Annotated in this window: 53 protein-coding genes and 1 riboswitch (1 of these 54 cut by a window edge); of the genes, 27 read left to right on the forward strand and 26 right to left on the reverse strand. The window is 74.8% G+C overall.

The annotated features are described in order from the left end of the window. Positions 1 to 355: the beginning of a response regulator transcription factor gene (locus IF43_RS0110050; protein WP_051795023.1), read on the reverse strand. Its footprint begins 362 nt before the window's first position; 355 of the gene's 717 nt are visible here — the first part of the coding sequence; the start codon lies at positions 353 to 355; the stop codon falls past the left edge of the window. Beyond that, positions 352 to 1323 (reverse strand): sensor histidine kinase, encoded by a 972-nt coding sequence (locus IF43_RS0110055; RefSeq protein ID WP_030197033.1) that lies wholly within the window; start codon positions 1321 to 1323, stop codon positions 352 to 354. The genes IF43_RS0110050 and IF43_RS0110055 overlap by 4 nt, the downstream gene beginning before the upstream one ends. 193 nt (positions 1324 to 1516) lie before the next feature. Here IF43_RS0110055 and IF43_RS0110060 point away from each other — a divergent pair, with 193 nt between their 5' ends. The 4 genes from IF43_RS0110060 (at position 1517) to IF43_RS0110075 (ending at position 6337) form a co-directional block, all read left to right on the forward strand. Then, entirely contained in the window at positions 1517 to 2326 is an 810-nt protein-coding gene (locus tag IF43_RS0110060) for an ABC transporter ATP-binding protein (RefSeq protein WP_078910037.1), read from the forward strand. After that, positions 2323 to 4626, forward strand: a complete 2304-nt coding sequence (locus IF43_RS0110065; RefSeq protein ID WP_030197040.1) for an ABC transporter permease — start codon at positions 2323 to 2325, stop codon at positions 4624 to 4626. The genes IF43_RS0110060 and IF43_RS0110065 overlap by 4 nt, the downstream gene beginning before the upstream one ends. A 281-nt stretch (positions 4627 to 4907) precedes the next feature. Further along, entirely contained in the window at positions 4908 to 6128 is a 1221-nt protein-coding gene (locus tag IF43_RS0110070) for a cytochrome P450 (RefSeq protein WP_234332065.1), read from the forward strand. Between the two features lie 14 nt (positions 6129 to 6142). Beyond that, the gene (locus tag IF43_RS0110075) at positions 6143 to 6337 is read left to right on the forward strand and encodes a ferredoxin (protein WP_030197046.1); all 195 of its coding nucleotides are present in this window, start codon (positions 6143 to 6145) and stop codon (positions 6335 to 6337) included. 91 nt (positions 6338 to 6428) lie between these two features. Here the strand turns inward: IF43_RS0110075 and IF43_RS36320 are convergent, their stop codons facing one another. Both IF43_RS36320 and IF43_RS0110090 read right to left on the reverse strand, forming a co-directional pair. After that, positions 6429 to 9638, reverse strand: coding sequence for a TIM-barrel domain-containing protein (locus IF43_RS36320; RefSeq protein WP_078910038.1), 3210 nt, complete (start codon positions 9636 to 9638; stop codon positions 6429 to 6431). Between the two features lie 312 nt (positions 9639 to 9950). Beyond that, entirely contained in the window at positions 9951 to 11501 is a 1551-nt protein-coding gene (locus IF43_RS0110090) for an alpha/beta hydrolase (RefSeq protein WP_107048454.1), read from the reverse strand. Positions 11502 to 11704: 203 nt separating this feature from the next. Here IF43_RS0110090 and IF43_RS0110095 point away from each other — a divergent pair, with 203 nt between their 5' ends. Further along, positions 11705 to 12361 carry an HAD family phosphatase gene (locus IF43_RS0110095; protein WP_030197057.1) on the forward strand — a complete coding sequence of 219 codons (657 nt, stop codon included), beginning with the start codon at positions 11705 to 11707 and terminating at the stop codon, positions 12359 to 12361. Positions 12362 to 12471: 110 nt separating this feature from the next. Here IF43_RS0110095 and IF43_RS0110100 read toward each other — a convergent pair whose 3' ends face one another. Further along, complete coding sequence (locus IF43_RS0110100) at positions 12472 to 13431, reverse strand: LysR family transcriptional regulator (RefSeq protein WP_030197061.1); 960 nt, start codon at positions 13429 to 13431, stop codon at positions 12472 to 12474. A gap of 170 nt (positions 13432 to 13601) precedes the next feature. Here IF43_RS0110100 and IF43_RS36325 point away from each other — a divergent pair, with 170 nt between their 5' ends. Further along, a complete protein-coding gene (locus IF43_RS36325) occupies positions 13602 to 15788 on the forward strand; it encodes a M4 family metallopeptidase (protein WP_030197063.1) in 2187 nt (728 codons plus the stop codon). A 94-nt stretch (positions 15789 to 15882) separates the two neighbouring features. Here IF43_RS36325 and IF43_RS0110110 read toward each other — a convergent pair whose 3' ends face one another. After that, on the reverse strand, positions 15883 to 17121 hold the full coding sequence (locus tag IF43_RS0110110) for a serine hydrolase (protein WP_030197065.1): 1239 nt from the start codon (positions 17119 to 17121) through the stop codon (positions 15883 to 15885). A 253-nt stretch (positions 17122 to 17374) separates the two neighbouring features. Between IF43_RS0110110 and IF43_RS0110115 the strand changes: the two genes are divergently transcribed. Continuing rightward, positions 17375 to 18274 carry a squalene/phytoene synthase family protein gene (locus IF43_RS0110115; RefSeq protein ID WP_051795025.1) on the forward strand — a complete coding sequence of 300 codons (900 nt, stop codon included), beginning with the start codon at positions 17375 to 17377 and terminating at the stop codon, positions 18272 to 18274. Positions 18275 to 18625: 351 nt separating this feature from the next. Next, complete coding sequence (locus IF43_RS0110120) at positions 18626 to 19540, forward strand: YncE family protein (RefSeq protein WP_030197075.1); 915 nt, start codon at positions 18626 to 18628, stop codon at positions 19538 to 19540. Positions 19541 to 19547: 7 nt separating this feature from the next. On the opposite strand, the gene IF43_RS0110125 is transcribed toward IF43_RS0110120, so the two are convergent. Beyond that, on the reverse strand, positions 19548 to 20174 hold the full coding sequence (locus IF43_RS0110125) for a class I SAM-dependent methyltransferase (protein ID WP_030197078.1): 627 nt from the start codon (positions 20172 to 20174) through the stop codon (positions 19548 to 19550). Between the two features lie 157 nt (positions 20175 to 20331). Next, a complete protein-coding gene (locus IF43_RS0110130) occupies positions 20332 to 21732 on the reverse strand; it encodes an APC family permease (RefSeq protein ID WP_030197081.1) in 1401 nt (466 codons plus the stop codon). Positions 21733 to 22111: 379 nt separating this feature from the next. On the opposite strand from IF43_RS0110130, the gene IF43_RS0110135 reads away from it, so the two are divergent. Then, positions 22112 to 23710, forward strand: coding sequence for an FAD-binding oxidoreductase (locus tag IF43_RS0110135; RefSeq protein WP_107048450.1), 1599 nt, complete (start codon positions 22112 to 22114; stop codon positions 23708 to 23710). A 165-nt stretch (positions 23711 to 23875) separates the two neighbouring features. Here IF43_RS0110135 and IF43_RS0110140 read toward each other — a convergent pair whose 3' ends face one another. Continuing rightward, positions 23876 to 24658 (reverse strand): transglycosylase SLT domain-containing protein, encoded by a 783-nt coding sequence (locus IF43_RS0110140; protein ID WP_030197085.1) that lies wholly within the window; start codon positions 24656 to 24658, stop codon positions 23876 to 23878. Between the two features lie 4 nt (positions 24659 to 24662). Then, positions 24663 to 24824: riboswitch (cyclic di-AMP (ydaO/yuaA leader) on the reverse strand. A 552-nt stretch (positions 24825 to 25376) separates the two neighbouring features. Between IF43_RS0110140 and IF43_RS0110145 the strand changes: the two genes are divergently transcribed. Further along, a complete protein-coding gene (locus IF43_RS0110145) occupies positions 25377 to 26048 on the forward strand; it encodes an NADPH-dependent FMN reductase (protein ID WP_030197088.1) in 672 nt (223 codons plus the stop codon). Between the two features lie 11 nt (positions 26049 to 26059). Here the strand turns inward: IF43_RS0110145 and IF43_RS0110150 are convergent, their stop codons facing one another. Next, complete coding sequence (locus IF43_RS0110150) at positions 26060 to 26359, reverse strand: hypothetical protein (protein ID WP_158939266.1); 300 nt, start codon at positions 26357 to 26359, stop codon at positions 26060 to 26062. A gap of 324 nt (positions 26360 to 26683) precedes the next feature. Here IF43_RS0110150 and IF43_RS0110155 point away from each other — a divergent pair, with 324 nt between their 5' ends. Then, entirely contained in the window at positions 26684 to 27691 is a 1008-nt protein-coding gene (locus IF43_RS0110155) for an XdhC family protein (protein ID WP_063753299.1), read from the forward strand. A gap of 197 nt (positions 27692 to 27888) precedes the next feature. On the opposite strand, the gene IF43_RS0110160 is transcribed toward IF43_RS0110155, so the two are convergent. Next, positions 27889 to 28137 carry a hypothetical protein gene (locus tag IF43_RS0110160; RefSeq protein ID WP_030197095.1) on the reverse strand — a complete coding sequence of 83 codons (249 nt, stop codon included), beginning with the start codon at positions 28135 to 28137 and terminating at the stop codon, positions 27889 to 27891. 112 nt (positions 28138 to 28249) lie between these two features. Here IF43_RS0110160 and IF43_RS0110165 point away from each other — a divergent pair, with 112 nt between their 5' ends. Further along, positions 28250 to 29299, forward strand: a complete 1050-nt coding sequence (locus IF43_RS0110165; RefSeq protein WP_030197097.1) for a MerR family transcriptional regulator — start codon at positions 28250 to 28252, stop codon at positions 29297 to 29299. Then, the gene (locus IF43_RS0110170; RefSeq protein WP_234332066.1) at positions 29296 to 29916 is read left to right on the forward strand and encodes a hypothetical protein; all 621 of its coding nucleotides are present in this window, start codon (positions 29296 to 29298) and stop codon (positions 29914 to 29916) included. Before IF43_RS0110165 ends, IF43_RS0110170 begins: the two co-directional genes overlap by 4 nt. A 194-nt stretch (positions 29917 to 30110) precedes the next feature. Here the strand turns inward: IF43_RS0110170 and IF43_RS0110175 are convergent, their stop codons facing one another. After that, positions 30111 to 30626, reverse strand: a complete 516-nt coding sequence (locus tag IF43_RS0110175; RefSeq protein ID WP_030197102.1) for a DoxX family protein — start codon at positions 30624 to 30626, stop codon at positions 30111 to 30113. Positions 30627 to 30784: 158 nt separating this feature from the next. Between IF43_RS0110175 and IF43_RS0110180 the strand changes: the two genes are divergently transcribed. After that, a complete protein-coding gene (locus IF43_RS0110180) occupies positions 30785 to 31243 on the forward strand; it encodes a MarR family winged helix-turn-helix transcriptional regulator (protein WP_030197103.1) in 459 nt (152 codons plus the stop codon). 82 nt (positions 31244 to 31325) lie between these two features. Here the strand turns inward: IF43_RS0110180 and IF43_RS0110185 are convergent, their stop codons facing one another. Then, positions 31326 to 32009, reverse strand: coding sequence for a TetR/AcrR family transcriptional regulator C-terminal domain-containing protein (locus IF43_RS0110185; RefSeq protein ID WP_030197105.1), 684 nt, complete (start codon positions 32007 to 32009; stop codon positions 31326 to 31328). A 79-nt stretch (positions 32010 to 32088) separates the two neighbouring features. On the opposite strand from IF43_RS0110185, the gene IF43_RS0110190 reads away from it, so the two are divergent. After that, complete coding sequence (locus tag IF43_RS0110190; protein WP_078910040.1) at positions 32089 to 32589, forward strand: ester cyclase; 501 nt, start codon at positions 32089 to 32091, stop codon at positions 32587 to 32589. Positions 32590 to 32618: 29 nt separating this feature from the next. Here IF43_RS0110190 and IF43_RS0110195 read toward each other — a convergent pair whose 3' ends face one another. After that, positions 32619 to 33581, reverse strand: coding sequence for a D-2-hydroxyacid dehydrogenase family protein (locus tag IF43_RS0110195; protein ID WP_051795029.1), 963 nt, complete (start codon positions 33579 to 33581; stop codon positions 32619 to 32621). 325 nt (positions 33582 to 33906) lie between these two features. On the opposite strand from IF43_RS0110195, the gene IF43_RS0110200 reads away from it, so the two are divergent. Beyond that, a complete protein-coding gene (locus IF43_RS0110200) occupies positions 33907 to 34506 on the forward strand; it encodes a histidine phosphatase family protein (protein WP_030197112.1) in 600 nt (199 codons plus the stop codon). A gap of 168 nt (positions 34507 to 34674) precedes the next feature. Here IF43_RS0110200 and IF43_RS0110205 read toward each other — a convergent pair whose 3' ends face one another. From IF43_RS0110205 to IF43_RS0110215, 3 genes are read right to left on the reverse strand one after another with little or no spacing between them, the layout of a single operon-like run. Next, positions 34675 to 35520: a GNAT family N-acetyltransferase gene (locus IF43_RS0110205; RefSeq protein ID WP_030197113.1), complete on the reverse strand. Its 846-nt coding sequence runs from the start codon at positions 35518 to 35520 to the stop codon at positions 34675 to 34677. Positions 35521 to 35576: 56 nt separating this feature from the next. Further along, on the reverse strand, positions 35577 to 36503 hold the full coding sequence (locus IF43_RS0110210) for a hypothetical protein (RefSeq protein WP_030197114.1): 927 nt from the start codon (positions 36501 to 36503) through the stop codon (positions 35577 to 35579). Next, positions 36500 to 37066, reverse strand: coding sequence for a SigE family RNA polymerase sigma factor (locus IF43_RS0110215; RefSeq protein WP_030197115.1), 567 nt, complete (start codon positions 37064 to 37066; stop codon positions 36500 to 36502). The genes IF43_RS0110210 and IF43_RS0110215 overlap by 4 nt, the downstream gene beginning before the upstream one ends. Positions 37067 to 37225: 159 nt before the next feature. Between IF43_RS0110215 and IF43_RS0110220 the strand changes: the two genes are divergently transcribed. The 3 genes from IF43_RS0110220 (at position 37226) to IF43_RS0110230 (ending at position 38980) form a co-directional block, all read left to right on the forward strand. Then, complete coding sequence (locus IF43_RS0110220; protein WP_030197116.1) at positions 37226 to 37618, forward strand: molybdopterin-binding protein; 393 nt, start codon at positions 37226 to 37228, stop codon at positions 37616 to 37618. Positions 37619 to 37777: 159 nt separating this feature from the next. Beyond that, complete coding sequence (locus IF43_RS0110225) at positions 37778 to 38272, forward strand: universal stress protein (protein WP_030197119.1); 495 nt, start codon at positions 37778 to 37780, stop codon at positions 38270 to 38272. A gap of 99 nt (positions 38273 to 38371) precedes the next feature. Continuing rightward, positions 38372 to 38980, forward strand: a complete 609-nt coding sequence (locus tag IF43_RS0110230; protein WP_030197122.1) for a CBS domain-containing protein — start codon at positions 38372 to 38374, stop codon at positions 38978 to 38980. A gap of 155 nt (positions 38981 to 39135) precedes the next feature. Here the strand turns inward: IF43_RS0110230 and IF43_RS0110235 are convergent, their stop codons facing one another. Beyond that, positions 39136 to 40779, reverse strand: a complete 1644-nt coding sequence (locus tag IF43_RS0110235) for an ATP-dependent DNA ligase (RefSeq protein ID WP_078910041.1) — start codon at positions 40777 to 40779, stop codon at positions 39136 to 39138. Between the two features lie 93 nt (positions 40780 to 40872). Here IF43_RS0110235 and IF43_RS0110240 point away from each other — a divergent pair, with 93 nt between their 5' ends. Beyond that, positions 40873 to 41502 carry an alpha-ketoglutarate-dependent dioxygenase AlkB gene (locus tag IF43_RS0110240; protein WP_030197129.1) on the forward strand — a complete coding sequence of 210 codons (630 nt, stop codon included), beginning with the start codon at positions 40873 to 40875 and terminating at the stop codon, positions 41500 to 41502. Positions 41503 to 41617: 115 nt separating this feature from the next. Next, positions 41618 to 43510 carry a serine/threonine-protein kinase gene (locus tag IF43_RS0110245; RefSeq protein ID WP_030197132.1) on the forward strand — a complete coding sequence of 631 codons (1893 nt, stop codon included), beginning with the start codon at positions 41618 to 41620 and terminating at the stop codon, positions 43508 to 43510. Between the two features lie 105 nt (positions 43511 to 43615). On the opposite strand, the gene IF43_RS0110250 is transcribed toward IF43_RS0110245, so the two are convergent. Beyond that, the gene (locus tag IF43_RS0110250) at positions 43616 to 44578 is read right to left on the reverse strand and encodes a GlxA family transcriptional regulator (protein WP_030197134.1); all 963 of its coding nucleotides are present in this window, start codon (positions 44576 to 44578) and stop codon (positions 43616 to 43618) included. A 71-nt stretch (positions 44579 to 44649) separates the two neighbouring features. Between IF43_RS0110250 and IF43_RS0110255 the strand changes: the two genes are divergently transcribed. Both IF43_RS0110255 and IF43_RS0110260 read left to right on the forward strand, forming a co-directional pair. After that, a complete protein-coding gene (locus IF43_RS0110255) occupies positions 44650 to 45243 on the forward strand; it encodes a cysteine hydrolase family protein (protein ID WP_030197138.1) in 594 nt (197 codons plus the stop codon). A gap of 497 nt (positions 45244 to 45740) precedes the next feature. Further along, positions 45741 to 46469, forward strand: coding sequence for a GNAT family N-acetyltransferase (locus IF43_RS0110260; RefSeq protein WP_030197141.1), 729 nt, complete (start codon positions 45741 to 45743; stop codon positions 46467 to 46469). A 188-nt stretch (positions 46470 to 46657) separates the two neighbouring features. On the opposite strand, the gene merB is transcribed toward IF43_RS0110260, so the two are convergent. Continuing rightward, positions 46658 to 47278: an organomercurial lyase gene (gene merB / locus IF43_RS0110265; RefSeq protein WP_051795031.1), complete on the reverse strand. Its 621-nt coding sequence runs from the start codon at positions 47276 to 47278 to the stop codon at positions 46658 to 46660. A gap of 330 nt (positions 47279 to 47608) precedes the next feature. Next, a complete protein-coding gene (locus IF43_RS0110270) occupies positions 47609 to 48490 on the reverse strand; it encodes a LysR family transcriptional regulator (protein WP_030197146.1) in 882 nt (293 codons plus the stop codon). Between the two features lie 70 nt (positions 48491 to 48560). On the opposite strand from IF43_RS0110270, the gene IF43_RS0110275 reads away from it, so the two are divergent. Beyond that, positions 48561 to 49172, forward strand: coding sequence for a short chain dehydrogenase (locus tag IF43_RS0110275; RefSeq protein ID WP_030197148.1), 612 nt, complete (start codon positions 48561 to 48563; stop codon positions 49170 to 49172). Positions 49173 to 49340: 168 nt separating this feature from the next. On the opposite strand, the gene IF43_RS0110285 is transcribed toward IF43_RS0110275, so the two are convergent. Beyond that, the gene (locus IF43_RS0110285; RefSeq protein WP_030197152.1) at positions 49341 to 50252 is read right to left on the reverse strand and encodes a glycoside hydrolase family 19 protein; all 912 of its coding nucleotides are present in this window, start codon (positions 50250 to 50252) and stop codon (positions 49341 to 49343) included. A gap of 454 nt (positions 50253 to 50706) precedes the next feature. On the opposite strand from IF43_RS0110285, the gene IF43_RS0110290 reads away from it, so the two are divergent. Further along, positions 50707 to 51147, forward strand: a complete 441-nt coding sequence (locus tag IF43_RS0110290; protein ID WP_030197156.1) for an SSI family serine proteinase inhibitor — start codon at positions 50707 to 50709, stop codon at positions 51145 to 51147. Positions 51148 to 51299: 152 nt separating this feature from the next. Here IF43_RS0110290 and IF43_RS42085 read toward each other — a convergent pair whose 3' ends face one another. From IF43_RS42085 to IF43_RS0110305, 3 genes are all read right to left on the reverse strand, one after another. After that, on the reverse strand, positions 51300 to 51473 hold the full coding sequence (locus IF43_RS42085) for a DUF6126 family protein (RefSeq protein WP_199922707.1): 174 nt from the start codon (positions 51471 to 51473) through the stop codon (positions 51300 to 51302). 11 nt (positions 51474 to 51484) lie between these two features. Continuing rightward, positions 51485 to 52159: a helix-turn-helix domain-containing protein gene (locus IF43_RS0110300; RefSeq protein ID WP_078910042.1), complete on the reverse strand. Its 675-nt coding sequence runs from the start codon at positions 52157 to 52159 to the stop codon at positions 51485 to 51487. A 105-nt stretch (positions 52160 to 52264) separates the two neighbouring features. Next, positions 52265 to 52771 carry a MarR family winged helix-turn-helix transcriptional regulator gene (locus tag IF43_RS0110305; protein WP_030197165.1) on the reverse strand — a complete coding sequence of 169 codons (507 nt, stop codon included), beginning with the start codon at positions 52769 to 52771 and terminating at the stop codon, positions 52265 to 52267. Positions 52772 to 52888: 117 nt separating this feature from the next. On the opposite strand from IF43_RS0110305, the gene IF43_RS0110310 reads away from it, so the two are divergent. Together IF43_RS0110310 and IF43_RS37925 are read left to right on the forward strand one after the other, a co-directional pair. Beyond that, complete coding sequence (locus tag IF43_RS0110310; protein ID WP_030197173.1) at positions 52889 to 53299, forward strand: organic hydroperoxide resistance protein; 411 nt, start codon at positions 52889 to 52891, stop codon at positions 53297 to 53299. A gap of 325 nt (positions 53300 to 53624) precedes the next feature. After that, positions 53625 to 54242 carry an SUMF1/EgtB/PvdO family nonheme iron enzyme gene (locus IF43_RS37925; protein ID WP_030197177.1) on the forward strand — a complete coding sequence of 206 codons (618 nt, stop codon included), beginning with the start codon at positions 53625 to 53627 and terminating at the stop codon, positions 54240 to 54242. Positions 54243 to 54248: 6 nt separating this feature from the next. Here the strand turns inward: IF43_RS37925 and IF43_RS0110320 are convergent, their stop codons facing one another. Then, positions 54249 to 55163, reverse strand: coding sequence for a dihydrodipicolinate synthase family protein (locus IF43_RS0110320; RefSeq protein WP_051795035.1), 915 nt, complete (start codon positions 55161 to 55163; stop codon positions 54249 to 54251). Positions 55164 to 55168: the final 5 nt, after the last annotated feature.

Here is a 55168-nt window from a genome sequence, read left to right on the forward strand (position 1 = left end):
GCAGGAAGCCGCTGGCGCCGGCGGCGAGGGCCGCGTAGACGTACTGGTCGAGGTCGAAGGTGGTCAGCATGACGACCCGGCAGGAGGGGTCCTCGGCGAGGATGCGGCGGGCCGCCTCCAGGCCGTCCATGCCGGGCATGCGGATGTCGAGCAGGACGACGTCGGGGCGCAGCCGGCGGACCTCCTCGACCGCGGCGGCCCCGTCGGCGGCCTCGCCGACGACGTCGATGCCGCGGGCGGTGAGGATCAGCCGGAACCCGGTGCGGACGAGCTCCTGGTCGTCGGCGATGACCACGCGCGGCCCCGGCCCGGCCGCCACCGCGGAGCCGGAGCCCGGTGCGTGAGGGGCCGTCATGGGCCGTCCAGGGGTATGCGGGCGCGGACGCGGAAGCCGCCGCCGAGCCGGCGCCGGGCGTCGAGCTCGCCGCCGTAGACGGCCACCCGCTCCCGCAGACCGAGCAGGCCCCGCCCCGTCCCGGTGGGGCAGGCGCCAGTGCCGTCCCTGTCGCCCGGGCGTACGCCCGAGGACGTGCCCGGGACGGGGGCCGCGGCCGGGACGGAGCCCGCCACCGCCGCGGCGCCGGCGCCCGCCGCGGAGCGGGCGCCCGCCGTCCCCGCCACGGCGGCCACCACGGACGGCCCGGCCACCGGCTCCGTGAGGACGCTGGGCCCCGTGTTGAGGACCTCGACCCGGAGCCAGCGCTCCGCGTAACGGACCGTCACCTCGGCCTTCACCCCGTCTCCGTGCTTGAGCGCGTTCGTCAGCGCCTCCTGGACGATCCGGTACGCCGTCGCGTCGATGCCCTCCGGGAGCGGCCGCGGCTCGCCGGACATGCGGACCTCCACCGGCAGCCCGGCGAAGGCGAACCGGTCGACGAGCCGGCTGAGCCGGGCCAGGCTCGGCTGCGGCTCGGCCACCAGGTCCCGCCCGCCCTCCACCACACCGTCGGTGCCGTCCTGGGCGGGCGCGAGCAGGCCCAGCAGGTGGCGCAGTTCGGTCATCGCGCTCCGTCCGGCCGTCTCCACCGCCAGCATCGCGGCCGCGGCCTGGTCCGGCAGGGTGGTGAGAACCTCGCGCGCGGCGCCGGCCTGCACCACCATCAGGCTCACGTTGTGGCTGACGATGTCGTGGAGTTCGGCGGCTATCCGGGCGCGCTCGGCGTCCACCGCGGCCGCCGCCGCGCTCTCCCGCTCGCGCTCCAACCGCCAGCCGCGCTCCTCCACGGCCACCCGGTACAGCCGTCGGGCCCGCACCAGCGCGGTGCCGAACGCTCCGGCCGCGACGCACGCCAGCACCAGCGCGACGACCAGCAGGCCCGTCATGACGCCACCCCCTCCGGTGCTCCCCCGTCGTCCGACCCGAAGCGGCCGGACGCCCCGCCACCAGCCTCTCAGGCCGGACCAAGATCCGCATCCCTCCCCGGATGCAGGTGCGTACATCCCCGGTATGACGACCCCCGAGGGTTACATCGCCGGGCCGACGCACCGGCTCCGCACGGCACTTTAGGTTCGGGGCATGACAACAGATCACGGGAGCGAGCCGCAGGTCGTCGTACGACTGGAGGGCGTGCACAAGGAGTTCGGTGACGCCAGGGCGCTGGCCGGGCTGGACCTGGAGGTCCGGGCCGGGGAGGCGGTGGCCGTCATGGGCCCGTCGGGGTGCGGGAAGTCCACCCTCCTGAACATGGTCGCCGGACTGGACCGGGCCACCTCGGGCACCGTCCGGGTGCACGGCCAGGAGCTCGGGGACCTCGGCGAGACCGGTCTGGCCCTGTTCCGCCGCCGGCACATCGGCATGATCTTCCAGTTCTTCAACCTGATCGACGACCTGTCCGCCCTGGACAACGTGGCGCTGGCCGCGCAGTTGACCGGTACCTCGGCGCGCCAGGCCCGGCGCCGGGCGCTGGAGCTCCTGGACGAACTCGGCGTCGCCGGGCGCCGGGACACCTACCCGGGCGCGCTCAGCGGCGGCGAGCGCCAGCGCGTCGCGGTGGCGCGGGCCCTGATGAACCGGCCGGCCCTGCTGTTGGCCGACGAGCCGACCGGTGCGCTGGACAGCCGCTCGGGCGAGCAGGTGATGGACCTGCTCATCGACCTCAACCAGATCGGCCAGACACTGCTGATCGTCACGCACGACCCGAAGCTGGCGGCCCGGTGCGCCAGCCGGCTGGTGGAGATGGCGGACGGCCGGGTGGTACGCGAGCGCACGCTGGACGGTCCCTACTCCGTGCCCGGCCCCGGTCCGGCCGACTCCGTGCACGGCCCCGGCGCAGCCGGGCCCGCGGGCGCCGCCGGCGCGGCCCTCTCCTCGGGAGCGGGCGCGTGAGCGCCGTGTGGCGGGCCGCGCGGGCGGCCGTGCGCCGGCGCCGGGTCCAGACGGTCGTGATCGCCCTGGTCGTACTGTGCTCGTCCACGACCGTCCTGCTCGCCCTCGCCCTGGTCGGCGCCGCCTCGGCCCCCTTCGACCAGGCCTTCGCCGCGCAGCGCGGCGCCCACGCCCTAGTGGTGTTCGACGCCTCGAAGGCGCCGCCGGACCGGATCGCCCGGACCTCGCGCGCAGGGGGTGTCGAGGCGGCGGCCGGGCCGTTCGGCCAGGCCGGTGTCGAGGTGCCCGAGCCCTGGATGTACATGTCGGCCGGGACGCTGACCGTGGTGGGCCGACCCGGTCCGGGCGGCCCGGTGGACCGGGTGCAGGTGCTGGTGGGCCGGTGGGCGCGGGCCCCCGGGGAGATCGTCGTCGCCTGGGACGTGCCCGGCACCCCCGACCGGTCGCTCCTGGGGTCGCGGCTGGACGCCCCGGGCGTACCGCCGCTGCGCGTCGTCGGCTTCGCGACCAGCATGAGCAAGTCGGCGAGCGCCTGGGTGACGCCCGGTCAGCTGGCGGCGCTGCACCCGCGTTCGGCGCAGATGCTGTACCGGTTCACGGACGCGGACTCGGAGCGCGCCGTGCACGGGGCGGTGGCGGCGGCGACCCGGGGCCTGCCGGCCGGGGCCGTCACGGCGAGCCGCTCGTACCTCACGCTGAGGCAGGCCTTCTCGGCGACGGCCGACGCGTACCTGCCCTTCGTGTCGCTCTTCGGTGTGCTCGGGCTGCTGGTGTCGGTCCTGATCGTGGGCAACGTGGTCAGCGGCGCGGTGGTGTCCGGCCACCGGCACATCGGGGTGCTCAAGGCGCTCGGCTTCACCCCCAACCAGGTGGTCGCGGTCTACCTGCTGATGGTGTCGATCCCGGCGGTGCTGGGGTGTGTCCTGGGCTCCCTGCTCGGCGGCGCCCTCGCCGGGCCCTTCGTGCGCATCGCGTTCAGCGGGATCGACACGGGCGTGGCGACGATCGGGGTGGGCCCCTGGCCGGCCGTCGCCTGCCTGCTGGGGATGCCGCTGCTGGTGGCCGTCGCGGCACTGGTGCCGGCGCTGCGGGCACACCGGCTGCCGGCGGCCCGGGCCATCACGGCCGGCAGCGCGCCGGGCACCGGGCGGGGCCTGCGCGTGCAGCGGTTCCTCAGCGGTACGCCGCTGCCCCGCGCCGTGAGCCTCGGGCTGGGGCAGCCGTTCGCCCGGCCCGGCCGGTCGCTCCTCACGCTGGCCGCGATCGCGCTCGGCGTGACGACGGTGACCGTGACCACGGGTCTGACCGGCACGATGACGGCCTTCGCCGACCTGGGCCGGGGATTCGGCGGCCCGGGGGTGTACGTCAGCGCGGACCCGTCCGCGCACGACCACCCCGCCCCGCGGCTGGGCGACCTCGCCACGGAGCAGCGGCTGCGGGCCCTCGGGGCACGGCGGGTCGTCGCGCGGGCCTTCAGCCGGGTACGGCTGGCCGGGCTGCCCGGCGAGTACTTCGCCGACTTCTACCGCGGGGACACGGCCGTCTTCGAGCGGGGTGTCGTCGAGGGCCGCTGGCCCACCGGGCTCGGCGAGGTGGCGGCCGGGCCGGCCTTCCTCACCCAGCGGGGGCTGTCGGTCGGGGGCCGCACCACGCTGGAGGTGGGCGGGCGCCGGATGCCGGTGACGGTGGTGGGCCGGGTGATCGAGGGCAACGCGAAGTCCGTTTCGTCGGACTGGCGGACCCTCCAGGCGCTGCTGCCGGGGGCCCGGGCGATCGAGTACAAGGTGCAGCTCGCGCCGGGGGCGGACGCGGCGGCGTACGTGGCGGCCGTACGGGCGGTGGATCCCGGGCTGCGGCCGGAGGCGACCTCGACCGGGAACACGGCCACGGCGACCGTGGTGGGCTTCTCCGCCGTCTTCTCCGTCCTGCTGGCCACGGTGGCCGCCCTCGGTGTGTTCAACACGGTGCTGCTGGGCACGCGCGAGCGGCGCCGCGACCTCGGGATGCTGAAGTCCATCGGCATGACCCCGCGTCAGGTGGTCCTCATGACGGTGACGTCGGTGACGGGTCCGGGGGTGGTCGGCGGGCTGCTGGGGATCCCGCTGGGGATGGCCGCGCACCGACTCCTCGTGGACCACGTGGGGATCGTGGACTTCCCCGGGTGGATGAAGGACGTCTGGCACGCCCCGCAGCTCGCGGGGATGCTGCTGGCGGGCGTGGGGATCGCGGTGCTCGGGGCCCTGGTGCCGGCCCGGTCGGCGGCGCGGCTGACGATCGCCCGGGTGCTCCACAACGAATAGGCACCGGCCGGCGGACGGGCTCCACGACCCGGACGTCCGCCACGGCCGTCGGGGCGGCGCTCGGGGCGGTCGCAGTTCCGCCGCCGCGCCGGCGATCGCCGGCGGCCCCCTCCGGTTCCCCCGGGCGGTTTGGCGCCGCTCGGGGGAACTCGGGTGGTTTGGCCGGAACTCGTATGGGCCAGATAGGTGCCTGAGGCATGTAATGGACGGGCGAGCCGGTGCCGCTCCCCGCACGGCCGGCGCCGGAGGACCAGCACCTGCGAGGTAGTCCGATGACGGAGATGACGGAACCGAAGGAACTGACGGAGACGGAGACCGCCCCGGCCGTCCCGTTCCCCGCGACCCGTACCTGTCCCTACCACCCGCCCACCGCCTACCGCTCCCTGCGCGAGGGCCCCCCGCTCTCCCGCGTGACCCTCTTCGACGGGCGCACCGTCTGGGCGGTCACCGGCCACGCCCGGGCCCGCGCACTGCTCACGGACGCGCGCCTGTCCACCGACCGCGAGAACCCGGACTTCCCGATCACCTCGGCCCGCTTCAAGGCCCTCACCTTCCGGCGCACCGCCCTGCTCGGGGTGGACGACCCGGAGCACAACGCCCAGCGGCGCATGCTGATCCCCAGCTTCACGCTGAAGCGGACCGCCGCGCTGCGGCCCCGGATCCAGGAGACCGTGGACCGTCTCGTCGACGCCATGGTCGCCCGCGGCCCGGGCGCGGAACTGGTCGGCGACTTCGCCCTGCCCGTGCCGTCCATGGTGATCTGCGCGCTGCTCGGGGTGCCGTACGAGGACCACGACTTCTTCGAGGGCGAGTCCCGCCGGCTGCTGCGCGGGCCGACGACGCACGACGTGACGGCGGCCCGGGACGCCATCAACGACTACCTGCGCGAGCTGATCGGCCGCAAGCGCGCCGAGCCCGGCGAGGGCCTGCTGGACGAGCTGATCGCCCAGCGGTTGGAGACCGGCGGGACGGACGTCGAGGAGCTCGTGGCGCTGGCCGCGATCCTGCTGGTGGCGGGGCACGAGACCACCGCGAACATGATCTCCCTCGGTACCTTCACCCTGCTGCGCCATCCCGATCGGCTGGCCGAGCTGCGGGCCGATCCGGCCCTGGTCGGCGAGGTGGTGGAGGAGCTGATGCGGTTCCTGTCCATCGCGGACGGCATGCTGCGGGTGGCCACCGCACCGATCGAGGTCGACGGGACGGTGATCCGGCCGGGCGACGGGGTGGTCTTCCCCACCTCGGTCATCAACCGCGACGCCACGGTGTACGCCGACCCGGACGCCCTGGACTGGCACCGGCCGACCCGGCACCACCTGGCGTTCGGCTTCGGCATCCACCAGTGCCTGGGACAGAACCTGGCACGGGCCGAGATGGAGATCGCCCTGGGCACGCTGTTCGAACGGCTGCCGGGCCTGCGGCTGGCGGCCGACCCGGACGCGATCCCCTTCAAGCCGGGCGACACGATCCAGGGGATGCTCGAACTCCCCGTGACCTGGTGAGGGGCAGGAGCGCCGTGCGCATCGACATCGACCACGCGGTCTGCATCGGGGCCGGCCAGTGCGCGCTGACCGCGCCGGAGGTGTTCACCCAGGACGACGACGGTTTCAGCGCCCTGCTGCCGGGCCGCGAGGACGGCCACGACGGCCCGCTGGTCCGCGAGGCGGTCCGCGCCTGCCCCGTCTCGGCCATTGCGGTACGGGACTCCTGACGGGCCCCGGGAGACGGGGCGGCCGGCCCCTGAGGGGGAAGTCCCAGGGGCCGGCCGGGTTCGGGTGCTCGGGCGGTACCCGCGGTGCGGGTCAGCCGAAGGACCACCTCTGGGCGGCCGAGTCGTCGCAGTTCGCACGGGTCAGCCTGGTCCCGTTCGCGGTTCCGGTGGCGTTCAGGCACCGGCCCGCGCTGCGCAGGGAGCCCTGCGGGCCGGCCTGCCAGGACTGGCCGGTGCTGCCGTCGCACGCCTGGACGGTGATCCGGGCGGCTGCGGCGCCGTCGAGGCAGACCCCGGACAGCCCGGTCAGGCGGCCGTCGGCGTGCAGCGTCCAGCGCTGGTTGGGCCCGCCGTGGCAGCTGTAGAGGGTGGGTTCGGTGCCGGGTGCGGTGGCGCTGTGGGGCAGGTCCACGCACGTCCCCGAGGCGCCGTTGACGAGGGTGGCGTCGACGGGGAGCGCGGCGGCCCGCCCGGTCGCGGTGATCTCGGCGGCGCTGGTCCAGGGTCCGCGTCCGCCGGCTTCGGTCAGGGCGCGCAGCCGCAGGTAGCGACCGGTCTTCGCGGCCAGCGGCACGGACTTGGCCGCCGCCGTGTCGGCGAAGGTGCCGGTGGCCACCGGGGAGCCCCAGTCGGCGGTGGTGTCCGACACGTAGACCTCGTAGGAGCCGATGCGCCCGTTCACCCCGCCGTCCTGCCGGGGGAGGTAGCCCAGGGAGTCGACGGCGTAGCGGGCCCCCAGGTCGATCTGGATCTCGTGCGGGAGGGCCGCCGGGGTGCCCGAGGACCAGGCGGTGTGCCAGAGGGTGGCGGGGTCGCCGTCGATCGCGTTCGCCGCGGCCCCGTTCTCGGCGGCCGTCTCCTGGCTGTCGGCGCGGACCACCGACCAGCCGGCCCGCGGGAGCACAGCCGAGGACGGGAGCGGGTCGGCGGCCGGGATCCGGGTGCCCGCGGCGGTGACCGTGACGGCCCCGGACTTCTGCCCGGTCTTGACCCGCAGGACGCCGGCGCGGTCGGCCGGGTCGAAGAACCAGCCGGTGGCGGCGGCGTCGTACGCGCTCCTGCTGGGCTGCGCGGGCAGGGCCGCGCCGTCCGCGGTCACGCCGGTGGGTGCGGCCGCCACGTGCAGGGCGAGCTCGTAGCCGCGCGCGGCGGGCTTGCCCGTGTACGAGCCGTTCGCCGCGCCCACCGTGACGGTGACGTCTCCGGTTCCGGCGGCCGGTGCGACGACGTCCACCTTCTGGCGGGCGAAGGCGCCGCTCTGGTAGGCCCGGGTCAGGCCGTCGTCCTCGTACAGGGTGAAGGTCGAGTCGCCGCGGGGATGGATGTCGTACGTGAGGGTGGAGACGGGCTTCTCCCCCGCGTAGTTCATCGCGGGCCACATCGGAACGATCGCGCCGCCCTTGACGAACAGGGGCAGGGTGTCGAGCGGCGCGGCGTAGCCGTTGAGCCAGCCGGGGCCTGCGTAGGTCTTCCCTGTCCAGTAGTCGGTCCAGGTGCCGGCGGGCAGGTAGATGCCGTCGCGGGTGGTGGTGTCGGAGACGACGGGGGCGACGAGGAAGGAGTCGCCGGCCAGGAACTGGCCGCTGGTCAGGTTGCCGCGGGCGACGGGGTCGTCGGGGTAGTCGAGGACCAGGGCGCGGGTGCTGGGAACGCCGGTGTCGTGGGCGGTGCGGCTCATCGTGTACAGGTACGGGGTCAGCCGCATCTTGAGCTGGAGGTACGTGCGGTTGATGGACAGGTAGGGCTCGGCGAAGCGCCAGGGCTGCTTGTCCTGGTAGCCGGCGGCGGGGTTGGTGGCCCCCCAGCCGGACATGGTCATGAAGGCCGGGGTGAAGGCCTTCCACTGGAGGTCGCGGACGTACGTCCTCGGGCTGCCGCCGAAGATGCCGTCGACGTCGCCGGAGGCGTAGTTGAGCCCCGAGAGGCCCGCGCCGGCGATGGCGGGCACGTGCCAGCGCATGTCGTCCCAGGTGCCGTACGTGTCGCCGGTCCAGACGACGGCGTTGCGCTGGGTTCCGGCCCAGCCGTCGACGGTCCACACGAAGCGGCGGGCGTCGGAGTTCTTCTCGATGCCGTCGACGGCCTGCTTCACCCCGTCGAAGGCGGTCTTGTAGCCGCCGCCGATCCAGGCGACGTCGGTCTTCACGCCGCGGGTGCCGGCGGTGCCGACCTCGTCGGCGATGCCGGACAGGCCGGTGGAGGTCCACAGGCCGGTGCGGAAGCCGCGGGCCCTGAGGGCGTCGACGGTGGACTTGAGGGGCTGGGTGTAGCCGCAGCCGTAGCCGTCGTTGGGCAGGAACCAGCCGGAGGGCATGTCGGCGGCGCGGGCGTCGTCGGCGTACCCGACCACGTCGGGGGTGGTCTGGTGGCGCAGCCGGTCGTGGTCCCCCTGGTAGGCGGGGTTGGAGGCGTTGAAGCAGTCGGCGTTGCCGAGTTCGAAGCCCCACAGCGGTGCCATGAAGGGCTTGCCGCTGACGTCGGTGTAGGCGTCGAGGACGGACTTCAGGCCGTCGCCGGTGAAGTACCAGGCGTCGAACCGGGTCTCGTCGTGGGTGAAGGCACCCGGTGAGGTGAAGGCGTACGAGCCGGGGGCCCAGGTGTTGCGCATGACGCCGTAGCCGTTGGTGGACATGTAGAAGGGCGCGGGGCTGGCGTTGTTGTTCTCGCGCCACTTGTTGTCCACCGCCACGGGCACGGTCTTGCCGCGCAGCGCCCATTCGCCGAGCCGCAGTCCGGTGCCGTAGAACTGCTCGTCCGCGGCCGTGGCGAGGTACTGGGTGGTCTTTCCGCCGGACCAGGAGACGGGCTGGCTCTCCTGCCACACGGGGGTGGTGTTGTCCGGGCGGTAGACGGAGAAGCGCAGCGGCGACTTGTTGACGCGGATGACGAGGGACGGCGTGGTGATCTTGTAGTACGTGCCGGCGTCCGCGGACGTTGCGGGCACCGACCCGAAGTCGGTGGTGACGGCGAGGTCGGAACCGGCCGGGTCGTCGGTGAACGATCCGTCGGGCGAGAGCCAGAGCCGGAAGATGTCGGAACGGGCGACGACCACGCGGGCCCGGGCTCTGGTGGACGTGGTCACGGTGAAGGTGGTGCCGGACTGGCTGATGCCGGTGGCGTTGCCGGCCGTGGCTGCCGTGGCGGCCGGGGCGGCGTCGGCGGGGCCGGCGGTGGCCAGGGCCGTGGCGGCGAGGGCGGTCGCGAGGGCGGCGCCGAGCGCCCGGAGGCGTCCGCGGCGCCGGTGCGGGGGCGGCGCTCCCCTGCTCCCGCCGAGCCGTGCGCGCTGAAGACCGAGTCCCATGGGGCAGCTCCTCGTGCGGTCCGGGCATGGCGGGGCCGGGCCGGAGCCGGGACCGCGCACCACACCGTGCGTTGGGCATGCGCATGGCAACATAGCGCGCTGGCGGCCCAGTTTGGAGATTGCTGCTTGAAACTGCACCGAAACGAGCAGTTTCAAGCAAGCGGAGGGTGGCGGTCCTGCGTGCGTCGCCTGCGCGGGCCGGGCACGCGAAAGGCCGGCCGGCCGATCACGGGGATCGGCCGGCCGGCCCGGGGCGGCCCGTCCAGCCCTCAGGGGCGCGGGGCGGCCGTGTGATGCGGGGTCAGCCGAGGCTCAGAAGCGGTTCGGTGCGGCCGGGAAGGGGCCGGGCAGCGCGTCGGAGAGCGGGTTGCGCTGGCCGGAGGAGGTGGTCCGGCAGGTGATGTCGGCCTTGGGCAGCTTGCCCGTGGTCAGGTAGGCGTCGATCGGGGCGTTGGCGCAGGAGCCCGGGGTCAGGTAGACGCCGTGGCCCTCACCGCCGAGGGCCAGGACCATCTTCGAGCCCTTGAGCGCGCGGTGCAGGCCCTTGCCGCTGGCCAACGGGGTCTGGGAGTCCCACTCGTTCTGGACGGTGAGCACCTTGGCGGTACCGGTCATCGGGGTCTCGGCCTCGATGTTCCTGCCCCAGAACGCGCAGGGCAGGATGTTGGAGGCGATGTCGCCGTACAGCGGGTAGCGGGCCTTGTCGCGGATGGAGTCCCGGCGGTACTGCGCCGGGTCCTTCGGCCATGAGCGGGTGTCGCCGCAGGCCACGGCCCAGAAGACGGCGGTGCCGTTGTCGGCCGGCGCCTCGGCGGCGGTCCGCGCCGGGGCCGGCGGCACCGGCAGCGCGGCGGCGCCGACGTGCTGGCCCGCGGCGGCCTTCTTCAGCTCCACGACGGCCTCGGCGGCCGACTTCGGGCTGAAGAACGCACCGCGCAGGTAGCTGCGGATGTCGTCGCCGGTCAGCTTCTGGCCGTCGATCGGGATCGGCTTGCGGTTGGCCTGGGCGACCAGGCCGTAGAAGGTCTTCGACACCGCGGCCGGGGTGCTGCCCAGCTTGTAGGTGCGGTTGCGGGCGGCGGTCCACTTGGCCCACCGGTCGTACGCCGGCTCCGCGCCGGAGGCCCACACCTGGATCATGCCGCGCCAGATCCGGGCCGGGTCGACGGCGCTGTCGAGGACGACGCGGTCGGTCCGGGTCGGGAACATCTGCGCGTACACGGCGCCCAGGTAGGTGCCGTACGAGTAGCCCAGGTACGAGATCGTGCGCTCGCCGAGGACCGAGCGGACGACGTCCATGTCGCGCGCGGTGTTGCGGGTGGTGATGTACGGCAGCAGGTCACCGGACGTGGCACGGCACTTGGCCGCGACGGACTTGGCCCAGGCCGTGTCGCGGGCGAAGGTCTCGCGCTTGTACGGGCGGTCCCAGCGCTGCTCGGCGTCGTTGAGCCCGCAGCTGATGGGGGTGCTCCTGCCGACGCCGCGCGGGTCGAAGCCGACCAGGTCGTACTGCTCCTTGACCTTCTTCGGCAGCGCGTCGCCGAGGAACAGCGGCAGGTCCAGGCCGGAGCCGCCGGGGCCGCCGGGGTTCAGCAGCAGGACGCCGTGGCGCTTGGCCGGATTGCCGCTCCTGACCCGGGATATGGCGAGGTCGATCTTGCGGCCCTCGGGGTGCCGGTAGTCGAGGGGCACCTTGATCGTGGCGCACTGGTACGCGGCGGGCGAGCGGGAGTCGCAACGGTGCCAGGCCGGCTTCTGCGTGAGGTACCCGGGAGCGCCGGCGGCCTGGGCCTGCGCGGGGGCGAGTGCGGGGATCGTGGTCGCGAAGAGTCCCGCGGCGAGCAGCGGGGCGTATCGGCGCATGCGCACGAAGGCCGCTCCTTTCGATGATGTACGGACGCCACAACCCTGTTACATGCCGGAGCCACGCGAATCATCCCCGAGGGCGGATCGCGCGTACGACTCGGGATGGAGAGGAATCCGGCAAGTGGCCGAAACCATACGAACCTTGGGCGCACCGAGGGGGAGCGTGACCCCCGCGCCGCGGCACCTGGAAGGATCGGGCCATGACCGATCAGTCCGCGGGCCCCGTGCCGTCCGGCCGCCGCCGCATCCTCTTCGACGTCGACGGCACCCTCGTCGACGCCCTCGACAACCAGCGCCGCGTGTGGCGCACGTGGGCGCTGGAGCACGGCCTGGACGCGGACGAGGTGTACGCGGTGGCACTGCGCACCCGTCCGGTCGAGACCTTCGCGCACGTCGCCCCGCACCTGGACCCGCAGGAGTGCGTGGCCGCGCTGCACGCGCTGGAGGACGAGGACGTGCGCACCGGGACGTACGGGGCGTACCCGGGCGCGCCGGAGCTGCTGACGGCCCTGCCGCCCGGTTCCTGGGCACTGGTGACCTCCAACTACGAGCACCGGGTGCGGGGCCGCTTCGCCCGAACCGGCCTGCCGGCCCCGGGCCTCGTCGTGGACGCCGCCGCCGTCACCGAGGGCAAGCCCTCCCCCGTTCCGTACCTGCGCGCCGCGGAGCTGCTCGGCGCTGACCCGCGGGACTGCCTGGTCGTCGAGGACGCGCCGTCCGGCGTCCGGTCGGGGCTGGCCGCGGGGATGACGGTCTGGGGGGTGAACTCCCCGGTCGCGCAGGAGGGGGTGCACCGCCACTTCGCCACCCTCGGCGCGGCGGCCGCGGAGATCCTCGCCTTCGCCGCGGCGGGCTGACTGGGCCGGGGCTCCGGCGGCGGGCCTCCGGACCGGCCGCCGGAGCGACCGCCAGACCACCGGACCGGCCGCCGCCCGGGCGTACGGAACGTGCGAAGGACCCCGGGCCGTCAGCCGAGGTCCGGGTGCAGCTCCGGGTGGGCGTCCCACCAGGCGCGGTGGAAGGGGTTGTTGTCGAGCTGGGCCAGGTACGCCCGGCCAGCGGCGCGGTAGAGCAGTTCGGCCTGGGCGGCCGGGACGGCCGCGCGGTTCCAGGCGAGCCGGATCCGGCCGGTGATCGGGCTGCCGGCCAGCGGCCGCAGGACGGTGCCCTCGGCCGCCGGCGCGGTGGGCTGGCTGACCGAGACGGCCCGGCCGGCCGCGATCAGGTCCCAGTGCATCTTCCGGTCGGTGATCCGGTAGCGCAGCGACGGCGTGAAGCCGGCCCGCGCGCAGGCGGCGACCAGCGCCTCGGGCCCGCCGTCGTCGTCCTCCAGCAGGGTCATCCAGGGCTCCTCGGCGAGGTCGGCCAGCTCGACCTCCGCCCGGGCGGCGAGCGGGTGGTCGGCGGGCAGGCGTACGCAGAACGGCTCGCGGGGGATGAGCGTGCGGGCCAGCACCCCCTCGGGCAGCGGCACTTCGTGGTCGTTCACCTCGCCGTACAGGACGGCGTCGTACCGTCCGGAGCCCAGCAGCCGGGCCAGTGCGGTGACCGAGTGCTCCACGTCGACGGTGATCTCCCGCCCGGCCAGCTCGCGTTCGATCTGCTCCAGCAACCCGTCGAGCAGCACCAGCAGGATGCAGCCGAGCCGCAGCGGCGTACCGGGCGCGACGGCGCGGGCGCCTGCGGTCAGCTCCTCCATCTCGCTGAGCACCCGGCGCGCCCTGGCGAGCACGAACTGGCCGAGCGCCGTGGGCTCCACACCGTGGCGGCCGCGTACGAACAACTCCCCGCCCACGACCCGCTCGATACGCCGCAACTGCGCCGAGAGGGCTGGCTGGGAGACGCCCAGCCGGCTCGCCGCACGTCCCAGGCTGCCCGCTTCGGCAATCCGGCAGACGGCTTCCAGATGCCGCAATTCCAGCTGCATTTCAGCAGGTTACGCAAGGCGTGGGCGGCACACCATAACTCCCGCGTTATGACGCACGAGATGTCCCTGTCCGGTCATGAGCACGCCCATACTCGGCGGCGACCCCAGACGGGAACCGGCCGAATCGCAGGCCGTGTTCCCCGAGCCTCCCCCCCACGAACGGAGTGGACGTGCACCGCACCAGACTGACGGCCACCGTGGCAGCCATGGCGCTGACCGCGAGCCTCGCCGGCGCCCTCACCGGCGCGGCGTCGGCCGCCTCCCCCACCCCTTCGCCCGTGCCTCCCCAGCAGGGCAAGTCGCTCGCCCTCGCGGCCGCCGACCGCGCGGCGAGCAGCGGTCTCGACGGGCTTCGCCACGGCAGCGACGAGGACCTCGTCCGCACGTCGGTGACCCCCTGGGCCAACGGCCTGTTCTACGCGGCCTACCAGCGGACCTATCGCGGCCTGCCGGTGGTCGGCGGCGACGCGGTGGTGCTCTCGGACAGCAGGGGCACGGTCCGGAACGTCGCGGCCGCCCCCGCCCCGGCCATCAAGGTCGGCACCGCGGCGAAGGTCTCCGCCGCCACCGCCCTGGCCACCGCGCGGGGGCAGCTGCACCGCGTGGAGAGCGCCACCCGGCCCGCCCTGACCGTGCTCCTCAAGGACGGGAACGCGCTGCTCGCCTGGCACACCCGCGTCGGCGGCCGCACCGCGGAGAACGCCCCGAGCGTGCTCGACACGTACGTCGACGCGCGGAGCGGGAAGATCGCCCGCGCCGACCAGAAGGTGTCCGACGCCGAGGGCCGCGGCTACCACAACGGCACGGTGACGATCGACACCGCCGCCTCCTCGATGACCGACCCCAACCGCTCCGGCTTCCAGTGCGGCGGCCAGACCGGCGGCGCCTACACGGGCTCCTCGCCGTGGGGCAACGGCACGGCGAACAACCTGGTCACCGCGTGCGTGGACATCATGTACGCGGCGCAGAAGGAACACTCCATGCTCAAGGAGTGGTTCGGCTACAACGGCCAGAACGGCCAGGGCTCGATGGTCCCGGCCCGGGCCGGCCTGGGCGAGGTGAACGCGTACTACGACGGCACGAAGACCACGTACGGCCACAACCAGAACTCCACGATGCAGCTCACCGGCATCGACGTGGTGGCGCACGAGTACGGCCACGAGGTCTTCGACAGGACCCCGGGCGGCTCCGGCTCCAGCAACGAGAACGGGGGCATGAACGAGTCGACCGGCGACATCTTCGGCGCTCTGACCGAGGCCTACGCCAACAACCCCAACGACACCCCGGACTACACCGTCGGCGAGAAGCTCGACTTCCTGGGCGACGGCAAGCCGATCCGGTACATGTACAACCCGTCGGTGGCCGGCGACCCCAACTGCTACACGCAGCTGAACTCGAACACCGAGGTGCACGCCGCGGCCGGCCCGCAGAACCACTGGTTCTACCTGCTCGCCGAGGGCTCCAACCCCGGCGGCGGCAAGCCGGGCAGCCCGATCTGCTCCGGCGGCCCGTCGTCCGTGACCGGCATCGGCATCCAGAAGGCCGGCAAGGTCTTCATGGGCGCGCTGCTGAGCAAGACCTCCTCGTGGAACCACCTCGCCGCCCGCCGGGCGACGCTGGCGAGCGCGAAGAACACCTACGGCAGCGCCGAGTGCAACGCGGTCAAGGCGGCCTGGAACGCGGTCGGCGTCCCGGCGCAGTCCGGTGAGACCGACTGCGGCGGCACCACCCAGGCCGACTTCTCGCTGGCCCTGAGCCCGACCAGCGGCTCGGTGCAGGCGGGCGCCTCGGTCACCTCGACCCTGAGCACCCAGACCACCGGTGGCGCGGCGCAGAAGGTCGCGCTCTCCGCCTCCGGCGCGCCGAGCGGGGTCACGGTCTCCTTCAGCCCGGACGCGGTGACCTCGGGCGGCTCGTCGACGATGACCGTCGCGGCGGCCGCCGGCACGGCGAACGGCTCGTACCAGATCACCGTCAAGGGCACCGGCTCGGTCGAGCACAGCGTCACGTACAACCTGACCGTCGGCAGCACCCAGCCGCCGACCGGCTGCGACAACACGCAGTACACCTACCAGGGCACGCTGAGCTCCGGCCAGGCCCAGGCCCAGCCGAACGGCTCGTACTACTACTCGAGCCGGTCCGGCACCCACGTGGGCTGCCTGCGCGGCCCGGCCGGCACCGACTTCGACCTGTACCTGCAGAAGTGGAACGGCTCCACGTGGGTGGACGTGGCCGTCTCCGGCAACGAGAGCGCGGACGAGGACATCAACTACTACGGTTCCGCCGGCTACTACCGCTACCTGGTGCACGCCTACAGCGGCTCCGGCTCGTACACGCTGGGCCTGACCGCGCCGTGACCCGGCACCCGGTCGACTAGCCAGCCTGCAAGGGGGAAGGGCGCCCCCGGCCGCACGTGCGGCCGGGGGCGCTCCCGCGGCCAGGCGCTGCCGGTCAGGCGCTGTCCGGGCCGCCCGGCACGTGGCCCGGCGTGAGGAGCGCGGCGATGCGGTGCTGGATCTCTTCGGCGGGGTTGACGAGGTCGGTGTCCGGGCCCTCGGTGGCGGACACCGCGACCGCCAGGTCGCTCCCGGGGAAGTAGGCCGAGATGGCCGCGTACCCGGTGAACGACGGGTTCGTGTAGATCCAGTCGTGGTCGACGATGAAGCCCATCCCGAAGTGCCAGCGTCCGGTGTTGCGCAGGCAGACGGTCCTGGGGCAGGCGCGGGTCTCGTGGCCCAGGCCCACGGTGCCGGGGTCGAGCTGGATCGCGAAGGCCTCGGGTGAGAGCAGCTCGCCGCGGCCGATGCCCCGGGCCGAGCGGGCCAGGTCGCAGATGTGGCTGGTCAGGACGGCGCCGGGGGCGGTCGTCCAGGACGGGTTCCAGTAGGTGGTCTCCTCGTACGTCCCGCGGCCGGAGCTGAACGCGTGCAGGACCGGGGGCGGCGCGATCTCGGGAGTGAAGGAGTTGCGGGTGTCCGGGAGGCCCAGCGGACCCGTGACGCGCCGGCGCAGCAGGTGGTCGAGCCGGATGCCGGTGATCTTCTCCAGGGCGGCGCCGAGCAGGACGAAGTTGGCGTGCGAGTAGCTCCAGTTGGTGCCCGGCTCGTACCAGAGGTCGTGGGCGGTGGAGATCCCGACGAGCTCCTGCGGGGTCCAGTGCCGGAAGGGGTGCGCCCCCAGCTCCGCGAGGAAGACCGGGTCGGTGACGTAGTCGTGCAGGCCGGAGGTGCTGTTGCCGAGCATGCGCAGGGTGATCTCGTTCGCGTGCGGCAGGTCGGGCAGCCAGCGCGAGACCGGGTCGTCGAGCGAGACGCGGCCCTCGTCGACGAGTTCCAGCAGGACGGTGCCCATGTACTCGATCCCCACCGAGCCGACGCGCAGGTGCATGTCGGGGGTGGCCGGCACGCCGGTCATCGACTCGCCCGTGGCGGCGGTGACCACCTCGCGGCCGCCCCGGGTCACCCGCAGGATGACCGACCGGAGCCCGAGTTCGCTCTGCGCGGTGCGCGCGATGTCGACGATGGCGCGGGCCTCGCTGCCGGGGGCCGGCCGGGGCGAGCTGACGCAGTTCGGGCGGCCCCCGCCCGTGCCGCCGGCGGCGGCCGCGGTCGTGGCGGTGGGCGGGAGGACCGGCAGGGTCACGGCGATCAGGGTGGCGGCACAGAGCAGCGCCCTGCGGGTTCGGTTCATAGCGGCACTATGCGCCCACCGGCCCCGGCGAACGGAAGGCAACACTCCGCCCATTGGCCCGACCGGCGGCCTCCCGGCGGGCAGTTCCGCGGTCCGGCCGGCGGTGCGTGCCGCCCCGCCCCCCGGCCGGGCGGTCCGCCGACCGCGGATACGGTGGGGCACGGACATCGGCGGGAACGACCGGCCGTCCGTACGCACCGGCCGGGCGTCCGCCCGTACGCCGTGGACCAGCCCCGAAGGAGACCCGGACCCCGTGCCCACCTGGCGCGCCACCCTCACCGCCGCACAGCTCACCGACCCCGCCCTGCGGGCCGACTGCACGGCCGCCGCCCGGCGCGTGCTGCGCCGCGAGCAGGCCCCGTACCTCGCCCTGCGGCTGCTGGCCGCGCCGGAGCTGCAGCCCTGGCTGACGGCGGGACTGGCCTTCATGAACCTCGTCGACGACGTGGCGGAGAGCGGGGTGCCCGGCGCGCTGGAGGCCCTGACGGGCCGGGTGGACCGGGTGCTGGCCAAGGGCGACGATCCGGACCCGGTCTTGCGCGCGTACGCCCACGCGGTCGCCGAACGGGGCCTGCCGACCGAGTGGGTCACCCGCTTCCTTGCGGGTGCCGGGACGGCGGAGGCGGGCTTCGCGGGCTTCGCCACCGAGGCGGACTTCCAGGCGTACGTGGACGCGTACGCCTGGCCGGGCGTCGTCGTCTTCACCGGGCTGCAGTACCCGGGCGGGCCGGACCCGGAGCAGGCCGCGGGATGGCGCCGGTTCGTGGACGCGGCCCAGCGGGTCGACTTCCTCGCCGACCTCGCCGGGGACCTCGGGGACGGGCGGCTGTGCCTGCCCGCCGAGCGGCTGGCGGCGCACGGCGTGAGCCGCGCCGACCTGGAGGGGGCCGCGGACACGCCCGCGGTCAGGGCGCTGCTGGCGGCGGAATGCGCCCGGGCGCGGGAGGCGCTGACGGCCGCGGCGGACGTGGTGGAGCTCGCGGCACCGGGGTTGCGGCCGGTGGGCCGGGTGATGACGGAGCTGATGGCCCACCAGCTCGCCGCCGTCGAGCGGGCCGGGGCGGGCGCGCTGCGGCGTGACGCGGGGTACGGGGTGGTCGCGCCGCTGCGGATCCTGGGCCGCGCCTGGCGGGAGCGGCGCCGGGCCGCTTGAGGCCCGGGACCCCTCCCGGGACGCCGGGCCTCCCGAGGCAGCCGGCCGCATGCGGCAACGGGGCGGCCGGGGTGCCTCGGGCGGGTCGTCCGTCCGACGCGGCGTGGTGCCCGCGGGCCGCGCGCCCCGGCGGGCCGCCGAGATGCCGCGGCCGGTGACCGTCGGGATAATGGTGATCACCGCCCCCTCCGCCCGAACCGCCGCTCCCGCCGCTCCCGCCGCTCCCGCCGCTCCCGCCGCGCGAGCGGTCGGGCCCGGCGGGCCCGCACGGCGTCACCCCGTCCGCGCCGGTGCGCACGTCGACCAATGTCCGGAAGACCAGCAGGAATCGGCTGAGACGTAGGCCATGTCATGGGTGAAACATTCAACGCGGAACAGTCGCATGTCGTCGCCACCGTCCCGGTGGGGGCGGATCCGGTCGGTGTGGCGGTGGACGTCCACGACCAGGTCTTCGTCACCAACGTCGGCCACGACACCGTGTCGGTGGTGAAGTCCACGACGAACACCGTGACCACGACCGTCAACGTCGGATTCCGGCCCGAGGGCGTGGCCACCGATCCGCAGTTCGGCGTCTTCGTCGCCGGCAACGGCGGCAACGCCGTGTCGGTGATCGCCAGGTTCAACGCCCTCGTGGCCACCCTCACCATCGACGGCCCGTCCGGGCCTCCGCCCGACACCACCAGGATCGCCGTCGACCACCTCGCGGGTCGGGCGTACGTGACCAACCGCAGCAGCGACACGGTGTCGGCCGTGCACAACGGCGGCACCCCGTTCCTGGTGCCCGAGTTCCAGGTCCAGGGCGCACTCGGCGTCGCGGTCGATCCCACGGACCACCGCGTGTACGTGACGCAGCCGGAGGCCGGCACCGTTTCGGTGATCGACCCCGCGACCCACGGCGTCACGGGGGTCGTCCCGGTCCTGCAGCAACCCACCGGCATCGCGATCGACGCCCCCAGGCGTCGGGCGTACGTGGCCGACTCCGGCTCGACCGCGGTATCGGTGATCGACCTGACCACGGGCGGCGTGCTGCACGTGGACGTGGCCGCCCACCCGATCGCCGTGGCGGTCGATGCTCGGGGGGACGCCTACGTCAGCCTGTCCGACGACACGGTCCAGGTGATCGGTGCCGGGTCCCACGGCGTCGTCGCCACGGTCCCGGTCGGATCCGGGCCGTCGGGTGTGGCCTTCGAGCCCCACAGCAAGCGCGTCTACGTCGCCAACAGCGGCGACGGCACCCTGTCGGTCATCGATACCGCCGGCGGTTGAGGCCTCGTCACCGGCCGGCCGAGGCGGTGCCGAGGTAGAGGGCGCCCACGGGCTTCGGGGCGCCCTCCTCGTAGAAGCGGTCGAGCGAGGCGATGGTGAAGCCCGCCGCGCGCAGCAGTTGGTCGTGGGGGCGGGTGAGGTGGCAGCCGCCGAAGAGGCGCTTGTTGAGCGGCTCCAGCCGGCGCTGCCAGCGGCGTACGCCCTCGTCCTCGGCCGGGGCCAGGCCGTGCTCGAGGAAGTGCAGGGTGCCGCCCGGGCGCAGGACGCGGCGCAGCTCGCGCAGGGCCGCGTCCGGGTCCGGGATCGTGCACAGGGTCCAGGTGCTCAGGGCCGCGTCGAAGGAGCCGTCCTCGAAGGGGAGGTACTGGCCGTCGAGCCCGGCCCGCTGCACGGGCACGGTGGACACGCGGACCCGGTCGGCGGCCAGCCGCCAGGAGACCTCGGAGGGCTCGACCGCGCTGACGGCGGTCACCTCGGGCGGGTAGAAGGGGACGTTGTGCCCGGTGCCGAAGCCGATCTCCACGACCTCGCCCGCCAGGCCCTCGCAGACCCTGACGCGCATCGGCCGGGCCGTCTTCATCCCGCAGGCGGTGTTGATGATGTGCGGCAGCACCCGGTCGGAGTAGAAGCCCATCTCGCCCTCCGTCCCCCACGGCGTGTCGTGCTTCCCCTCCAGAATCCCACCGCGGGCGCCGGGCCGCGCCCCCTCGGCCCCGCCGGGGGAACGCCCGAGGGCCGGGGCGGCCGGGGGTGCCGCTCCGGCCCTCGGGGCCGCTGCGCTGCCTGGGGGGTCAGGCCTGCGCGTCTTCGGGGATGCTGACCAGCCAGCGGGAGTCCTGGCGCGGGCGGAGGTAGAACAGCCAGTAGAGGGTGGCCACCGCGGTGATGCCGCCGGTCCACAGCAGGTACTCGGTGTCCTGCATGTACAGGACGTACCCGAGGACGGCGATCAGCAGCAGCGGGACGACCGGCCACAGCGGCATCCGCCAGGCGGGGACGTCGCGGTGGGCGCCCCGGCGGCTGAACAGGGCGGCCACGGCGACCAGCAGGTACATGCCGGTGACGGAGACGCCGGTGACTCCGTACAGGGTGTCGAGGTTCACGAAGCAGAGCGCCGCGCCGGGGACGCCGACCACCAGGGTGGCGACCCACGGGGAGCCGAACCGGCCGAGACGGGCGAGGGCGTTGTTGACGGGCTCCGGCCAGGCCTTGTCACGGGCGGAGGCGAAGAGCACGCGGGAGTTCTGGATCACCATGACGATGCCCGCGTTGATGATGGCGAGGGCGACGCAGAGGCTGATGAAGGTGCCGACGGCGGAGTTGGACCAGGCCGCGATCATGCCGCTGATGTCGCCGCTGGTCAGGGTCGCCAGGTCGGGGGCACCCATGGTGATGGCGATGACCGGGACGAGGATGACGGCCGTGGAGATGGCCAGGGTGGCGAGCACGGTGCGGGCCACGTTCCGGCGCGGGTTCTCCAGCTCCTCGGAGAGGTAGACGGCGGTGGAGAAGCCCTGCGTGATGAAGAGGGCGATGGCCAGGCCGGAGATCACCAGGCCCGCGGTGACGGCGGCGTGCGCCCCGCCCTCGCCCGACGCCACGGCACCGTGCACGAGGGTGCCCGTGCCGTGCTCGGAGTGGGCGAAGCCGAGGACCGCGACGACGCCGGCCGCGATGACCTCGAGGACGAGGAAGATGCCGGTGATCCAGGCGTTGGCGCGCAGGTCGAGGAGGCCGGCGAGGGTGGCCAGCAGCATCACGCCGGCTCCCGCCAGCGGGGCCGGTACGTGGACGAGCGGGGCGAGGTAGTCGGCGGTGCCCATGGCGATCACCGGCGGCACGATCATCACCACCAGCAGGGACAGCACGAACACCAGCCAGCCGGCGAGGCGGCCGGCGAGGGTGGAGACGATGGCGTACTCACCGCCCGCGCTGGGGATGAGGGTGCCCAGCTCGGAGTAGCAGAACGCGACGCCGATGCAGAGCAGCGAGCCGATCGCGATGGTGAGCCAGGTGAAGGTGCCCACGCTGGAGAACAGGTCCGGGACGACCACGAAGAGGGTGGAGGCCGGCGTCACGCACGACAGCGTGAGCAGGGTGCCGCCCACGACGCCGATGGAACGCTTCAGCTTCTGCGGCACGGGGCCGGTCTGGGGGGCCAGCGCGTGCGGTGCGCTGAGGGTGTCGGTCATCTGGCGGTTCCGATCGGCGTGTGCGGTGGTTCAGGGGGTGGGAGCGGTATCGCCTCCGAGGCGGCAGGTGGTCAGGTGGTTCCAATGGCTCCCGGGCTGAATGGAAGCCTCCGGCGAACCGCAGGTCAATGCCTTACGTCCTGCGGAATCCGTTGCTCCGACACGCCTGGACAGACCAAGAACGCGTTAAGAACGCGCTAAGGCAACGAAAACGGGGGGTGCGGGAACCGCAGGCCGGAGCCCCGGAATTTTCTTCGCTTTTACCGGCGGTAGCCCCCGTGTCCACGGGGCGGTACGGCCTCCCGCGCGCGCCGCGCCGGGCCGTTCGCGGCACGCGCGCGGCGGGACCGGCGGGGCGCACGGGTTTCCGGGGAGCGGGATGGCAGTAGTAGGGGACATGGGTCTGGGCCGTCGGCAGTTCCTGGCAGCTCCGCTCGCCGCCGGCTTCGCGCGCGGCCGCGAGCCGGACCTGGACGCCCTGGCGCGGGGACTGGAGGGGCGGCTGGTCCGGCCCGGCGAGGCGGCGTACGCGGAGGCCCGGCAGCTGTTCCAGCCGCGGCACGACGCGGTGGCCCCGGCGGCCGTGGCGTACCCGGCGCACGAGGACGACGTGGTGACGTGCCTCGACTTCGCCCGCCGCGCCGGCCTGCCGGTCGTGGCGCGCGGCGGCGGGCACAGCTACCCGGGCTGGTCGACGGGTAGGGGCCTGGTCGTCGACGTCGGGACGATGGCCGCGGTCGAGCCCGGTACCGGCTCCGCCCGGATCGGGGCGGGCGCCCGGCTGGGCGAGGTCCACGCGGCGCTCGGCGCCCGGGGCGCGGCCCTGCCGGCCGGGCTCTGCCCGTCGGTGGGCATCGCGGGGTTGACCCTCGGCGGCGGCCTGGGCGTGGCCGCCCGGGCGTACGGGGCCACCAGTGACGCCCTCACGGGCGCGCGCGTGGTCACGCCGGACGGGCGGGTGCGCGAGGTGGGCCCGGCGCAGGACGCCGAGCTGTTCTGGGCGCTGCGCGGCGGGGGCGGCGGGAACTTCGGCGTGGTCACCGAGTTCCGGTTCCGGACCTGGCCGGCCGGGGACTGCGGCTTCGCGGAGCTGCACTGGCCGGCGTCGGCGACGGCCGGGCTGGTGGGGGCCTGGCAGCGCTGGCTGGCGGGGCTCGCGGACCCGTTCTGGAGCCAGCTGGAGTTCACCGTGGAGGGCGGGGACGGCGGGGACGGCGGGGGCGGCGGACCGAACGGCGGGCACGGCAGGTACGGCAGGTACGGCGGAGGGACCGGACGGGGCGCCGACCCGGTGCCCGCACCCGCCGTGCGGGTGGTGTGCCTGGACGGGCGGGCGGAGCTGGAGGAGGAGCTGGACCGGCTGGCCGCGGCGGTCGGGTCACCGCCGCGCGACCGGTACATCGTCCAGCGCGGCTACGCCGACACGATGCGGGCGATGGCCGGGTGCCTCGGGTACGCGCCCGCGCAGTGCCGGCTGCCGGGCACGCTGCCGGGGCACGATCCGACGGGACTGCTGGAGCGCGACTCGTACGCCGGACGCTCGGACTTCTGGACCGGAGCGGGCCTGCCGCCGGCGGCCGTGGCCGCGCTCCTCGACGGCCTGGCCGGGTACGCGGGGGCGGTGCCCCCGGGCGGGCGGGGCGTGGTGCAGCTGGACGGGGTGTGCGGCGGCGAGCTGAACCGGGTGGGCGTCACGGACACCGCCTTCGCCCACCGCTCGTACGGGCTGCTCACCCAGTACCTGGCGTACTGGCCCGCCGGGGCCCCGGCGGCGGAGGCGGCCCGGCACGAGGCCTGGCTGGGCGGGCTGTGGTCCGCGCTGCGGCCGTGGGCGAGCGGGGCGGCGTACCAGAACTACACCGACCCCGCGCTCACGACCTGGCGCGGGGCCTACTACGGGCCGAACCTGGCCCGTCTGGAGGCGCTGCGCCGCGCCCTGGACCCGGACCGCCTCTTCCGCTTCCCGCAGGCACTGTGACCGGCGCCCCTCCGCGGCGCGCGGCGGCCTCGGCCGCCGGCCGCCCGCACGGTGACGTGCGGACGACGCGACGGCCGGCCCGGTAGACCCCCGAGCGGTCTTCCGGGCCGGCCGAGGCGGCGGGCGGGTTCCGGCGCGCGGCGCCGGGGTGCGGTACGGCGACGGTCAGTAGGCGCCGAAGACGTTGTCGATCGAACCGTAGCGGGCGGCCGCGTAGTTGCACGCCGCGGTGATGTTGGCGACCGGGTCGTAGAGGTCCATCGAGGTGCCGGGGACGTGGTAGGCGTTGAACGTCGGCTGGATGACCTGGAGCAGGCCCTTCGACGGGATGCCGTTCTGGGCGTTGATGTCCCAGTTGTTGATGGCGAGCGGGTTGCCCGAGGACTCGCGCATGACGTTGCGGTAGATGCCGTTGTACGAGCCGGGGATGCCGTGCTTCGCCATGATGTCGAGGGACTCGCGGATCCAGCCGTCGAGGTTGTTCGCGTACGTCTTCTTCACCGCGGCCGGGGTGGCCTTGAGGGTCGTGGGGCGGGTCGAGCGGTCGGCGCGGGCGACGGTGGCACGGGCGGGGGCGGCGGCCTTGCCGTCCACGCGCAGCTTCATGCCCGGGCGGATCAGTGACGGGTCGTCACCGATGACGGACTTGTTGTCCTGGTACAGCTTCTTCCAACCGCCCGCCAGACCGTGCTTCTTCGCGATCCCGGCGAGCGAGTCGCCGGCGACGACGGAATACGTGGCCGGGGCCTTCAGAAGGGCCTCAGGAGTGAGCGTGGGGGCGGCGATCTTTGCGACAGTGATCGAATGCGCTGCCGTCGGGGCGGCCGCCGTGGCGGTGGTCGCGCCGATCACAGGCAGGGCCAGGGCGGCGCCGCCGGTGCCGACCGCGAAGAATCCGCGGCCGAGTCGAGAGTTCTTGGGGCGGCGGTGCTTGCCTTTTCCGGGCATGGCGCATTCCTCTCCGTCGCCTGCGAGGTGAGCTGTCGGGTTCGGGCTGGAGATGCCCGGACGCGCTGGTCGAGCGCGCCTTCACCCCAAGCCGCACCGGACGGGCCGGTGCGGCGCCTACCTGGGTCCCCCGCTCCTGCCGTACGTGAATGAGTGAGTGGTGTGGGGAATCCGGGCGGCGGCAGGATTCGGCGTTCCACCCGGAATGAGCGTGACCGTAGGCGAGAGCCGCACGACTGAACAAGTCCCGAATTCCTTAACGCAAAGTTGCCGCAGGAACGGCGACGGAAAACGAACATGATCGCCTGACGGGCCAATGGCCAACTGAGGCTCCACAGAGCCGCGGTCGCGAAGTCGATCTCCCCGCGCCGGCGCTTCCCGCGTGACACAAGTCACCGCATGCACGACGGTGCCGCATAAGCGGGAAAGACCAGCCAAACGCCAGGAATTGACCGAGCCAGGCGTCACGCAACAGAAACCATCAGTCCGCCTCAAATCGGACTTAAGGAATCAACAAGGCGAGGAGGGGGCATTGCGGTACGTCCGGTGTGCGGCTGCCCGGGTGACTTCCGTCGCGCGACGGCCCGGGCAGCCGCGCCCGGCTCCGCGCATGTGCTCCGCTCGGTGTGCCCGCTCCCGTCACCGCGTGACCGCCCCGTGACCGACCCGCCACCGTCCGCCGCCGCCCCGCCGCCGTCCGCCCTGGAGGCCCCACCCCATGACCGCAGGCTCCGAGCACGGGACGGGCCGCGGGCCGGTCCGCGTGCTGGTCTTCGGCGCCTCCCGGCGCTCCGACTCCCTCAACGCGCGGCTCGCCGAGCTCGTCGCCCGGCTCGCCGCCCAGGCCGGCGGCGCCGTCGACCTCGCACGCATGGCCGACTTCGACATGCCGGTCTACGACGGCGACACCGAGCAGGAGACCGGCCTCCCGGCGGGGGCACTGGCGCTGCGCGAGCGGATCGCCTCCTGCGACGGCTTCGTGATCGCCTCGCCCGAGTACAACGCCTCCGTACCGGGCGTGCTGAAGAACGCGATCGACTGGGTCTCCCGGGTGCGCCCCCAGCCGTTCAAGGACAAGCACGCCCTGCTGGTGTCCGCCTCGCCGTCGCTGGTGGGCGGCAACCGCGGGCTGTGGGCCCTGCGGGTCCCGCTGGAGCACCTGGGCACCCGCGTCTACCCGGACATGTTCAGCCTCGCCCGCGCCCACGAGGGCTTCACGCCGGAGGGCAACCTGACCGACACCGGGCTCCAGGCACGCCTGACGGATACGGTGGCGGCCTTCCTGCGCCTGGTGGAGGCGGACACCCGCTACGTCTGCCTGCAGCGCCGGTGGTACGAGTTCCTGAGCGACCGCACGGACGCGGCCGTCACGGAGCGCTCGGAGGACTGACCGCGTGCCGGTCAGTCGCCGAGACCGGTGACGGCCAGGGCCGAGGCGATGGTGAGGACCGCGAGGATGGTCATGACCACGCGCAGCGCCGCCGCGCCCCGCTCCTCCGGGGGCAGGCCGGGCCGGTCCCGGCGTTCGCTGGGGCCGGGCAGCCGGACGAGGGCGGCGTTCGCGCGCCGCAGCTGGTCGCAGCGGCCGCAGTCCTCGCCCTCGTGGCGGGACGGCGAGTCGAGCCAGTAGGCACCGCTCAGGGCGGCCACGGGTGCGTGGCGTGCGCCGGGCGGGGCGGACGGGCCGGGAGTAGTCGTCACGGACGGCTCAACCCGGGCCTCGTGGAACGGGAAACGGCAGCCTGGCACACCGGTATGAATTCGTTGTCTTCAGCCCGTGTGCCGCCCCGTCGCGCTCCGCGCGCGCCCGCGCGTACGGGCCGGGCGCGCACCGTCGGGAGGACGCGACCGGGCCTTGATCGACTTCCACGAAGGCCGTCCCGGGCCGGCCCCGGATGATCGTCCAAGGGGGCGGGTTGGCGGACCGGCCGAAGTTCCGCCCGGCGCGGGTGCGCGGGCCGCCGACAGGCATACGTTGGGGTCTGACCTGGGAAGACCGGGAAGACGCGAGAAGGGCGGCGTGTGATGCGCGAGCTGGTGGAGACGGCGCGGCGGTGGGCGGCCGAGGGGCGTACGGCGTTCCTGGCCCGGCCCGTGACCGAGCAGGGCTTCGGCCCCCGGGACCCCGCCGGGGCGCTGCTCGTCGATCCGCGGGGCGAGTGCGCGGGGAGCCTGTACCGGGGGGTGTTCGACGAGCAGCTCGTCGCGGAGGCGGCCGCGGTCCCGGACGGGGAGACGGCGCGGGTCTGCCAGGTGTCGGTGCACGGCGCCGAGGCGACCGGTGCGGGCCTCACCTGCGGCGGGCAGTCGGAGATCCTGGTGCAGCCGCTGGCGTCCGTACCCGAGCGGTGGTGGGAGGAGCTGGCGCTCGGGTCGAGCGCGGCCCTGGTGACGCGGCTGAGCGAGGACGGCACGCAGGCCGTGAGCACCGTCGTGCGCGTCGGCGACGGCGCCGCTCCCGCCGGCGGTCCGGAGGCGGTGCGCGAGGCCCTGGAGCTCCTGGGGCGGCACCGGGCCGGGCGCGAGGCCCGCTACAGCGACGAGGGCCTGGTCCTGATCGAGGCGTACCCGGCCGATCCGTACCTGGTGATCGGCGGGACCGGTGAACTCGCCGAGCTGATCGGGCGGCAGGCGGAGCTGCTCGGCTGGGAGTGGCTGACGACCCAGGACCGTGCGGAGGCGGAGAAGCGGCTGTCGGCACGGCGGGGTTCGGCCTGTCTGGTGATGCTCAGTCACGAGCCGTCGTTCGACGCGCCGGTGCTGGGCGGCGCGCTCCGGCTCGGCATCCCGTACGTGGGCGCGCTGGGGTCCCGCCGCACGCAGGCCCGGCGGCGCGAGGACCTGCTCGCGGCGGGGCTGACCGAGGCGCAGTTGGCGCACGTGCACGGCCCGATCGGGCTGGACCTGGGCGCGCGCACCCCCGCGGAGACGGCCCTGGCGATCTGCGCGGAGGTGCTGAGCGTCCTGACCGCCGTCACGGCCGTCGCGGCCGAGCCGGCCGGACCGGCCGGCACCGGCACCGGCACCCCGTGAGCACCCCGACCGCACAGGCCGTCCCGCGTGCGGGCGCAGCCGGACGGGACGCTTCGGCGCGGGCCGCTGCCGACGGCCGGATCCGAGCCGGGCGGGCCGCCCGCGGGCCGGCCGAGGTGCGGTGGGCCCCGCCGGATGACGGTGGACGCCTGGCCGTCGGGGACGTCGGTCAGGGGAGGTAGGTCGGGGGGTGCCGGTCAGGGGATGTCGGTGTCCGAGGGTTCGAGCGCGTACACGTGCGGCTCGGCACCGACCCAGTCGATGAGCCTGGAGTCCCCGAGGACCAGCTCGTCGGGGTCCGGGACCTCGGCCCGGCGCAGGAACTCGATCACGTCCGCGTCGGAGCGGGCCAGCCCCAGGATGTCCTCGTGGCCCTCGGTCCGCAGGGTCACGCGGCGCCCGCCCGAGGGCGAGATCCGGTGCACGACGATCGGTGCGTGGCGCATGCTTCCAGCGTCGGGCGCGGGGCCTGGCCGCGCATCCCGGAGCGCCCTGCCGCCGGGGGTTGACCCTGCCCCTCGGGGCAGGGTTTAGCGTGCGGGGTGTGAGGAGGGGCGGATGAGGATCGGAGAACTGGCCCGGCGTGCGGGGACGACGCTCAAGGCGGTGCGCTACTACGAGGCGCTGGGCCTGGTCACCCCCGAACGGCTGGCCAACGGCTACCGCGACTACGGCGAGCACGACGTACGGGTGGTCCGCGAGATCCGGGCGCTGAGCGCCCTGGGCATCCCGGTCGAGCGCACCCGGCCGTTCCTGGACTGCCTGGCGGCCGGGGGCGCGCACGCGGACGACTGCCCCGCCTCGCTGGCCGGCTACCGCGAGGCGATCGACGACCTGTCGGCGCGGATCGAGTCGCTCACCGAGCGCCGCTCGGTCCTCACCGCGCACCTCCGGCGGGCCGCGTACCGCAACAGCGTCGCCCGGGCGCCCGACGCCCCGGGCCGGGAGGGAGAGCACCCCGTGAGCACCACCACCACCGCGGACCGCGGGCGGGACGTCCCGCAGGACCGCACCGCACCGCCGCAGGACCGCACGGCACCGCCGCACGACCACAGCGTGCTGCCGGCCGGGCTGCCGGTGCCCGAGGACGACGGTGGTGCCGACCACCTGCCCGGACTGCCGCTGCCCGGGCTCGGGCTGGCGGCGACGACCGGCGGTACGGTGCGGCTGGACGCGCTGGGCCCGGGGCGCACGGTCCTGTACGTGTACCCGCTGACCGGCCGGCCGGACACGGACCTGCCCGAGGGCTGGGACGGCATCCCGGGGGCACGCGGGTGCACGGCCGAGGCCTGCGACTTCCGTGACCACCACGCGGAGCTGCGGGAGGCGGGGGCGGCGCGGGTGTTCGGGCTGTCGAGCCAGGACACCCCCTACCAGCGGGAGGTGGTGGAGCGGCTGCGGCTGCCCTTCGCCATGCTCTCGGACCCGGACCGCGCACTGGGCGCGGCGCTGCGGCTGCCGGAGTTCGACGCGGCCGGCGCGACGCTGTACAAGCGGCTGACGATGATCGTCCGGGACGGCCGGGTCGAGCACGTCTTCTACCCGGTCTTCCCGCCGAACGAGCACGGCCGGCAGGTCCTGGCCTGGCTGCGGGAGAACCCCGCGTGACGGGGGTCGGGGGCGGCGGCGGGAGTGCGGGCGCCGGTACGGGCGGGGGTCAGGGGCACGGCTTCGAGCCCGCCACGGGTGACGGGCCTCCGGTGCCGGAGGAGCGGGCCGCGGTACGGGCGGCCGAGGTGCGGACCGCCCGCGAGGGCCTGCGGCAGATCCGCCGCGTCCTGGGCGCGGTGCCGGACGACGGGCCGGCGGCGACGGGACCGGGGGCGACGGGACCGGGGGCGACGGGACCGGGGGCGACAGCACCGGATGCGACAGGCCCGGGTGCGACCGGCCCCGGCGGAGCGGCGGCCGAGGGCCGGCCGGCCCCGTGGGAGCGCGAGCGCCCCGTGCGGGCGGTGGCGCTGGTGCTGGAGGCGGCGGGGATCCCGCCTTCGGCGGTGGCCCCGGACGGTCGGCGCGACCGCACCGGCTACGTGGTGCGGGCCGGCGAGGGACCGAGCAGGGTCAGGGTGACCTGGGAGGGACCGGCCGGCAGCCGGGCCGCCGAGGAGGAGGCGGCCCGGCTGGCGGACTGCGCGGACGTGCTGGGCCGGTGGGGCTGGGACTGCCTGCTCTACCGGGGCCCGCGCCGGCGCCGGTTCCTGGAGGCGGAACCGGCCCGGTGACCGGCGTGGGTCCCGTGGGGTGCGGGTCCCCTCGGCGCTCGACCCGGTGCGCCGGGCTCAGGCGCCTGCCCCGCACGCCGCTCGCTCACGTGCGCGGCGACCGTGTCCGGTGACCGCCCTTGGGCACGTACGCGGCGGCCCGGTGGGCGCCGGCCGTCACCCGCCCGGCAGCGGGGTCGCGTGGTCCGCGCGGGTCACTTCCGGAGCAGCAGGGTCACGGCCGCGGCCGCCACCGCCAGCAGCAGGGCGTACAGGCCGGTGCGCAGGCGATGGGTCGGCAGGGCGGGCACGAACGAGTCGAGCGCGTAGCGGCCGGGCCCCGCGAGGGTGAGACCGGCCGCGGAGACGGTCAGTAGCAGCTCGTACTCGACGCCCTTGGGCGCGAAGAACCCGCCGCTCCAGATGACGGCCAGCGCGTTGATCATGGTGCCGACCAGGGCCGCGCCCGCGAGCGGGGTGAGCAGGCCGGCGGCCAGCCCCAGGCCGCCGAGGGTCTCGGCGAGGCCGGCGACCACGGCCATGGTGTCGCCCGCCGGGTAGCCGCTGGCGGTGAAGAACTGGCCGGTGCCGCTGATGCCGCCACCGCCGAACCAGCCGAAGAGCTTCTGGCTGCCGTGGGCGGCCATGGTCAGGCCCACCGCCAGGCGGAGCAGGAGCAGACCGGCATCGGAGGCGTGGCTGGGGCGCAGGGTCGCGGACGGGGAGGACATGGGGGTCCCTCTCGTTGGGGCGGGTGACTGGTCGGAGCGCGCGGGACGCCGTACGTCCGTACGGGCGCCACCGCGCGAAAGTGGTTCGAATTCGAACCACCAGGCGTCCGACCCTAGCGGTTCGTTCGAATCCGAACAACTGACGTACGCTGAGAGGCATGGCTGACACGCGATGGCTCAACGATGACGAGATGCGGGCCTGGCGCGGCTTCCTGGCCGCCTCCGCACTCCTCAACCGCCGTCTCGACCAGCAGCTGAAGGACGAATCGGGCCTCTCCCACCCGCAGTACGAGATCCTCGTGCGGCTCTCCGCCGCCCCCGACCACGAGCTGCGCATGACGGAGCTCGCCGACGGGCTCATCAACTCCAAAAGCGGACTGACCTACCAGGTCACGCAGTTGGAGAAGGCCGGCCTGGTGCGCCGGCGCAGCTGCCCCTCCGACGTCCGGGGCGTCTTCGCGGTCCTCACCGACCTGGGCCGCGAGCGGCTGGAGCAGGCGGCGCCGGGCCACGTGGCGGAGGTCCGCCAGCACCTCATCGACGTCCTCACGCCCGAGCAGCTCGAGGCCCTGGCCGACGGTCTGGGCGAGGTCTCGCGCCGCCTGCGGGGCATCTGACCCCGCCCCGCCCCGCGACTCCCGGGGAGTGCGGCGGCACTGCGGCCCCGGAGACCGCGGCAGCCTTGCGGGCCCCGCCGGTTCAGCCGGCCGCGGGTGCGGCCGCGAGACCGCCGAGCAGGGCGTCCAGGGCCAGGGCGAAGCGCGCCCGGTGGTCCTCGGGCGTGCCCAGTCCGGCCGCGACGGCCGCCGCCAGGGTCGGGAAGTCCGCGAGATCGAGCGGCGCGTCGGCCTCCTCGGGGTGCCCCGGGGTCGTGGCGGCCTCGGCCAGGCAGTGCCCGATCACGAACGTCGCCACCGCGTTGACGATGCGCAGCGCCCGCAGCGGCTCGACGCCGGCACCCGCGAGGGCGGCCGCGGTGTCCTCCACCGCCCGCAGGGCCGCCGCCGAGCGGGCGGGGCGGGTCGCCACGAGCGGGATCACGCCCGGGTGACGCAGGAGTTCGGCACGGAGGGCGACGGCGAAGCCGTGCAGCCTCGCCGGCCAGGCGTCGGCCGACCACGCGTCGGCGGACGCGTCGCCGACCGGCGGGCCGGCCGCGGGACGGACGGCCGACACCACCAGTTCCACCAGGCCGTCCAGCAGGGCGGCCTTGTTCGGCACGTAGTGGTACAGGGTCATCGCCTCGACGCCGAGCTCGGCGCCCAGCTTGCGCATGGAGAGCTTCTCGATCCCCTCGCGGTCCGCCAGCTCCAGCGCTGCGCGCAGGACTCGGCCCCGACTGAGGCCGGCCTTCGCACCGGTGCGGCTGCGGGTCCCGGCCATCTCCGCCCCCTTGACTTCCTTACGACGTAAGACCAGAGTAGCCGCCATCGGATCCTTACACCGTAAGAGAGAGTGGACCATGACCGTCGTACGCCAGGACCCGCAGCTCCCCGCCCACGCCGACGCCCCCACCCGCGCCCCCGCCGGGGTCCCCGGCACCGCGGCGAACCGGGCGGTGGTGACCGGATTCTTCGCGGCCGTCAACGAGCGCCGGCTGGCGGACCTGCCCCGCTACCTGGCTGCCGACGTGATCGACCACAACAAGATCATTCACGGTGAGCCGGACGAGCCCGGCGCCGCCTTCGAGGCCGTCGCGATGCAGCTCGCCGCCTTCGAGCCGTACCGCGCGCGGGTCGACGAGCTGCTGGCCGAGGGCGACCGGGTGGTCGCGCGGATCACCCAGAGCGGCGTCCACTCCGGCGCCCATCCGCGGATGCCGCGGCCGACCGGCCGGTCCTTCGAGAACGAGGCGATGTTCGTGTTCACCCTCGCCGAGGGACGGATCACCGAGATGCGCGCCGTGTCGGACCGCCTGGGCCTGTTCCTCCAGCTGGGCTGGGACTGGCCGACCGCCGGCTGACGCCGGCCCCGTGCAGGACCGGACCGGTGTCAGCCCAGCACGCGGACCGGCTCGCCGGCCAGGAACGCCTCGATGTCCTCGACGGCCTGCGAGAAGTACGCCTCGTAGTTCCGCCGGGTGACGTACCCGAGGTGGGGCAGGCCCAGGAAGTTCGGCGCCGTGCGCAGCGGATGGTCCGCCGGCAGCGGCTCGGTGTCGAACACGTCGGCGCCGGCGCCCGCGATCCACCCCTCGCGCAGGGCGCGCAGCAGCGCGTCCTGGTCGACGACGGCCGCCCGCGAGGTGTTCACCAGGTACGCCGTCGGCCGCATGCGGCGCAGCTCCGGTTCTCCGATCAGCCCGCGGGAGCGGTCCCCGAGCACCAGGTGGACGGAGACGAAGTCGCTGGTCTCCAGCAGCTCTTCCTTCGTGGCCAGGGCGGTGACCCCGTACTCCGCCGCCGTGCCCGGGTCGAGGTTCGTGCTCCAGGCGGCCACGTCCATCCCGAACGCGGCCCCCACCCGGGCCACCTTCCGCCCGATCTTCCCCAGGCCCAGCAGCCCGAGCCGGCGTCCGTACAGGTCGGCGCCCAGGCTCCGCTGCCAGGGGCCGCCGGTGCGCAGCGCCCCGTTCTCGGGCACCACCTGGCGGGCGAGCCCGAGGATGAGGGCCCAGGTGAGCTCCGCCGGGGGCTCGGAGTTGCTCGCGGTGCCGCAGACGGTGACGCCGTGGCGGCGGGCGGCGGCCACGTCGACGGCCGCGTTGCGCATGCCGGAGGTGACCAGCAGCCGCAGCCGTGGCAGCCGGGCGAACAGCCCGGCGGGGAACGGGGTCCGCTCGCGCATCACCACGACGATCTCGCAGTCCCCGATGGCGGCGACCAGCGCGTCCTGGGAGTCGTGGTGGAGGGTCAGGAAGCGGGTGCGGACCGTGCCGGCGAGCCGGTCCCAGTCCGCCAGCCCGCGCGCCACGCCCTGGTAGTCGTCCAGCACCGCGCACCGCAGTTCCGCCACCGCGCACCCCCTTGATCACCGGTGCCGCCGAGCGTACGGCATCGGCCGCGCCGGGCCGGGGCGCGTTCCGGCGGACCGGACCGGCGCGTCACGGGTCCGCCGGGGCCGGAGTGGCGCACGGTGGGGTGGACACGCGGGGCGTGCGTACGGGCATGATCACGACTGGAAGGAACGGCCCGGGGGGAACGACCCCGACGGGGCGGCCCGTCGCGGCGGTCCGTCGGGGCGGCCCGTCGGGGCCGCCCGAGGGGGTGGCCCGGGGCACGACCGGAGGAACGGCCGGGGCGGGACGATCGCCCGGCAGACGAGCGAGGAGGCGTAGGGCATGGGCGATGTGCTGCTGGTGCGGCACGGCGAGACGGCCTGGAGCGCGACCGGGAGGCACACCGGGCTGACCGACGTGCCGCTGGCCCCGCGGGGCGTGGAGGAGGCGATCTCCCTCGCGCCCTACTTCTCCGGGCTCTCCCCCGCGCTGGTCCTGACCAGCCCGCTCAGCCGGGCCCGGAGCACTGCCCGGCTGGCCGGGCTGCCGGACGCGCCGGTCGACCCGGACCTGCACGAGTGGGACTACGGCGCGTACGAGGGCATCACCACGGCGGAGATCCACCGCACCCGGCCGGACTGGACGCTGTGGGACGACGGGGTGCCGCCGGGCGACGCGGAGCACCCGGGCGAGATGCCCGAGCAGGTGGGCGCCCGCGCGGACCGGGTGCTGAAGCGGGTGGCGGACGCGCTGGCCGACCGGCCGGGCGACGCGGTGCTGGTGGCGCACGGCCACTTCCTGCGCGTCCTGACGGCCCGCTACCTGCGGCTGCCGCCCTCGGACGGGCGGCTGTTCCTGCTGCAGACGGGTACGGTCGGCCGCCTGTCGACCGAGCACGGCGAACCCGTCATCGCGGGCTGGAACACCCGCCCCCTGCCGTAGGCCGTCCCTTCCGGACCCGGCCCGACCCGGAGCGACCCGGCCCGACCTGGAGCGACCCGGCCCGACCCGGAGCGACCCGGCCCGACCTGGCTCGACCTGGCCCGACCGCGCCGGACCTGGCCCGACCGCGCCGCCCGGCGGGGTCCGGAAGGGGACGACCCGGGCCGGTCAGCCGAGTTCGAGGCTCGTGATCCCGTAGAGCCCCGGCAGGTCGAGGTCCGGGACCGGTCCGGTGTACATGCGGGCGGTCTCGAACGCCGGGGCCAGCCCCAGCGATTCGGCGAGGGCGAACGCGGCGGGGTTCGCGTCCGGCACGTCGACCGCCAGCGGCTCGCCGGGGGCGGTCGCCGCCAGCCGGTGCAGCAGGGCGGCGGCGATCCCGGGTGTGGCGGCGTAGAGCGGGCCCACGCGGTGCGCGGCGGCGGCCGGCCGGATCACCCCGAGCCCCTCGACGCGCCCGTCGCGCACGGCGGCGTACGCGGCGCGGCCCGGCAGGCCGGTCCACGCGGCGAGGAACCCGTCGCGGGACTCGGGGAAGAACCGCCGGTCGTACGCGGCCAGTCGGGCGAAGGGGACGTCCCGGGCGTCGACCAGTTCGACATCGGCGGGCGGGGCCGCGGCCGGCAGCACGCCCTCGAACCGCATGTTGGTCCAGGCCGAACGGAAGCCGGAGAGACGGTAGTTGTCCTGCTGCTCGACCACGCCGTCCAGCCCGACCAGGCGACCGTCCAGGGCGGCCATGCCGGCCCGCCACAGTTGGATGCCGTACCCCCGTCCGCGCACCGACGGGTGGGCGATGTAGAAACCGACGAAACCGAAGCCGGAGCCGTACCGGACGGCGGAGATGCAGGCCAGTGGGACGCCGTCGCGCCGCCCGACCAGGAAGCCGCGGGGGTCGGCCACGGCGAAGGCGAACCGGTCGGAGTCCCCCGGGTTCCAGCCCTCCTCCTCGGCCCAGTCGCGCATCAACTGCAGGTCCGCGGCGCTCGCGCTCGCGATCTCAAGGTCGGCCATGACGGCTTTCTACCAGAGGGACGCGGCGCGGGCGCCGGACGTTCGGGCCGGGTTCGTCAGGACGGGCCGCCGTCGTACGAGCGGTCGTCGTCCGAGTCGTAGACCTGGGCGCCGGCCGCGTCGTAGCCCTTGATGTGCGGGGCGCGCTGCGGCTGTTCGGTCAGGACCCCGGTGGCCGCGAACCAGCCGTGGTCCAGCGCGGCCGTCTCGGTCCGGCCCCCGTACGAGACGGTCACCTTGGCCACCTCGGCGTCGACGGTGCCGATGGCGCCCCAGCGGAACGGCAGCCGGTACCCGGTGCTGGTGACGAGCGACTGCCGGTACAGCTTCTGCCCGTTGATGTCGGGCTGCACCGGGCCCGCCGCGGGATCGGCGTCCGGGGTGGAGGCGTTGAAGCCGTCCGCCCGGCCGTCCTTGAGGGAGCAGATCAGCCGTTCTCCCTGCCTCCCCGCGGCCGGCACGGCGACGACGTACGTGCCGTCGCCCGGGGCGTTGTCGTCGCCCGTGCTGCGGTGCGCGAGCAGGATCCGGTAGTCGCTGGGCCGGCCCGGGCCGGGCGTGCGCGGGTCGCGGTGGTGCGCGCGCCGGAACTCCAGGCACGTCTCCAGCCCGTGGGCCGCCTGCGCGAAGGTGATCCCGTCCACCAGCTGGCCCGGTGTGGCGGGTGCCCCCGGCCCCTCGGGCGTGGACTGCGCCCCGGGCTGCGGCGCCGACGGCGCCGCGGCGCTCGGCGCCGGCCCCGCCGCCTCCGTCCGCTGCTCGCCGCGGGTCAGGTCCGTCAGCGCGTACGCCCCCGCGGGGACGAGGGCCAGTGCCACCACCGCCGCCGCGGCGGCGGCGATGCGGCGGCGCCGCTCGGTCCGGCCCTGCCGCAGGATGGCGGCGTACGGCACCGGTGTCGGGCGCAGGCCCTCGGCGTCATCGGCCAGCAGCCTGCGCAGGACCCGCTCGGCGTCCTCCGGACGCCCGTCGTCGTTCGTCATCGTCGTGCCCCCTGCTCCATCGTCTTCCTCGTCTCCGCGACCGTGCTCGGCCCGTCCGTGTCCCGCAGCAGTGCGAGGCCCGGATGGGCGCGCAGCTTCGCCAGCCCCTTGGACGCCTGGCTCTTCACCGTGCCCGGCGAGCAGCCGAGCGCCTCGGCGACCTCGGCCTCGGCGAGGTCCTCCCAGTACCGCAGCACGACCACCGCCCGCTGCCGCGGCGGCAGCGTGGCGAGGGCGGCCGTCAGCGCGGTCCGCTCGCCGGCCCACTGCACGGCCGTGTCGGACCGCGCGGAGGTGTCCGGCGGCGCACCCGTCAGCCACTCGGGGATCCGCCGCTTGCGGAACCGGTCGCTGTTGCAGCTGACCAGTACTTTGCGCACGTACGCCTCCGGCCGGTCACTGCGCGAGACGCGCCGCCACGAGCGGTACGCCTTCGCCAGTGCGGTCTGCGTCAGGTCCTCCGCGTCGTGCGGATCGCCCGTCAGCAGGTAGGCCGTGCGCACGAGATGGCGCCAGCGCGCTCTGACGAACGCCTGGGACTCCTCTTCTTCCTCGGCATGCATCGCGCATCCCCCTTCCGCCCTCCAGACCACCGGTCCGCCGGATTCGGTTGCCCGGCCCGTCGAAAGGGCCCGCCCGGACGGCGGGGCCCGGACGGCGGGGCCCCGGAGGGCGGGGGGTGGCTTCGTCGGGGCGTCAGGAGCGGGCCGTAGGGTGGGGGCATGGAGTCCTACACCATCGGGCAGGCGGCCCGACTGCTCGGCGTCAGCGTGGACACGGCGCGCCGCTGGGCGGACGCGGGCCGGTTCGTGACGCGCCGCGAGGGCGGGCGCCGGTTCGTGGACGGGCGGGAGCTGGCCGCCTTCTGCGTGGAGGTGGCCCAGGACGCGGAGGGCGACGAGGAGGCGCCGTACACCTCGGCCCGCAACGCCTTCCCGGGGATCGTGACCGCGGTGAAGCTCGGAGACGTCGCGGCGCAGGTGGAGATCCAGGCGGGGCCGCACCGGCTGGTCTCGCTGCTGACCCGCGAGGCGGTCGACGAGCTGGGCATCGAGGTGGGCGTGCGGGCCACCGCCCGGGTGAAGTCGACGAGCGTGTTCATCGACCGCGCCTGACCCCGTCGCGAGGCGGCGGCCGGGCCGCTCCGCCAGGGCTCCGTCAGGGCTGTGTCAGGGTTCGGGCGCCATCCGTAAGGATGACGTCAGCACGGCCCGTCCCGCGCCGTGCGCACGCTTCTATGGGCACGGCGGACACGGGCACAGGAGGTGCGAGCGATGCGCGTGGTGGTCGGAGTCAGTGGTACCCCGCACGGGGCGACGGCACTGCACCGGGCGGCGGACGAGGCCCGGGTGCGCGGGGCGGACCTCTGGGCGGTACTGGCCTGGAAGCTTCCCGGGCACGACCCGGACCGGCGCGAGACCTGGCGGAGCACGGCGGTGGCGCGGCTGCGGGAGATCCTCGACGAGGCGTTCGGCCCCGCCGGCCCCGGCGTGCCGCTGGCGGGCCTCACGGCCCTCGGGTCCCCCGGCCCGGTGCTGGTCGACGTGGCTCAGGCGCCCGACGACATCCTGGTCGTCGGCACCGGCACGCACCGCGGGCTGCGCCGGATGCTGGCGCCCTCGACCGCCCGCTACTGCCTGACCCGGGCCGCCTGCCCGGTGCTCGTGGTGCCGCCCTCGCCGCTGGAGGCCGCGCTGGAGGCCGTACGGCGCAGGAACGCCCGGGGGCTGCCGCTGGACGCGCGCGAACTGGGCGCCGTACGGCCCTGACGGGCGGGTGCGCGGTGGGCGGGCCCTGCGCGCGTCCGGACCCCCGAGGTGGTGGACAATGGGGCATTGTCCGCAATTGCCGCAGGGGATGGACGCCGCATGAGGCACCGCCGGGTCGACGACCTGATGACGCCGACCGCCGTCAGCGTGCAGCGGGGCACCTCCTTCAAGGAGATCGCCCGGCTGCTCGACGAGTACGGCATCACCGCCGTGCCCGTGGTCGAGGAGGGACGCCCGGTGGGCGTGGTCTCGGAGGCCGACCTGCTGCGTCGCCAGGCCGGTGGGACGGGCGCCGGAACGGCCGCCACCGCCGAGGGCCTGATGACCAGTCCGCCCGTGGTGGCCCGTCCCGAGTGGAGCGCCATCGAGGCGGCCCGGGTGATGGAGGAGGCGCGCGTCAAGCGGCTGCCGGTGGTGGACCGGGCGGGCTTCCTGATCGGCGTCATCAGCCGCAGCGACCTGCTGCGGGTCTTCCTGCGCCGGGACCGGGCCATCCAGGAGGAGATCCTGGAGGACGTGCTCACCCGCACCCTCGGCCTGTCCCCCTCGGCACTGACCGTCGAGGTGGGCGACGGTCGCGTGACGCTGAGCGGCACCGTGGAGCGCAGGAGCCTGGTGCCGATCACCGTGCGGCTGTGCGAGAGCGTGGACGGCGTGATCGAGGTCGTGGACCGCCTGACGTACGAGCACGACGACACCGCGTCATGAGAGGGCGGGCAGCTGCCCGCTCAGCCAGGGGATGACGGTCGGGCACATGGCCGTCCACGTCCGGAGGTTGTGGCCGCACCACGCGGAACGGCGTACTGGCGACTCCCCTGGGTCACGTGTACCAGGAATTGGTGCGGTACGTACCCTCCGGCGCGTCATGGCGCGGCGGCCGGGGGTTCGGGCGGCGGCCCGTCCGGCCCCGGTGGTGACGGGGCGGGAGGCGGCGGGGCAGGCGGCGGCGCGGCGGGAGGCGGCGCGGCGGGAGCCGGCGCGGAGGACGTGGCGAGCACCGCCTCGATCGTGTCCGCGTCCTCGGCGCGCTTGTCGGGCCGGTGCCGTACGACGCGTGCGAAGCGGAGCGCGACGCCCGCCGGGTAGCGCGAGGAGCGCTGGAGCCCGTCGAAGGCGACCTCCACGACGAGCTCCGGCCGGACCGGGACCACGTATCCGCCGTCGTCCTCGGCGAGCTCGCGCAGCCGCTGCGTCTGCCAGCGCAGCATGTCGTCGGTGAGCCCCTTGAAGGTCTTGCCGAGCATGACGAACCCGCCGTCGGCGGCCCGGGCACCGAGGTGGAGGTTGGAGAGCAGGCCGGTGCGCCGCCCGTGGCCCCATTCGGCGGCGAGGACCACGAGGTCCAGGGTGTGCACGGGCTTGACCTTCAGCCACGAACGGCCGCGCCGCCCGGCCGTGTAGGGCGCGTCCAGGGCCTTGACCACCACGCCCTCGTGCCCGCGCCGCAGGGCCTCGGCCCAGAACTCGTCGGCGGCCGCGGCCTGGGCGACCGGGTCCGCCACGACCAGTCGCCGGATGCGGGCGGACTCGGGCACCAGCGCGTCGAGCCGGAGCTGCCGGTCGCGCACCGGGAGGTCCAGCAGCTCCTCGCCGTCGGCGGCCAGGACGTCGAAGAAGGCCGGGGAGAGCGGGAGGGCGGCGTGTGCCCCGGCGACGTCGAGCCGCGAGCCGACCCGGCTCGCCACCTCCTGGAACGGCACCGGCCGCCCGGCGGGGTCCAGCGCGATCACCTCGCCGTCGAGGATGAACCGGTCCCCCGGCAGGGTGCCGGCCAGGGCCACCACCTCGGGCAGCCGCGCGGTGATGTCGTCGAGGGAGCGGGTGTAGACCCGTACCTCAGGGCCGTCGCGGTGCACCTGGACGCGGATGCCGTCGAGCTTCTCCTCGACGCTGCACGGACCGAGCGTCGCGAGCGCCTCGGCCACCGACTTCGCGGTGTGGGCGAGCATCGGCTGGACCGGCCGGCCCACGCGCAGGGTGAAGCGGTCCAGTTCGGGCGCGCCCCCGGCCAGCACCGCCCGTGCGACGCGGGGCAGCGAGCCGTCGAGCATCACCGCGCGGCGCAGCCGCTCGGCCGGCACCCCGGCCGCCGCGGCCACTCCCTCCAGCGCCACCGCGTCCAGCGCGCCCTGCCGCACCTCGCCCGAGAGCAACCGCAGGAGGAAGGACTGCTCGTCGGCGGTGGCGGCGCCGAGGAGCGCGTCGAGGATCCGCCGCCGCTCGGCCCGGGCACCGGCTCCCGAGACCGCGGCGAGTGCGGTCACGGCCTCGTCGACGGCCTGTACGGTCAGGGTGGGCCCGGCCGCCGGGGCGACCGGACGGGACAGGGTGGTCCAGCCGACGCCGGGGCGGCCCTGCGGCAGCCGGCCGGAGAGGTAGGCGATCACCAGGTCGACGTCGGGGGCCGGTGTGGCGGCGAACAGCTCCGCCATCAGGGCCGTCTTGCGGGACCGCGCGGAGGTCCCGGCGACCTCGCGCGACACCCGCGCCACGTCCGCCAGCAGCATGCCGTCATCCTCCCGCGTCCGCCGGAGCCCCGCACCAGGGCACCCCTCCAGCTAATCGTGCATACGTTCGAGTCCCGGGGGTACGCTGGGGGCATGCACGCGCACCTCCAGGCCTCCCTGTTCGACCAGACCGACGAGATCCGGCTCGGCCCCCTCACCGGACTGGAGCGCACCGAGCTGGGCTCCGGCGCCTGGGTCGACCACCTGCCCGGGTGGCTGCACGGGGCCGACGCGCTGTTCGAACGGCTGGCCGCCGACGTGCCCTGGCGGGCCGAGCGACGCCAGATGTACGAGCGGGAGGTCGACGTACCGCGCCTGCTGGCCTCCTACGGCGAGGGCGAACCGCTCCCCCACCCCGTCCTCGCCGAGGCCCGCGACGCACTCGGCCGCCACTACGCCGGCGAGCTCGGCGAGCCGTTCGCGACGGCCGGGCTGTGCCTGTACCGCGACGGGCGCGACTCCGTCGCCTGGCACGGGGACCGCACCGGGCGCTCCTCCAGCGAGGACACCATGGTCGCGATCCTCTCCGTCGGCGACCCGCGCGACCTCGCCCTGCGCCCGCGCGGCGGCGGCCCGGTGGCCCTGCGGCTGCCGCTCGGACACGGCGACCTGGTCGTGATGGGCGGCTCCTGCCAGCGCACCTGGGACCACGCGGTCCCCAAGTCCGCCCGCGCGGTGGGCCCCCGCATCAGCATCCAGTTCCGCACCCGCGGGGTGCAGTAGCGGGAGCGGCGCGCGCCCGGTGCCACGACCCCGCGCGCACCCGTCCTCCGAGCCGACCGGACGGTACGCGGGGGCGGTGACCGGGTGTCCGAGGTTGCTCCTAACATGTCCTGCCATGGACACGAGTGAGGCCGGCAGACAGCTGGTCGAGGGCCGCTTCGAACTGCTGGGACGACTGGGCAGCGGCGGCATGGGCACGGTGTGGCGTGCCCGGGACATCTCCCTGGACCGCGAGGTCGCCCTCAAGGAGGTGCAGCCGCCCGACCCCAGCGTCACGGAGGGGAATCCGGCGCTCGCCGCGACGCTGCGCGAGCGGGCCGTGCGCGAGGCCCGGGCGATGGCCCGGCTGGCGCACCCGCACGTGGTGGCGATCCACCAGATCCTCGAGCCGGCCGACGGCTCCAGCCCCTGGATCGTCATGGAGCTCGTCCAGGGCGGATCCCTGAACGACCGCCTCCAGCACGGCCCGCTGCCCGTCTCCGAGGTCGCACGGATCGGCCTCGACGTGCTGTCGGCGCTGCGCGCCGCCCACTCGGCCGGCGTCAACCACCGGGACGTGAAGCCCGCCAACGTGCTGCTGCGCCCCAACGGCAGCGCCGTGCTGACGGACTTCGGCATCGCCGCCCTGCGCGGCTCGACCAGCCTCACCGCGACCGGCGACCTCATCGGCTCCCCCGAGTACATCGCCCCCGAGCGGATCCGCGGCGAGGAGGGCCACCCGGCCTCCGACCTGTGGTCCCTGGGCATGCTGATGTACGTGGCGGCCGAGGGCGCGCACCCCCTGCGCCGCACCACCACCATGGCGACCATGGTCGCCGTCCTGGAGGACCCGATCCCGTCCCCGACCCGGTCCGGCGCGCTGGCGTCCGTACTGGCCCAGCTGCTGGTGCGGGAACCCGACATGCGACCCGACGCGGAGCGGCTCGAGCTGCTCCTGCGCGCCGTGGCCGCCAACCCGGGCGGCTCCGGCGCGGACGTCGCGGCCGCCGTGCCGCCCGCCCCCGCGGCGGGCTTCGGCGCCGCCGGCCCGGTCGGGACCGCCCCCGGCCCGCTGTCCGGCCCGGTGCCGGGCACCCCCGTACCGGGTACGCCCGTTCCCGGGGTGCCCGGACACGGCACTCCCGTACCGGGGGCCGCCTCGAACCCGTACGCCTCGTCGCCGTACGGTGCGGGCCAGTTCGGACCGGCCGCGGCCTCCCCGTACGCGCCGCAGCCGCACGCTCCCGCCTACGGGGGTCCGTCGGGCCCCACCGGCCCCCTGGGCGGCGGGACGCTCGGTCCGCTGGGCACGACGGCGGCCGTGCAGCAGCCGGGCGTCGCCAAGCCGCCGGGCCGCGGCAGCAGGGCGATCGGCGCCGCCGTCGCCGTCGGGATGATGGTCGGCCTGGTCACGCTGGCGACCCAGCTCCCGATCTTCGGCACCGACGACGAGCACGGCGGCGGCACCGGGGGCGGCACCAACCCGTCCGCCGCCTCCAGCCGGACTCCCGGCAGCGGCCGGACCGGCTCGGGCGGCGACGACAGCGGCAGCGGCAGCGACGACGGCAGCGGCAGCACCGCCGCCAAGGGGAACCTGCTCACCCCCGCGAACATCCGCAAGACCGTCGCGGCCTTCGCCGCGGTGGCCAGCAAGGACGTCGTCGAGGTGACGTTCTACGAGGAGTACGCGATGGCGGAGATCTCCCCGAAGGGCCGTACGGACGCCTACGACAACTACCGGTACGACTCGGGCGCGGACGTCGCCACCCGCATGGGACCGGGCAGCACCCTCGACTCCGACAGCAAGACCATCGACCTGGACAAGGTGAACTGGGACGCCCTGCCGGGCCTCTTCAAGCGCGCCGAGAAGGAACTCAACGTCAAGAACCCGACGATGCGGTACGTCATCGTGGACCGCGGCCTGATCGACCACGTGGCGTCGATGCGCATCTACCTGACGGACGACTACGGCGCCGGGTACATGGAGGCCGATCTGACCGGCAAGGTCACCCGGGTCATGCCGCGCTGACCCCCTGCGCGGCACCCGGGGCGCCTCGCGCCGCCCCTCCACGGCACCTTCCGGTCCCGGCCCCCGGCCGGGGCCGGAGCCGTTCCCGGCCGCGGGTCGCCGCGGCTACCCGGGGGCCGCGCGGCCGCGGAAGGCGCTCCGGTAGTCCCGCGGCGCCACGCCCACCCGCCGCGTGAACGCCGGCCGCAGCGACACCGCCGAGGCGAACCCGGTCCGCACGGCGATCTCGTCCACCGGCAGGTCGGTCTCCTCCAGCAGGTGCTGCGCCGCCAGCACCCGCTGCTCCAGCAGCCAGCGCAGCGGCGTGGTGCCCGTGGCCCCGACGAACCGGCGGGCGAAGGAGCGTTCCGACATCAACGCCGCCCGCGCCATCCCGGCCACCGTCCAGGGCGCGTCCAGCGCGGCCAGCACCTCGGTCCGGGCCCGGGCCAGCGGGTCGTCCGCCGGGCCCTCCTCGGGCACCGGGGAGGGGATGAACTGCGCCTGGCCGCCCGGCCGGAAGGGCGCGGTGACCATCGCACGGGCGATCTCGGCGGCAGCCCGCTGCCCGTGGCCGGTGCGCACCAGGTGCAGGCATAGGTCGATGCCGGCGGCCACGCCCGCGGAGCTCCAGACCTCCCCGTCCCCGGTGAAGAGCACCTCGGGCCGCACCCTGACGCCCGGGTGGGCGCGGGCCAACTGCCCGGCGATCGCCCAGTGGGTGGTCGCCTCCCGGCCCTCCAGCAGCCCCGCCTCGGCCAGGACGAAGGCCCCGGCGCAGAGCGAGGCGATCGGGGTCCCGCGGCCGTGCGCGGCACGCAGCGCCGCCAGGACCTCCGGCGGGCGGGCGGCCAGGGGCTCCGCCATGCCGGGTACGAGGACCAGGTCGCAGTCCGCCAGGGCGTCGAGGCCCGCGTCGGGCACGCACTCCAGACCACCGCCGAGCCGGACCCGGGCACCGTCCGGGCCGCAGACCGTCAGCCGGAACGCGGAACGACCGCGCCAGACCTCGCCGACGACGGCGTAGTCGAAGGCCCGGACCCCGTCGAAGACCAGGCAGCCCACGGTGCGGAAGGCTCGGATGCTCATGGCAGGAATGTATCGATCGGCGGCGGTCGCAACGATCACGGCCCCGGGCCCGCCCGCCGCAGGATGGAGCCATGACGAACACCGACGCATTCGACGCCCCGCTCACCCTCGACCCCGACGCCGTCCTGATCCTCGTCGACGTCCAGAAGGGCTTCGAGGACCACGCCTTCTGGGGGCCGCGGGACAACCCCGACGCCGAGCGGAACATCCTCGCGCTGGCGGAGGCCTGGCAGGCCACGGGACGGCCGCTGGTGACCGTCCAGCACGGTTCGGCGCGCGGCCCGCTCGAGCCGGGCACGCCGGGCTACGACCTCAAGCCGGGCGTCGCCGAGCTGGTGCCGGACCTGCACGTCACCAAGACCGTCAACAGCGCCTTCTACGGGACCCCCGACCTGCACGCCTGGCTCCGGGAGCGGAACGCACGGCAGGTGGTGATCGCGGGGATCATGACGAACGTCTGCAACGAGACCACGGCCCGGATGGCCGGGAACCTCGGTTACGACGCGGTCTTCCCCATCGACGCGATGCACACCTTCGACATGGCGGGACCGGACGGAGTGGTGATCCCGGCCGCCGAACTGTCCCGTGCGACGGCCGCCGTGCTGCACACGATGCGGTTCGCGAAGGTGGTCACCACGGAGGCGGTGGTGGCCGCCGCGAAGTAGCCCCGGCGGGGGCCTCACGGGAGGCCGCACAGGAGCCTCCCGTGAGGGCCTCGCAACGGGCCTCGAACGGCCGACCGGAAGGCCGTGCAAGGGGCCCGCCGGAACGGCCTCCCGGCACGCCGGGAGACCCCCGGAAACCCTTCGGATTGCTAACCTTCGGCGGCCGCGTTTGCGCTGGTCGGGGGCCCAACGCGGGCCCTTTCCGGCCCCGCGCGGGAGGTCCGGGAAAGACGTGTTCGGCCACATGCTCCCACCACCTTCACTACGGCCCGACTAGGCCTTATGGTGAGCGCGTGCCCGTGATCCGCGATGCGGCACCACGACACCCGGCAAACACGACCACCGGCAGGGAGAACCCCGCGTTCACCTGACCGCCTGCCGGCCTTTGCATTGCCTTTCCCACCCCAGCCATGCCTCGGCAGCATGCTGTTCCACCGTCCCCGCATCGCGACCACGATGCGCGGGCACACTCCGACCTCCGAAGGACCGAAGGGCCCGTGCCTGTACCCGTAGCCCTCGCCGGCCGCCTCGCGCGGCTGGAGCCCCTCGCCCCGCACCACGCCCCGGCTCTCGCCGAGGCCGGGTCCGAGGACCGTACGTCGTACGCCTTCACTCCCGTGCCCCACGGCCTGGAGGCGACCGAGCGGTACGTCGACCATGCCCTCGCCGAACAGGCGGCGGGCCGGATGCTGCCCTTCGCGGTGCTCAGCGCTGCCGACGGGCGGGTGGTCGGTTCGACCAGATTCCTGGAGCTCGATTACTGGAAGGGCCCGCTGATCTGGCCTTCCGTGCCGGGCGTGCCGTACGGCGATCCGGCGACGGCGGTGCCGGACGCCGCCGAGATCGGCAATACCTGGCTGTCCCCGCGGGCGCAGGGGACCGGGATCAACGCCGAGATGAAGCTGCTGATGCTGCGGCACGCCTTCGAGACGTGGGGCGTGCGGCGGATCTCGCTGCGGGCGGACGCCCGCAACGCCCGCTCGCGGGCGGCCATCGAACGGCTGGGGGCGACCTGCGAAGGGGTCCGCCGGGCCCATTCGCGCGGCCTGGACGGCGAGGTGCGCAGCACGGCGTTCTACTCGATCCTCGACGAGGAGTGGCCGGCGGTGCGGGCCATCATCGAGCTGCGCCTGGCCGCCGCCGCCTCCCCGACCGCCCTGAACCGGGCGATCGACCGCGAGCGCCTCGGCCAGGACGGCGGCAGCGGCCTGCTGATGCTGGCCTAGTCCGCTCCGGCGGGACGCGTCCGAGGGCGGCAGCGGCACCCACCGCTGCCGCCCTCCGGCGTCCGCACGACCTGGCGTCGGCACGGCGGGCCGCCCGCACCGCCGCCACCCGCGCGGCCGGCCTCGCGGCGGTCGTGACGCGGTTCGCCGGCAGCGCCTGACCCTCCTGCCCCGCCCGCGGGCACCGGTCAGAACAGGTCCGCCAGGCGCTTTCCGATGGCCCAGGCGTCGTCGACCGGGCAGACCGCGAGGTCGTGGTCGGCGTCGGAGGCACGGCGGGCGAGTTCGGGCGTGGCGTAGAAGTTCACCCGGTCGCAGAAGACCTCCCGGATGTCCGCGCCCGTGGCGGGGGCGAGGGTGACGACGGCCGTGACCGGGCTGAGGTCGCGGACGCCGTCCGGGGTGACCGTGAGCGAGACGGGCGCGCCCGTGGCGGCGCAGCGCGAGGTGACCCGGCTGGCGGTCTCCTTGAACACGACGGGGAACATCAGGACGTCCATGGCGCACCACCCGTAGCGCCGGACGCCCTGGAGCTCCATCGCGTGCGGCCGGTCCGCGTTGAGGGACACACCGGCGCCGATGATGTCCCCCGACGGGTCGGTCTCCAGGTCGAACCGCATGTCGCGGAAGCGGTCGAGCACGTCCGCGGCCGGCCAGCCGAGGAGCGCGCCCGCCGCGGCCGGTGACAGCGCGCCCCGGTCCAGCAGCCCTCCGACCAGGGTGGCCGCGGCGGCCATGAGGGCGACCCCCGTCGGGGAGGCCCACTTGGCCACCAGGTGGTCCGACAGCTCACGCACGCGCAGGTCCATGCCCGTACTCCTGACCTCGAACTCGAATCGGACACGCTTTCACCCCCTTCCAAAACGTAACGCGGAGTGACGCGGACGGGACGATCTGCGTCGGGTTGCACGGCCGTACGGGCTACGTGCCCCGCCGCCCGGCCTTGAAATCCAAGGAGATCGCTACTTTGGGTGACCGTCCGCCGTGGGCTGAAGCGGATTCCACCCCTCCACAAAAAGCCGTACGGCATCACCTGGACGACCTCGCCGCCGAGACCTCGCCCCCGGGACGCGGGCCGCAGGCGACCCCGAGGTGGGCGAGCGGCTGTGGGCGCCGGCGCCTCCGTCTCCCCGTACCGCTCAGCCGGCGGCTGCGGCGCGCAGGGCGGTCAGTGTGCGGCGGGCGTGGTCGCGGAACGCCCCGGTCGCGGGATGCGCGGGTTCGGCGGGCCACACCAGCCGCACCGTCACCGGCGCCGCGTCGGCCAGCGGGCGGTACACCACGCCCGGCTGCGGGTGGCTGTGCCGGGTGGCGTCCGCCGTGACGCCCACCGCGTCCCCGGTGGCGATGGCCGTGAGCCACTCGTCGACGTTCGCCACCTCCACCGTGGCCGCCGGCCGCCGCTCCCCGGGCCACAGCTCCTCCCCCGTCGTGGCGGCCGTGGCGCACAGCGCCACGGTCCGCGCCGCGACCTCGGCGAGCGTGACCCGCGGCCGCCCCGACAGCACCAGCGGGTCGTCCTCCGCGAGGGCGGCCACCCGGGGCTCCTCGTACAGGTCGACCCACCGCAGCCCGTCGTCCTCGGGCCGGGTGCGCAGGAACGCCGCGTCCACCTCGCCCCGCCGCAGCGCCGCCTCGGGGTCCGCCAGCCGGTGGACCCTCAGCTCGGTGGCGGGGTGGTCGCGCCGCCAGGCCTTCAGCAGTCCGACGGTGTACGGGCCCAGGGCGGCCCACGCGAACCCGACGCGCAGCGGCCGCGCCCCGGCCGCCGCCTCGGCGAGCGCGTCCTCGACCTGGTGGAGGATCCGGTGCGCGTGCTCGTTCAGGCGCCGGCCCGCCGCCGTCAGGCGCAGACTGCGGGTCGTACGCTCGACGAGCACCGTCCCGAGCCGGCTCTCCAACTGCTCCAGCGTGCGGGAGAGCGCGGGCTGGCTGATGCGCAGGACGGCCGCGGCGCCGGTGATGGTGCCCTCGTCGCCGATGGCCGCGAGGGCGCGCAGGTGCCGGAGGTCCACATTCATAACCACCCAGCATAAGTGCTGCGCGATGGGCATTTCCCTCGCCCGAGGGGGCTCGCCTAGCGTCGTCGTCATGCGAATCCTTCTCATCGGCGCGGGCGGCACGCTCGGCGCGGCCGTCCACACGACCCTGTCCGCACGCGGCCACGAGGTCATCACCGCGGGCCGGACCGGGGGCGACCTGCGCTACGACGTGACGGACCCGGCGCAGATCGGCGCCCTGTACGAGGCGGCCACGGCGGCGGGCCCGCTCGACGCGGTGGCCAGCGCGGCCGGCGACGTGCCGTACCGACCCGTCGCCGAAATGACCCCGGAGGACTGGACGGCGGCGTTCCGCGGCAAGGTGCTGTCGCAGCTGGAGCTCGTGCGCCAGGGCCTGGGACGGGTGGCGCCCCGCGGCTCGTTCACGTTGATCACGGGGATCACGGCGCGCCGGCCCGTGCCCACCGCCACGGCCGCGGCGATGGCCAGCGGGGCGGTCGAGGCCTTCGTCCAGGCGGCCGCGCCGGAGATCGCGCCGCTGCGCATCAACGCGGTCAGCCCCACGGTGTTCACCGAGTCGCTGGAGGCGTACGGGGACTTCTTCCCCGGCTTCCCGCCGGTGCCGCTGGCCGAGGTGGCGCAGGCCTACGTCCGGACCATCGAGGGGACGGAGACCGGCCGGGTCCTGGAGCTGGGCCAGTAGACCGCGGCCGAAGGGCACCGGACGGGCGGCACGGGTGGCGCGGGCGGGCCGGCTGGCACGGGTGGGCCGGCCGGCACGGGTGGGCCGGGTAGGACCCGTGGGACGCGCGGGGGCTGCGGGATCGGCACCGCAGCCCCCGCGCGGTCATGGCGGGCGGACCGCGGGCGGTCAGCAGCCGAGGTCGGAGCCGGGCGCGACGCCCAGGATCTGCGTGAAGCGCTGGTAGCTGTCGATCCGGCTCTGGACCTGCGCGGGGTTGCCGCCGTTGCACTCCAGCGAGCCGTTGATGGAGCGGATGGTCTCGCCGAACCCCCGGCCGTTCACCATGGCCGCGTGGGCGGTCATGGTGCCGGGCCCGTTCTGGGTGTTCCAGTACCAGAGGGCGGTCTTCCAGGCCACGGCGGCGTCCCGCTCGACGAGGTAGGGGTCGGCGAGCAGGTTGATGCCGAGGGCGTCGCCTGCGGCCTTGTAGTTGAAGTTCCAGCTCAGCTGGATGGGGCCGCGGCCGTAGTACGCGGGCTGGCCGGCCGGACAGCCGTACGGCTGCGACGCGTCGCAGTAGTGCGGGTAGTTGGCGGTGTTCTGCTCGACGACGTAGCGGAGCCCGCCGGTCTCGTGTGCGACGTTGGCGAGGAAGGCGGCCGCCTCCTGCCGCTTGACGGTGTCGCTGCCGGTGGTGGCGAAGCCCGGGTACGCGGACAGCGCGGCGGTCAGGCCGCGGTACGTGTAGAAGGAGCTCCGGTTCGGGAACATCTGGTCGAACTGGGCCTCGCTCACCACGAATCCGGAGGGGCTACCGGGGTCGGGGTCGGGCGTGCCGCCCCCGCAGGCGCCCTGGTCCGCCCAGACTCCCCACTGGCCGGTGGTGCCGGGCGCCTCGCCCTGGGTCCACCACTTGGCCTGCCAGTTGTGGCCGCTGTGGGCGGCCGTCATGCCGCCGGTGTAGACGGCGGCGGAGTTCCAGGGGCTCGCGCAGGCCGCGGCCGCGGCGGGCGGGGCGGGGACGACGAGGGCGAGAGCGGCGGCCGCGGCGGTGGCGGCGAGCAGGGGGAGGGCACGACGGCGGGACGCACGGGACACGTAACTGCTCCTTGTGTGGGGGGAGTTGCCGTGGTGGGGGCGGCTACCGCCACTGAAGCGAAACTGGTCTGGACCTGTCAAGGTCTAGACCAATTTTCACGCTCCGCACACCCGCCGTACGCAAATCCCCCGCGCCGCCCCGCTCCTGAGGGCCCATCAGGCGGGACGCGCCACCGGGCCACGCCCCCGCTCGAACACCTCTCCGTTGACACCTTGCAATCAATGGTTCAACGGTTTACCGCCCTTAAGTTCACTTGATCAACTACCGGTTACGGCTTTCTTCGGCCGATTCCCGGATTCCCATCCGCCCTGGTCAGAGCTGCGCGACCGACCACGTCCCGCGTCCGCACGGTCACCCGAGGTGACCGGAATTGATGGTTCGACCATGCGTGCGGCCCCGGAGTCGGCAAGACTCACGTTCGCAATCCGCAACCACACACAGGGAGTGTTCGAAATGCGGTCCATCGTCAGGGGTCTGGGACTCGCGGCCACCACCATGGCCCTCACGGCAGCCACCGCGGTCACCGCCGTCGGTACGGCCGACGCCGCCCCCACCGGGGAAGCCCGCCTCTACGCGCCGTCCGCGCTCGTCATCTCGCTCGTCGACGGGGTCGACCCGAGCGAGGGGATCATACGTGCGGTGACCCTCAGCTGTATGCCGACGCCGACCGGGACGCACCCGGACCCGGCCGGGGCGTGCGGCGAACTGCGTGCCAACAACGCCAAGTTCGACCAGATCACCAAGGCCGGATCGGCGGCGCTGTGCACCCGGGAGTGGCACCCCATGACCGTCACGGTCGACGGCGTCTGGGAGGGCAGCCGGGTCTCCTACCGGCACACCTTCGCCAACCGCTGCGCGCTCCACAACGGCAGCGGCACGGTGTTCGGCATCTGACGCCGCCGCCTCCCGACCCGGCCGGGGACCGGCCGGTTCGGCTGTCCGGCTTCTGACCCGCTCCGGCCGCCTCCCCGCCGGCCGCGCGGACAGCGACACGGAAGGGCCGGGGTCCGTACGGACCCCGGCCCTTCCGCATGCGCGCGCCGGCCTCAGCCGCGGCGCGAGCCCACCTCGAAGAGCAGGTACAGGAAGGCGGCGAAGACGTGTCCCACGAAGAGGTAGGCGAACAGCCGGATCGCCAGCCCGCGCGGGAAGCCGTTCTCGAAGCGGGCGGGACGCCCGGCGGGGCGCTCGGACGGGACGGCGGTGGGTTCCTCGGGCACTGCGGGTCTCCTCAGATCTTCGGGCGCCGCGGATCGCCGCCCAGGCACAGCTGGGACACGGCGCTCTGCAGCAGGGTGTGGACGAACAGCAGGTCGGCCCCGCCGGCCCGGGCAGCCGCGATGCGGTGCGGGGTGAGCGAGTCGAAGTGCGCGCTGTCCCCGGCCTCCAGCAGGTACTCGGCCTCCCCGAGGTGCAGGCGCAGCCGCCCCTTGAGGACGTAGAGCCACTCCTCGCCCGGGTGCACGCGGACCAGTTCCTCCTGGCTCCTGCCGTACGGGATGTGGACGCGCAGCGCCTGCATGCCGCGGCCGGAGCCGCCCGCCTGCCAGTACGTCCACCCGTCGGCCTCGCGGGCCCCGGCTCCCCCGCCGCGTACGATCGGATCGGCGGCGGCCGGGGTCTCGCCGAGCAGCTCGGACACGGTCGTCCCGTAGGTCCGGGCCAGTCCCAGCAGCATCGGCAGGGAGGGCTGGCGGCGTCCGGTCTCGAGCCGGGACAGGTGGGCCGGGGACATCCGGGCCCGCGCCGCCGCGGCCTCCAGGGTGAGCCCGGTGCGCCGGCGCAGCTCGCGCAGCTGCGGTGCGACGACCGGGAGCTCGTCCTCCGGTACGGGCGGGGGCCCGTCGGCCGTGTCGGGCGTACCGGGGGGCCCGTGCGGCGCGGGCCCTTCGGGAACGGGGTTCATGCTCCGATTGAGCCAGAGAGTTGCCTGAGCGGCAAACGCTCTTGCCTCAGAGGCAAACTTCCTGCCGCCGGGCGGAGGCGAGGGCCGCCGGCGACGGCGCGGCGGTCAGGCGCCTGCCGCCGTCCCGCCCTCCTCTGCCGCCGCGCCCAGCGCCGCCGCGTCGAGGGCGAGGGTGAGCCGGTCCAGCCGCGCCTGCAGGTCGGCGACCTCGGACAGGTCGAAGCCGGTCGAGGACGCGATGCGGCGCGGCACCGCCGCGGCCCGCTCGCGCAGCGCCGATCCCGCCCCGGTCAGATGGGCCGAGACGGAGCGCTCGTCGGCAGCACTGCGCTCGCGCCGCACCAGGCCGTTCGCCTCCAGGCGCTTCAGCAGCGGCGAGAGCGTCCCCGAGTCGAGCCGCAGCCGCCGGCCCAGCTCCTTCACGGGCGTCGGACCGCGCTCCCACAGCACCAGCATGACGAGGTACTGCGGGTACGTGAGGTCCAGCTCCTTGAGGATCACGCGGTAGAGCGCACCGAACGCACGCGACGCGGCACCCAGCGAGAAGCAGATCTGCCGGTCCAGCCGCAGGAACTCCTCGTCGGGGACGGCTGCGGTCCAGTTCTCGGTCATGTGGCCCATGTTACCTCGACGGCGATTAAGTTGTGCACAACTGAATTGTGTGGTCTATTGATGGGGCGGCCGGATGACGGCCGCGACCACCGATCTCTCCACGAGAGGACCCCTCTGATGGACGCGCTGTACACCGCTGTCGCCACCGCCAACGGCCGAGAGGGCCGCGCCGTCAGCTCCGACGGTGTGCTGGACCTCGCCCTGGCGATGCCTCCGGCGCTCGGCGGGAACGGCCAGGGCACCAACCCCGAGCAGCTCTTCGCGGCCGGCTACGCCGCCTGCTTCGCCAGCGCCCTCGGCCTCGTCGGCCGCCAGGCCAAGGTCGACACCAGTGACATCTCCGTCACCGCCGAGGCGTCGATCGGCAAGGACGACACCGGCTTCGGCCTGGCCGTGACCCTGCGCGTCGAGCTGCCGGCGGAGCTGGACAACGAGACCGGCACCCTGCTGGTCAAGCAGGCCCACGAGGTCTGCCCCTACTCCAAGGCCACCCGCGGCAACATCCCCGTCGAGCTCGTCGTCGAGTAGTCGCGGCGCGCCGCAGCCGCCACCACCTGCGCGGCGACGTCCGCGGCCGCACCCGGCCGCACCCGGCCGCACCAGAACGCCTCCGACCGCCGTCTTCCGGGCCGCCGCCCACGACGCGCGGTCGGAGGCGTTCTCCGTTCCCGTCCCGTCCCTCGGCTCCTCCGGGGCCTCCACGCTCCCGTGGCCGCCTCCGTCCCCGCCCCGTCCCCGGTGCGCACTTCGCATGAACAACGCGTGACAACACGCCCGGCGCGGTTCTCGCGCGCCCTCCGACCGGCGACAGTGGTCGCCGTACGGAACGTCGAGCGGGGCAGGAGTGGAGCGCGTGCTGATCGAGAGCCCGCCGGCCGGCAGCCGGCCCGACCCCGCCTGGAGCGGGCCGCCACCGGTCCTGCTCGCCTCCCACATCCGCGCGACCGCGCCGATGGTGTCCGTGGCGGGCGGCCGCGGGCCCGGCGGGGCGCCCGTGACGGCGTTCCGGATCGATGCGCAGCCCGTGACCGCCGCGGAGTTCGCCCGGTTCACCGGACAGACCGGCCACGTCACCGCCGCCGAACGGGCCGGCTGGTCGTACGAGGTCGCCGGGCACGCCCCGCGTGCCGTCGCGGGGCTGACGTGGCGCACCCCGTACCGGCCCGGCACGGCCGCCGATCCGCTGGCCGCCGTGGTGCACGTCGCGTGGTCGGACGCCGTGGCGTACGCCGCCTGGGCGGGCAAGCGACTGCCGTCCGAGGCGCAGTGGGTGCGCGCGGCGGCCGGCCGGGGCGACGGGGCCGAGGGGTGCGGCTCCCGCCGGACGCCCGGCGACCACTGGGAGTGGACGGCCGACGTGCACGACCCCGGGCGCGGGACGCGCACCGTCCGTGCGGGCGGCGCCCGGGCGGGCCTGGTTCCGGACCTGACGGCCGGGAACGTGGGCTTCCGCTGCGTGTCGGCGCCCTGAGGCCGTTCAGGCGCCCAGCTCGGCCAGCTCCCTCAGTGCCGCCGCCACCGCGTCGGGTCCGGCGGGCAGCTGCGGCAGCCGGACGTCCGGCGTCGGGATGCGGCCCTGTGCGTGCAGCACGCCCTTGACGACCACCGGGTTCGGCTCGGCGAACAGCGCCGCCGACAGCCGGGCCAGGCGGTGCCCCAGCTCGCGCGCCCGCCTCGCCTCCCCCGCGCGCCAGGCGGCATCCAGCGCGACGAAGCGCCCGGTGGCCAGGTGCGCCGAGGCCAGGATCCCGCCCGTCGCGCCGAGCGCCATGAGCGGGGAGGCGAACGCGTCGTCGCCGGCCAGCACCGCGAAGTCGGCCGGCAGGTCGCCCAGCAGGGCCACCGCGTCCTGGTCGATCCCGCCCCCGGCGTACTTCATTGCGGCGACCCCGGGGAGCGCGCCGACGGCGCGCAGCGTCGCCGCGTCCAGCGGGAGGCCGGTGCGGTACGGGATGTGGTAGACGACCAGCGGCACGGGGCTGTCCTCGGCCAGCCGCGCGAAGTGCGCGACCACCCCGGCCGGCGAGGGCCGTACGAAGGCGGGCACGGTCACCAGTGCGGCCCCCACCTCGGGCCGGCGGCCCAGCTCGGCGAGGGCCCGCCCGACGGCCCCGGTGTCGCCGCCGCCCGCCCCGACGGCCAGGCCCGCGCCCCGCTCGCGGCAGACCCGGGCGCACGTGTCGACCACGGCGTCCCGCTCGGCGGGGTCGAGGCTCGCTGCCTCGGCGGTGGTGCCGAGGGCGACCAGGCCGGCGGCGCCCGCGTCCAGCACGTCGTGGGCGAGGGCTTCGAGGGCGTCCCGGGCCACCGAGCCGTCGGCGGCGAAGGGGGTGACGAGCGGGACGTGGATCCCGTACGGGAGGAACGGGGCATGAGGGGTGCGTGTTGTCATGCCCC

The sequence above is a fragment of the Streptomyces sp. NRRL S-87 genome, from assembly GCF_000719335.1.
Classification (GTDB): Bacteria; Actinomycetota; Actinomycetes; order Streptomycetales; family Streptomycetaceae; genus Streptomyces.

Coding starts and splice junctions, on each gene's coding strand:
- IF43_RS0110055 (WP_030197033.1), bottom strand. CDS start 1,323: ATGACGGGCCTGCTGGTCGTCGCGCTGGTGCTGGCGTGCGTCGCGGCC.
- IF43_RS0110060 (WP_078910037.1), top strand. CDS start 1,517: ATGACAACAGATCACGGGAGCGAGCCGCAGGTCGTCGTACGACTGGAG.
- IF43_RS0110070 (WP_234332065.1), top strand. CDS start 4,908: ATGACGGAACCGAAGGAACTGACGGAGACGGAGACCGCCCCGGCCGTC.
- IF43_RS36320 (WP_078910038.1), bottom strand. CDS start 9,638: ATGGGACTCGGTCTTCAGCGCGCACGGCTCGGCGGGAGCAGGGGAGCG.
- IF43_RS0110090 (WP_107048454.1), bottom strand. CDS start 11,501: ATGCGCCGATACGCCCCGCTGCTCGCCGCGGGACTCTTCGCGACCACG.
- IF43_RS0110095 (WP_030197057.1), top strand. CDS start 11,705: ATGACCGATCAGTCCGCGGGCCCCGTGCCGTCCGGCCGCCGCCGCATC.
- IF43_RS0110100 (WP_030197061.1), bottom strand. CDS start 13,431: ATGCAGCTGGAATTGCGGCATCTGGAAGCCGTCTGCCGGATTGCCGAA.
- IF43_RS0110110 (WP_030197065.1), bottom strand. CDS start 17,121: ATGAACCGAACCCGCAGGGCGCTGCTCTGTGCCGCCACCCTGATCGCC.
- IF43_RS0110120 (WP_030197075.1), top strand. CDS start 18,626: ATGGGTGAAACATTCAACGCGGAACAGTCGCATGTCGTCGCCACCGTC.
- IF43_RS0110125 (WP_030197078.1), bottom strand. CDS start 20,174: ATGGGCTTCTACTCCGACCGGGTGCTGCCGCACATCATCAACACCGCC.
- IF43_RS0110130 (WP_030197081.1), bottom strand. CDS start 21,732: ATGACCGACACCCTCAGCGCACCGCACGCGCTGGCCCCCCAGACCGGC.
- IF43_RS0110135 (WP_107048450.1), top strand. CDS start 22,112: ATGGCAGTAGTAGGGGACATGGGTCTGGGCCGTCGGCAGTTCCTGGCA.
- IF43_RS0110140 (WP_030197085.1), bottom strand. CDS start 24,658: ATGCCCGGAAAAGGCAAGCACCGCCGCCCCAAGAACTCTCGACTCGGC.
- IF43_RS0110145 (WP_030197088.1), top strand. CDS start 25,377: ATGACCGCAGGCTCCGAGCACGGGACGGGCCGCGGGCCGGTCCGCGTG.
- IF43_RS0110155 (WP_063753299.1), top strand. CDS start 26,684: ATGCGCGAGCTGGTGGAGACGGCGCGGCGGTGGGCGGCCGAGGGGCGT.
- IF43_RS0110160 (WP_030197095.1), bottom strand. CDS start 28,137: ATGCGCCACGCACCGATCGTCGTGCACCGGATCTCGCCCTCGGGCGGG.
- IF43_RS0110165 (WP_030197097.1), top strand. CDS start 28,250: ATGAGGATCGGAGAACTGGCCCGGCGTGCGGGGACGACGCTCAAGGCG.
- IF43_RS0110175 (WP_030197102.1), bottom strand. CDS start 30,626: ATGTCCTCCCCGTCCGCGACCCTGCGCCCCAGCCACGCCTCCGATGCC.
- IF43_RS0110180 (WP_030197103.1), top strand. CDS start 30,785: ATGGCTGACACGCGATGGCTCAACGATGACGAGATGCGGGCCTGGCGC.
- IF43_RS0110185 (WP_030197105.1), bottom strand. CDS start 32,009: ATGGCCGGGACCCGCAGCCGCACCGGTGCGAAGGCCGGCCTCAGTCGG.
- IF43_RS0110190 (WP_078910040.1), top strand. CDS start 32,089: ATGACCGTCGTACGCCAGGACCCGCAGCTCCCCGCCCACGCCGACGCC.
- IF43_RS0110200 (WP_030197112.1), top strand. CDS start 33,907: ATGGGCGATGTGCTGCTGGTGCGGCACGGCGAGACGGCCTGGAGCGCG.
- IF43_RS0110205 (WP_030197113.1), bottom strand. CDS start 35,520: ATGGCCGACCTTGAGATCGCGAGCGCGAGCGCCGCGGACCTGCAGTTG.
- IF43_RS0110210 (WP_030197114.1), bottom strand. CDS start 36,503: ATGACGAACGACGACGGGCGTCCGGAGGACGCCGAGCGGGTCCTGCGC.
- IF43_RS0110215 (WP_030197115.1), bottom strand. CDS start 37,066: ATGCATGCCGAGGAAGAAGAGGAGTCCCAGGCGTTCGTCAGAGCGCGC.
- IF43_RS0110220 (WP_030197116.1), top strand. CDS start 37,226: ATGGAGTCCTACACCATCGGGCAGGCGGCCCGACTGCTCGGCGTCAGC.
- IF43_RS0110225 (WP_030197119.1), top strand. CDS start 37,778: ATGCGCGTGGTGGTCGGAGTCAGTGGTACCCCGCACGGGGCGACGGCA.
- IF43_RS0110230 (WP_030197122.1), top strand. CDS start 38,372: ATGAGGCACCGCCGGGTCGACGACCTGATGACGCCGACCGCCGTCAGC.
- IF43_RS0110235 (WP_078910041.1), bottom strand. CDS start 40,779: ATGCTGCTGGCGGACGTGGCGCGGGTGTCGCGCGAGGTCGCCGGGACC.
- IF43_RS0110240 (WP_030197129.1), top strand. CDS start 40,873: ATGCACGCGCACCTCCAGGCCTCCCTGTTCGACCAGACCGACGAGATC.
- IF43_RS0110245 (WP_030197132.1), top strand. CDS start 41,618: ATGGACACGAGTGAGGCCGGCAGACAGCTGGTCGAGGGCCGCTTCGAA.
- IF43_RS0110250 (WP_030197134.1), bottom strand. CDS start 44,578: ATGAGCATCCGAGCCTTCCGCACCGTGGGCTGCCTGGTCTTCGACGGG.
- IF43_RS0110255 (WP_030197138.1), top strand. CDS start 44,650: ATGACGAACACCGACGCATTCGACGCCCCGCTCACCCTCGACCCCGAC.
- merB (WP_051795031.1), bottom strand. CDS start 47,278: ATGGACCTGCGCGTGCGTGAGCTGTCGGACCACCTGGTGGCCAAGTGG.
- IF43_RS0110270 (WP_030197146.1), bottom strand. CDS start 48,490: ATGAATGTGGACCTCCGGCACCTGCGCGCCCTCGCGGCCATCGGCGAC.
- IF43_RS0110275 (WP_030197148.1), top strand. CDS start 48,561: ATGCGAATCCTTCTCATCGGCGCGGGCGGCACGCTCGGCGCGGCCGTC.
- IF43_RS0110290 (WP_030197156.1), top strand. CDS start 50,707: ATGCGGTCCATCGTCAGGGGTCTGGGACTCGCGGCCACCACCATGGCC.
- IF43_RS0110300 (WP_078910042.1), bottom strand. CDS start 52,159: ATGAACCCCGTTCCCGAAGGGCCCGCGCCGCACGGGCCCCCCGGTACG.
- IF43_RS0110305 (WP_030197165.1), bottom strand. CDS start 52,771: ATGACCGAGAACTGGACCGCAGCCGTCCCCGACGAGGAGTTCCTGCGG.
- IF43_RS0110310 (WP_030197173.1), top strand. CDS start 52,889: ATGGACGCGCTGTACACCGCTGTCGCCACCGCCAACGGCCGAGAGGGC.
- IF43_RS0110320 (WP_051795035.1), bottom strand. CDS start 55,163: ATGACAACACGCACCCCTCATGCCCCGTTCCTCCCGTACGGGATCCAC.